Genomic DNA, 57,671 nt, shown 5'->3' on the forward strand with positions numbered 1-57,671 from the left:
CAATTGCTTAGTAAGCTGCTTTGCCGTGTCAGTGGGTGCGCATTATAGGGAGATTTTGAATTAGCGCAAGGGCTTTTATAAAAAATAACGCCTATATGCACAGCTTTTATTCACTTTGCTTTTTTTTGTCGAAAAGCCATACAATTTAGCCCCAAAACGATGAAATTGTCGTATCTTTAAGATAGTTAAAAAGTGACTAAAGCTCGTTTTTCCATCACTAGACTAGTTTCATGTTAAATAATTCATTACCATGTAGCAGTTATTAACAGTTATTTATCATATTATTCATTAACTCTTTAGAGATTATATATATGCAAAAGCCATTCTTTATTGTCTTGCTCATTGCCATTCTTGGTGCTCTCGCAATATACCTACTTGCTCCAGCACTAAACGGAGCCATTGCTTTTTTCACAGGCGCCATCATTGCTAGCGTCGTTTATTCTATGTTATCTAAATCAACTTCAATGTCAGCTGATCCAGATAAACCCTATACAGGGCCAACAATGACACTCTATGTTGGCAATTTACCCTATCGCGTTCATGAAGGAGAAGTAAAAGCTTTGTTTGGTGAATATGGCCCAGTTAATTCAGTTCGCTTAGTTAGGGATCGAAAAACAGGACGACGCAAAGGTTTTGGGTTCATTGAAATGTCTGAAGCGGGTGCCAAAAAAGCAATGAACAAACTTAACGAATTTGATTTTCAAGAAAGAACCTTAAAAGTAAGAGAGGCTAAATCTCAAGATTCAGATAAAGCGGAAGCCAATAACTAGGCATTTCACACACTACTCTACTCATCATTAGCCAATATGGAACCGACTAACATTAACAAATCCATCATTGGCTAATTTATTTTTCAGCGCTAAAGAGATGCTGTTTGCAGTATAATAGGCGGTAGTATTTGACTTATCCCTCTGCGCCTTCTCATTTTTGAACAAACATTGGACCCTTGAGGCGATAGCCAATTCTGAATCCAATAACTGAATATCAGAGCCCAGTATTGCTTGTATTTCATTTTTAAGTACAGGAAAGTGAGTACAACCTAGTACAAGAGTATCAACTCCCGAATTTTTTACTGGGGTAAGTATCAATTCAAGGCACTGCTTATCAATCCTATCACCAATGGCCTTTTCCTCCGCAAGCAAGACCAATTCAGAAGAACCGAATAAATGAACTTCACAATCACTTGCGAAACGTTGGATTAAATCACGTGTATAAGCACGAGTAACCGTCGCAGGCGTCGCTAATAAACCAATTTTCTTTCGAATAGATGAGGTAGCAGCCGGTTTGATTGCAGGTACAACACCAACAATAGGAATACTCATTTTCTGCCGTAATATAGGTAGCACTAACGTACTTGCGGTATTACAAGCCACTACGACTAACGCTGCCTTTTCCCGCACAGCAATATCACAAATAAGCGTTACACAGCCTGCAATCAAATCTTGCTCATCAAGTTCGCCATAAGGTAGCCTTGCATTATCAAAGACATAACAATAAGATGCCTCTGGTAATACTGATTTTATCGTGTTCAATACTGATAACCCACCAATACCAGAATCAAATACCAAAATAGGACCTGCCAAGGTATACCTCTTAAAAGTGTTTAAAAGCGCAGTTTCCCACACTTGAAAGTAAAATCAAAAACCATGCATGATACGCAAGTCAGCCACACTCGCATCTTGACGCCACTTGGGTATATAATTCCGCCCCCAATAGCCAATGATGATCAAGATATGAATTTAGCCGCAATGGATCCAACAACCTATGATGCGCAGCTCGAGCAAAAACGCATCAAGCTGGCACAATTATTTAGCCAGTTTGATACACCAAAGATGGAAGTATTTGCATCTGAGCCTGAACATTATCGCATGCGAGCTGAATTTCGTATATGGCATGATGGTGATGACATGTACTATTACATGTTTGATAAAGCACTCAATGAAAAAGTGCGCTGTGATCAATTTCTTCCCGCCAGCAAACTCATTAACGAACTGATGCCGATTTTAATTGAACAGTTAAAATCCAACACCTTATTACGCCACAAATTATTTCAAATAGATTTTCTCTCTACACTCAGTGGCGAAATATTGGTTTCATTACTTTATCATAAGCCCTTAGAACAAGCGTGGGAGCAAGAAGCTCGAACACTAAAAACTTTCTTGTCAGAACACTTCTCGATTAATTTAATTGGTCGAGCCCGTAAACAAAAAATCATCATAGATAAAGATTTTGTGCTTGAGTCTTTAATTGTCAACAACAAGCAATTGCAATATCACCAAATTGAAAATAGCTTTACTCAGCCCAATGGTAACGTCTCTATTAAAATGCTGGAATGGGCTATCGATTCGACCAAACAGAGCACTGGTGATTTATTAGAGCTTTATTGTGGTAATGGTAATTTCTCCATTGCACTCGCCCAAAATTTTAATAAAGTATTAGCAACAGAGCTGGCTAAACCTTCAGTTGAATCTGCACAATATAATATTAAAGCCAATCATATTGATAACTTGCAGATCATTCGTATGTCAGCTGAAGATTTCACTGACGCAATGGCAAAAAAGAGAAGCTTTAGACGACTGGAAGGGATCGACTTAGACAGCTACGAATGTAATACCATCTTTGTCGATCCTCCAAGAGCAGGATTAGACACAAACACAATCAAGCTAGTTCAACAATATGAGCGTATTGTTTATATTTCTTGCAACCCACATACTCTCATCGATAATTTAGATGAACTGAATAAAACACATAAAATAAGTCGTTTTGCATTATTTGATCAATTCCCTTATACCGATCATATGGAATCAGGGCTATTACTCGAAAAAAGATAAATGAGTAACCAAAGTGAGTTAACTCAAAACGTTGTTAACTCACTTTAGATATATGTTTCTTTTGCAACGCCTCCGCACCTTTCGCCACCATACGTAATTGCACCACCAGCTGATCGGCGAGTTTCTTACGTTCGATACGTTTCATATCCAAAGCTGCTGCCCCCGCATTAAATACTAAAGTGACTAACGATTCAGCTTGTGCTCGAGCTAAAGCAGGATGACGTTGTGTCGTAGACTCAGTATAATGTGTTAGTTCTGAAATGAAATGCTCAATTTCTCGGGCAACCGCACCACGAAAAGGTGCCGATGTACCTGAACGCTCATGTAATAAAATACGAAAAACATTTGGATTAGATTCCAGCACTTCCATGAAAGTATCAACAGAAATGCGGATCACACTGCCACCTTCTTCTGCCCGTTGACGCCCTTTGCGCATCATTTGACGTAATGTCAAACCACCTTCATCCACCATCGTTAAACCCAATTCATTCATATCTTTAAAATGACGATAAAATGATGTTGGCGCGATATTGGCTTCTCTAGCAACTTCTCGCAAACTCAAACTGGAAAAGCTCCGTTCTGCACTTAGCTGATTAAAAGCTGCATCAACTAATGCTCGACGAGTTTTCTCTTTTTGCAATGCTCTAATGCCCATACTGGATCCACTTACAAAACAGATAAAACGAATAATACCGTTTTTTAAAGCAAAGCGCAGCAAGAGAAGAAACCTTGACCCCAGAGGAGAAGCACGTTAAATTAGCTTACACATGTAAGCTCAAAATAAAATTGATAGAAATAAAATGAAAAAACCGCCTTTAATTTGGACTAATGTCAGTTTATTTACCCTCACCTTTCTAGGTGCGGTTATTTTGGTGCCTTGGTATGCCATGACGCAAGGATTTCAAACCTCAGAGTGGATTGCCTTTGTTGTACTCCTTTTTGCCAGTGGAATGTCAATTACTGGGGGATACCATAGATTATGGTCACACCGCACGTATAAAGCCCATGCCTCTGTCCGTTTTCTTTACGCACTTGGTGGCGCCTTAGCGATACAAAACAGTGCATTGCATTGGTCATCTGATCACCGTATTCATCATAAACATGTTGATAATAATGACATTGATCCCTACTCAGCTAAAAAAGGGTTTTGGTACAGTCATATCGGTTGGATGCTAAGGGAATACCAAGCACACCGTTATAATGATTATAAAAATGTTCGCGACCTACAAAATGATAAAATCGTGATGTGGCAGCATAAATATTATGTTCCGTTAATGCTGCTCATGAATATTGGATTACCGGTTGTTTTAGGTTGGTTAAATGGCAACATTCTTGGCATGGTACTGCTTGCAGGCTTATTAAGATTGGTCGTCAGCCATCATTTCACATTTTTTATTAATTCATTAGCTCATATTTGGGGTAAGCAAACCTATACGGATAAAAATACAGCCAAAGATAATGGTTTTATTGCTTTACTCACTTATGGGGAAGGCTACCATAACTTCCACCATATCTTTGAAAACGATTACCGCAATGGGATTAAATGGTGGCAATATGATCCAACCAAATGGATGATAAATGCTTTTGCTAAAATCGGTTTAGCCAGTCAGTTGCGCATTGTTCCTCAAGAACGCATCGAAAGTGCGAAATTAAAAATGCAGCTGCAAAACACTCAGCATAAAATTGCCCACTTACCCAACAAAGAAGAAGTATTAGCCATTATACAAGCCGAATATGATCTCATGAAAAGCCATTTATTAGAGTATTATGAAGCCCAAAAAGTCCTCATTGAAGCGAAAAAGAAACAATTGGTCAACGACCAGCTGATGCTTCAAGTTGATCATTTGAAAGAGCGCTGGCTACAACAAAAGAAAAATTGGCGAATACTCACATCCCTGTACGTATAAAAACCACAGGATTAATGCATCTGGCTAATATAAAAACACACTATCGCCTTATATGATAATCAGCAATGAATTTTCATATGAGGCGATATCGTGCAAAATACAGATATAAAATTAACTCAATATAGCCATGGGGCAGGCTGTGGCTGTAAAATATCACCTTCTGTGCTAAGCACTATTCTTGCATCAAAGCTTCCCACATTTAACGACCCAAACATTATTGTTGGCAATCAAAGCCGCGATGACGCAGCTGTTTATCAACTGAACAATAAAACAGGTATTATCAGCACCACAGATTTTTTTATGCCAATTGTTGATGATCCTTTTACTTTTGGTCGTATCGCCGCGACCAATGCCATTAGTGATATTTATGCAATGGGCGGCCAACCAATTATGGCCATCGCCATTTTAGGCTGGCCCATTAATCAACTTCCTGCAGAAATAGCCCAGCAAGTCATCGATGGGGGACGCCAAGCTTGTCACGATGCTAACATCATGCTTGCGGGAGGACACAGTATTGATTCTCCTGAGCCTATTTTTGGATTAGCTGTTACAGGACAAATTTCACTGGATAAATTGAAAAAAAATAATACCGCCAAAGCAGGTGATAAACTCTACCTGACAAAACCACTTGGAATAGGTATTTTAACCACAGCTCAAAAACAACAAAAGTTAAACCCTACTGATAGCCACATCGCTATTGATGCCATGTGTCAACTCAACAGTATTGGACCTCTTATTGCGGAAATTAAAGGGGTCAATGCCATGACAGATGTCACAGGGTTTGGACTCGCTGGACATCTACTTGAAATGTGCCAAGGTGCTCATCTCAACGCAACCATTAATATGGCCTCACTCCCTTTACTTTCCTCTATTCATGAATACATTAAAATGGGCTGCATTCCTGGTGGCACACACCGAAACTATGAAAGCTACCATACACATTTACCTTCTCTGACTGATGAACAAAAAGCCATTATATGCGATCCACAAACCAGTGGTGGCCTACTGATTTCCGTTAGCTCAAATGCAGAAGAAGCATTATTACACCTAACAGAAGGCCATCGACTTCCCATTCATTGTATCGGCCAACTGGATGTTCAGCCAGCCACCCATACTATCAATCTTGCCTAATGTTCAAAGGCACTCAGTCCAGCTCAAATTACCTCTCTATTTTTCTTGATGAGCATCCTCTTATTGATGTTAGGGCGCCCATAGAGTTCAAGAAAGGGGCCTTTCCACACAGCTGTAATCTCTATTTAATGCAAGACAATGAACGTGAATTAGTGGGGACATGCTACAAACAACAAGGACAAGCAGCCGCAATCAACTTAGGCTATTCGCTGATAAAAGACGACATAAAGCAGCAACGCATAGAACAATGGACTGACTATTTAAAAACACAACCTAATGCATACCTCTACTGTTTTAGAGGCGGACTACGCTCACAACTTGTCCAAGAATGGCTCAAAAAAGCCGGTTTCAACGTGCCTTATATTGAAGGTGGCTATAAAGCCATGCGGCAGTTTTTAATCCAATCGATTGAAACCATCAGCCATTCACAAAACTTACTTATTCTCAGTGGATCAACAGGCAGTGGAAAAACAGAACTGTTAACACAACAAAAAAACAATATTGATCTCGAAGCTATTGCACAGCACAGAGGATCTAGCTTTGGGCAATGCTTTACTCCCCAACCTAGTCAAATTAATTTTGAGAACACACTGGCTATTAACCTGCTAAAGTCAAAAGTAAAAAAATTACCTTACTTGCTCCTTGAAGATGAGAGCTATCTCATAGGACGTGCGGCCATTCCTCAAATCCTGTATAAAAAAATGCAAACAGCACAAATTCTAGTACTCGAAGAAACCATGGAAAAGCGCGTATCAAGGATCCTGAAAGAGTATATTCTCAATATGCATGAAGGCTTTATTACTCGATTGGGGCCAATAGAAGGTAAACAAGTATTTCAACAGTATTTAACCCAAGGATTACTGCAAATAAAAAAACGTTTGGGCGGTCAATTACACGATAAACTGCAAAGCCATTTAAGCTATGCTTGCCGTCAATATGAGATATATCGCACAAATGATGATCATAGAGTATGGATAACACAATTACTCACATACTATTACGATCCTATGTATCAATATCAGCTCAATAAAAAACAAGACAAAGTGATTTTTCGAGGAGATCATCAAGCTATTAACCAATGGCTTGATGAGTATAACTAACCTGAAATCCAGATAATGAGTGTCAAAGAGTATTGGTCATCCATTTAAAGTCAATAGGTTAAAATTAGCCCCGTTATTCTTTATTGTTTAATTTGGCTAAATACCGCTATTTTTGTCTATATCAAGGCGGGATTTCGTGTCTAATAGTGGGCTATTAGTAGAAAGCACAACATAGATAGGGGCAAAAATAGCGCCGCGTTGAAATTAACTAAACAATATCTATTTTCACTAAATGCCTAAATGAGATAGTGTCATCACTGCCCATGGTCAAGGTTAATTTTGGCGGTTGAATTTTCATATCAGAAAATAACACATGAAATTCGACATCTTGGATAACCACCCAATCTCCTGCATCCAAATCTTTCATCAAGAGACTATCAATAGAAGGCTGAACTGACTCTAATGCTTCTGAAATAACAATATAATGTAAATGCCGAGACAACCAAGCTTTAAAACCCGTTTCATTTTTATGATTATCACTGACAAAAAACATATTTCGCCCAGTCAATCCCTGCAATATAACACGCTCCATTGTCGACAACTCACGGTTGACCAATAATATCGCTCCACCACCCACAAGTTTATTGATCCCATCAATTTTCAGCCGCACAAAAAGATGCCGGATCACATAACTGAGACAAGCAAAAATAAAGCCTGGAAAGACAAAAACAAGATAAATCAGAATCACTAAATTTAACGCAGATAAAAGCGTAAACAGTTGTAAAATACTCCAAGAAAAGCCGCCAAACAACACCATAGAAAACACTGCTGAACCAATCATAAATACTGCATTGGTGATATTATTCACTGCAATAGCCTGAGCACAGTGTCCTTGCTTAGATTTGACCTGAATGAAAGCATATAGAGGCACAATAAACAGCCCACCACTCACACCAATCATAAACAAGTCAAATATCACCCTATAATGCTCTCCACTGGTAATAAAAGAAACCGCGCTGTAAGGCACGCCAGAATGCACTTCAAGCAAGGTCACAGCCAAAGGCAGATCAAGCCCAAATAATGTCAAACCAATTAAACCAAGTAACGAAATACCTAATTCAACTTGTCCAAATGATAAGCGACCACAGATGAGTGAACCTACCCCTATTCCCATGGAAAACAATAATAAAAGCAGTGACACAACCGTGGCATCACCATGCAAATTAACTTTTGAGAAATTAGGAAACTGCGTTAAGTAAGTGGCCCCTAAAAACCAAAACCAGCTAATAACAATAATACTGGCCCAAATTGCAGGTTGCTGCTTAACATTTTTAATCATGGTCCAGCCCCCCGAAAAGGGCGCAAATTTAACTTTTTGATGAGTTGAAATAGGGGGAACAGACGGGATCATCACACTGGAGCCATAGCCAATTAATGCCAATACAAAAACCAATATTGCAGGTAATCCCCCTTGAGGATCATAATCAACGATCAACCCTGCGCTGAGCGTGCCCACTAAGATAGCAATAAAAGTGCCTAACTCCACCCAAGCATTGCCTCGAACCAACTCTTGCTCATACAAAGCACGTGGTAAAATAGAATACTTAACAGGACCAAAATAAGCAGATTGTGTCCCCGTCAAAAAGAGTAATAACAACATAATGAGATAGCTATGCGTCAAAATGGCCACCATGGCACAAGCCATGATAACAATTTCAAGTAACTTCAACCTACGAATGAGTAAAGCTTTATCAATATGGTCAGCTATCAGACCGGCATGAGCAGAAAATAGTAAAAAAGGTAAAATAAACAAGCCGGCCGCTAAATTGACAAATAAATTAACACTGATAGGTAACTGCTCAACTTGTGAGTAAGTCACCATCAATAGAAGAATATTCTTGTATAAATTATCGTTTAGCGCACCTAAAGATTGTGTCACAAAATAAGGGAAAAAACGGCGAGAAACGATCATATTGATATTCCTTAATGTCAGGCTCGATAGAACCAGCCTCTTTAGTATGTCAATTTATTACGCTAACTTAGTCTACGCTGTAATATAAAGGCGATATGTTTAGCATAAAAATCTCTGCATCGGCCTTTTTATTCCCAAATCACTTGAAAATACGCTTTCAAGTGACTTGGATATATCATGATTCTCCAACCAAAATTTTATCCCACTCTAAATGGGGGGCACCCACTACAATAAAATTGGGGTTTTCTAAACTCTCACGTTCATTATAGGACAAAGGCTGCAACTCTAAATCCATGATTTCACCACCCGCTTCTTCTATGATAATTTGCGCGGCTCCCGTATCCCATTCCCCCGTGGGACCAATACGAACATAACAATCAGCTCGTCCTTCTGCGACCAAACAACTCTTTAATGCAGCTCCCCCTAACGTCACAAGTTCACAATGCTTATGTTGATGAAATAACTTAATGACTGACTGAGGATCTTGCCTGCGGCTGACCGCTAACCGTAAAGAGGGATCATCTTTTTCAATAAATCGACTGTGGATCCTAAGTTCAGCGTCATCATGACGTTTATACGCCCCTAAACCAGCAATAGCGTAATAACACACTTCTGTCATCGGCACATAAACAACGCCCATAATAGGCCTGTTATGTTCAATTAAAGCAATGATTACTGAAAAGTCGCCGCTTCCAGCAATAAACTCACCTGTGCCATCAAGCGGATCGACTAACCAATAACGCTGCCAGTTTTCTCGCTTTTGCAGGGGAATATCGGCATCTTCTTCAGATAGAATAGGGATCTCAGGCGTCAACACCATTAACGCTGAAGTAATAATATTATGTGCAGCCAGATCGGCTGAAGTGACGGGTGTATTATCTGACTTAATTTCGCGTTGAAATGTCCCTCTTTGATAAATATCCCGGATAGTTTCCCCAGCATCCTTTGCTATATCGATAACTTGCTCAATATAATGTTCTGGCTTCATATACGACTCCAACAGCCCACAATTTTAAAAACGGCATAGATTAAGAGTAAATAAGCTTCATGACTAGTCTACTTAAGCTTGAGATGCTTTTGCGCTAAAAACAAGGCGCAAACACTTCTAGATTCAGAAAAATCATCTTCAAGCAGGAGATTTTGCCAATTTTCAAGGGACCAAGTGACCAACTCAATAGGCTCCGGCTCATCCCCTTCAAGTTGACTTTCGTACAGTTCTTCAGCAAGAAATATTTGCATTTTACTGGAAAAATAACTGGGCGCTAAACTTAACTCCATTAAATGTGTAAGTTTTTTGGCTCCATAACCAATTTCCTCTTGCAACTCTCTATTTGCCGCTTCCATGGCACTTTCACCCGGATCAATCAACCCCTTAGTAAAACCTAACTCATAACTGTCAGTGCCAACAGCGTACTCACGACCTAACAACAATTGTTGATTGTTTAAAACCGGCACGACCATCACGGCTCCGCTTCCCTTTCCTTTCATTCTTTCATATTGCCGACATTCGGCATTGGAAAACTGAAGATCCACTTGCTCAATATGAAACAAACGGCTTTTCGCAACAGTCTGAGTGTTTAATATGGTTGGTTTCAGCAGTTTTTTATTCATCGGGCTTCATGCTCATAATCTATCCACTATGAACATCATCTTACTACGACCTAGTTGAACCACAACTTTAATTTTAGCTAAAATATTTACAAGATTCATATAGCAACAAAAAACGCCCACTCATTGAACCAATAAGTGGGCGTTAATCGTTTAATTGTCAAAAATCACAATCTTTTTAGAACCACAGAATCATCATATTCGCTACAATCCAGGTATAGCTCCTTTATAATTCAATGTGTAATACCCTTGACTGTCTTTAGCACCAAACTGACTCAACATTTTTTTAAGATCGGCTGGTTGCTCGGGGGTTTCTTTCATTTTCGCATCAATAGCCACACGATTTTTGTCTTGTATTATCAAACTCCCCACTAAACCAAGGTGGTTCATTTTATCATCGGTTTTCAGCTCTATATTGCCATTCACGCAAGCTAAAGCAAAAGAGACATTGCCTAAAGGGTAATCGCCAAATTGGTTATTCAATTTTGCTTGGTTAATAATAGCCGTTCCTGATAACGCTTCACACCAAGGTTTGCCTGAATCAAATTCCTTAATAAATAGGCTAATGTCTCCATTCACTTTACTTCTAAGAGGCAATGCCTTATTCCCTAGTAAAGCTGGAATGGGCGCTTCAAATCGAAAGTCCTCTAAATACATGCCAGAAAAAGAGGCCCTAACCAAACCTTTTGCATTTATCGGTGTATTTCGCTCACCTAAGGTAAAGTTCACTTGAGCTTGTCCTAACAGTAATCGCCATGGACTAAAATCCCACTTTAAGGTGTCAAGCTGGCGCCCTTCAAAAGTGATACTATTGATTTGTCCTGCCCACACACTGCCCGACAAATCCGCAACAGAAAGCCCTTTAGGTAACTCGACAAATCTGGCCACAAAAGTGGCTGGTAAGGTAGCCACTAAAAAAATGAGATAAATGAACAGACCAATAATTATTTTCTTCGTTAAACTCACATTAATACCTTACAAAGAGAACTGAATACGACGCACAGAAACATAGCCAGGTGTATCTACTGCCGCAATATCGATACTGTCTAAAGACAAGCCTTTTTCTTGAACAAGATTACTCACATAATCTAATAGCGCATTGAAAGGAACATCACTCATCCACACTTGAATTTTATTGCCCTGTGGCTGCATTCGAGTAATCTCAAGTTCATATTGCGCTGCCGTTTGATTCACAATAGCACTTAAACTCCCTGTAAACTTATCATTGCCCTTTACTTGCTTAAGCCCCGCTATGCGGTTGGCTTTTTGCTTAACATAATGTAAAGTCTGCTCTTGAGCCGCGAGATTATGTTGGGCATCCATTTCAGCATTATCGATAGGCGTCCAGACTCCCCAATAGATAAAACCAACCACCAAAACAACAGCACATGCCACGACCATTTGCTGCTCTCGCAGAACCAGTCCTCGCCACCATGTTTTTAAGTTTTCCATGTTATTTCGCCTTTATCGTTAAAGTACTAGTTACAGCAGAATCGGTACTATTCATCGCCCCAGAATCTAAGCTGTAAGAACGTGAAACAATATCTTTGAACTGCTCAATTTGAGCATAACTTTTTGCCGAAACTTGCATTCTCAGCTCATTACGGGCGCCATCAAAACGCATTGTGGTCGGTTTTAATTCTTTTACCTGAGAAAATGCGCCTTCAATACCCGCTAGCATAGAAAAAAACTGACTATTGCCTCGACTATTGCCTTGCAGCCCTCTTAAATAGCCATCAATTTGCGTACGCACATTAACCACTCGAGAACTGCCTGGCACGACTTGTTTATATATCGCCTCGGTTTGGGCTTTTAATGCCTCGACCTGGGCATCCATTTGATAAATGTTTAAGCCTTTATTAACCAATGCCAGCACAAATAACGCACCAAATAAAATTGCCGTATTCCCCCAAAGCGATAAATATTTAGCATATTCACGTTTGGGTTTATATAAACCCGTCAACAAATCTAATGGCGCTGCGGCTAAGCCTTTCGCTAATGTCAGCATAGGCAACTCTAACACTTGCTGACGTATATCCGTTCCAGCCAGTGTGAGTTCAGTATACCCAGCCACTGTTGGCAGATCATCTTCTTCGCTATCAGTAGCAAGGTTTGTTTCTGCAATTAAATGAGGAAGTGCCGTTGGCAGCCATGTCTTTGGCAAAGCAACACCACTACTCTCACCTGTTCTTAATAAATAGTCTTCTTCAAATTGCATTGCAGCCCAATGGCATTCTTCCAAAGGAAGAGCAAGACAATCAGGTACAATGCGCTGTATGGTCAACTGAGCATCACTTAGCCAAGTTAACCACATTTGCATTTGCTCATGAGCAACCACCCCCACAGGTAAATGAGCACCTTGAGCCTTACCCACAACAAAATGCAATTCATCGACATCTTGCGCAAGATTCTCTTCCAACATAAAAGGCAGTGCCTTAATCGCTTGCCTTTGATTACCTTCAGGTAAATCAACCGAAGTTAACGTAATCGTCGATGTGGGCACTAAAACATCAACAGGTCTATGACCAGCTCGTTCGGTTAACGTTGATAATTCATCAACATGGCTCAATTGTCCGGATGCAATTATCTCTTGTTCTTGTTCTGACCACACCAACCAAAAACAAGGGTTTTCGGCAGTCTGTCCTAATCGGATAACTAATCGTTCGCTCACTTTCTCTTCTCCGGATCTAGTTGTGAAATTCCCATATTCTCTTCTTCACTTAAAAATGAGCTGGGATCTTCTTTCACTGGTAATATTATTTTTCTATCACCAAACTGACGTGAAATCACTGACAGCTTGTCATCCGATCCTCGCATTAATACGCTTTTTAAACGAAATATCGCACGATCGACTTTCGCACCTGCCCTTAATAAAAAATAATTACTGTCTATTCCAAAACTTGACGCTAATGCTTCATCTGATGTTTTGAAACTACTGATCGATGAATTAGTCCAAAAATCTTCAATCGACTCATAACCATCAGCCGGTCTCTGATTAATAATACCTTCAGCCTCACCAACAGATATTTTATTTTCGAACATGCCAGCTAATAACGGAGCGTCTTCAACGGTTATAGTATTCACATTCAATACTTGTTCAGAGTTACCCGGAATGGCACAAACGAAAGGTGCAATTCTCATATAAATATCTTGAGTGAACCCCATAATGGCTCTGAGCTCACTCTTATCAAATAACAAGGTATTCGCCGCGCGATAAGGTACCGTTCTGGACTCATATTCCGCATCTTCAGCCCCATAAGGGCTCGATGTTGTATCCTCATCGGTATAATCTTTTAATGTGGCCGCTAAAGTATCAGCCGAAAACTGATCCATTCCCATCGCCACTAGCAAACCCGCAAATTGTCGCATCGGTAGGCTGGGTTTCGATTGTCCCGTGCTGGCATCTTCTTCAGTAGCAACTGATAATGCATTCACATTAAAACAAGATCGCATATCTTTCATTTCACCAGCAATTTCACCCAGCTCAACAGGAAAAACCATACCGGATTGTGCCCAATATTGTTGCAGGTTGACACTTTCCTCATCATCTTCAAAATCTTGGGTTAATATTTTCTTAGCCAACTCTTCAGCTGACAAGGCATACCAATAGGCTTGATCATACTGAGCCACATTAATAGTACGCCTAACCGATAATTGGTTTAGGCTAGTGATATTTGTCGCAACAATTGAAATCATGGCAATAATGAGTATGACAACAATTAAAGCCACACCTTTTTGCTTTTCAGGCTTAGATGAATACTGGCGATTGGACATAACCATCAATGCTACCTTTTAGAGTTATTATCTGAACTGCCACCTGAACCACTACCGGAGTCACTACCTGAACTACCTCCTGAGCCTGAATTATTTGAAGAATCATCGGTTTCAGGCATAGCATCAACTAATAAAAATTTTCGAATCACTTTGCCTAAGTCTTCTAATTCAATTTGTATACTAATGGCTTGGGGTAACTCGGTCGCATCCACTTTTCGCTCCCATTTACCGTCAACAAAAAAAGAATATTCAACAGATATTACTTTTTTCATTATGACTGTTTTTATGGGTTCAGCCCCCATTTCTGGCTCTGGATAAGGGTAATACCAACGCTCTAAATTACCTTCTTTTACAACATAAGCAACAGATTGCAATGTGCCTCGTGGTAACATGCCATCAGGGTTAAGCCAACCTAAACGGAAAAACACTATCGCTTCAGACTCTGAATCTAAAATGTCACTGCCGGTCTGAAACATCGTACTCCCCCGCCCCCCTTCAAATAATCTAGGTGTACGGGGAACCATTTGATTAAAATCCCTTTCAATCATGCCAAAGCCTTGCTGCATGGCTTTTAATTTCTCAGAAAAGTCGCGAGTACTCTCATCATTAAGCATCACAGTATGTAACACGGTATTCGATGCCAATCCAATCATAGCGAAAATAGCAATCGCAATGAGCATCTCAAGAAGCGTAAAACCTTGCTGATGATTAATTCGAGTCATTAGAGTCACCGCTATCACTTGCATCATTAAAGACATAAGTGCTTACTTCTGCGATAGTCCGCTGGAAATTATCATTATCACTCACGCTGACTTTCACCAACCGAAATTTATCATCATCAGTCTTAATCACTTGTTGACGCCAATACCAATCTCTTCCTGCTAACGTTGTTTGCCCTTCAGTGCGACCTACATCAGGAAAAGCCGGATTAAGTTTCATATCAACAAGCTGATTATCCACTACCCATTGAGCTAAAGTTCGCTCTTCTAAAATGGGCATATTACTGATTAACTCACCTAAGCTTTTAGTAATGGCGATTGCAGCAATGGAAAACACAGCCAACGCGACGATGACTTCAAGTAAAGTCATCCCCTTCATATTACTCAATACAAAATGACGTCTTCTCATCATTTTCTCCCAGAGTAATCATATTGAAATGGTAAAAGACAATAAGAAAGAACATACGAAATATGCTGCACATGAAATTGAGCAAACATAAAAACGCCATAAAAAGATAAGCGATTTTTACTTTTCATCATTTTCTCTGCCTAATACCACGCGACCAAAAGCGTCACCAATCACCTTGACATCGATATAGTTACCTGAATCATCTCGGCCAGAAAATGTCAGTTCAAACGCTGACATTTCGCCGCTGGGGAAAAGCAAAATTTGTGGCTCAGGAAATTTTTTCTTCTCTTCGTCAGTTTTTTCAATGAATGGGCCATCATCAGTAAAAGCGCTACCCTTTTCCTCATCATCTTGTACTAAAGGCAAACCTTCAACGATGAGTGTCATTTCCACACCCGGATCCATTTCTCGCTCACTCAATAAACGATCATTTTCCAGAGGCTGCCACTTACCTTCAGCATATAAAACAAATTGGTAATTATCTGGCTCCACGACAATACCAACAAAATCACCACTCATCACGGTTTCGTCAAGTACCAACTCAACGGATTGCATAAATTGTTGCGCCGTTTTTTCCAGAGCACGATCTTTTCCTGCTCCTCCCATACTTAGCGTCACTGCTGCAGCAGCAAGCCCCATGAGCAAAACAACCAGCAACACCTCCATTAAAGTGAAGCCTTTTTGACGCAACATATTCATATTATTGATACTGCTGTAAATTCCAGTTACCAATATCATCTTCAGTTCCTGCCTGTCCATCTGGACCGGCACTAAAGACATCTATTCTTCCATGTTCACCTGGGCTCAATAGCATATAATCATTGCGCCATGGGTCTTGTGGCAAACGCTTTAAATAGCCATCTGGACGATAGTTACGAGGCTCCGGTGAAATCGTTGGCTTTTGCACTAAGGCTTCTAAACCTTGCTCAGTAGTCGGATAAATACTGTTATCTAAACGATACATATCTAACGCATTTTCCAAAGCCACAATATCAGACACAGCTTTTTGCTGATCGGCTTTATCTTTGTTCCCCATTAAGTTAGGAACAACCATCGAAGCCAGGATCCCCAAGATCACGATAACAACCATGACCTCTAATAGGGTAAAACCTTTTTGCTTATTTCGTGTTTGCATGAACAACTCCCTCAAAAATTGTGCGATTAATGACATTATAAATCAATCGCTTACTTTATTTAACTTATTGGCTCACCATGTTATTGAGCTCTAAAATTGGTTGCAAAATAGCCAGCACAATAAACAATACAATCACCGCCATACTCACGACCAACACAGGCTCAAATACACCTAGCGCAATATTAACATTGGATTCAAACTCTCTATCTTGTGTATCAGCTGCTCGTTCCAACATATTTTCAAGTTCACCACTTTTCTCACCTGATGCAATCATATAGAGCATCATAGGAGGGAAAAGTTTCGTATTACCTAACGCGGCCCCTAACCCCGTTCCTTCACGTACACGCGCTGTCGCCTCTTCAACAGCTTCCTTAACTCGTACATTAATCAACACGTCACTCGCAATTCGCATGGCATCCAATAAGGGCACCGAACTTGCGGTCAAAATACTCAAGGTTCTTGCAAAACGCGCCGTGTTCAAACTTTTACTGACCTTACTCACAACAGGTAACCGCAATAACCAAGAATCATATCTCATACGATTTTTTGCATTACGCAATAACCGTTTCGCTATGACAAAGAAGCCAATCAGCCCCCCCAATAGTAACAGGCCATAGTCCCGAATAAAATCAGAGGATGAAATCAGTAATTCCGTCGTCCAAGGCAACTCCTGCCCCATATGTTGAAACTGCCCGACAACTTGCGGAACAACAGCAGCCAAAAGAATTGCAATCACCCCAATAGCGACAACCGTTAATACCACAGGATAAATCATGGCTTGCATCATTTTATTCTTCAACTGCTGTCGCCGTTCGGTATAATCGGCCAAACGATTCAATACCACATCCAAGTAACCAGATTTTTCCCCCGATGCCACCATAGCGCGATACAAATCATCAAAAATATGGGAAAACTCAGCGAGCGAATCGGCAAAAGTATAACCTTCCACTACTCGCGACCGAACAGCCATAATCATGCTGGCAAGTCTGTCTTTTTCACATTGCTGCCCAACCGCTTTAAGCGCTTCTTCAATGGGTAACCCTGCGGCGACAAGTGTCGATATTTGACGGGTGATCAAGGCTAACTCAGCAACTGAAATACCCCGTTTAAATAACGCTGCGCCCTTTGTCTTTTGTTTCGCTTCTTTTTCTGCAACCGCTGTAATTTCTAACGGCATCAGCCTTAATTCACGCAACTGTGAACGGGCATGTTTAGGCGTATCGGCTTCGACAACCCCTTTTTGTTGTTTACCTTTCTTATCTAGCGCCTTATATTCAAATGCTGGCATTGATTACTCCTCCCGAGTGACACGTAATACCTCTTCGAGAGTCGTTTTACCCGCAATGACTTTACTCATTCCGTCAATACGAATACTCGGCACTGTTTTACGTATATGTTTTTCAATTGCCAGTTCACCACGACCGTCATGAATAAGCCCACGAACATGATCGTCAACCGTCAATAGCTCATGGATACCTGTTCGACCTCGATAGCCATTATAACCACATGATTTACAGCCTTTTGCCCTAAAAATAGTTTGGGTATCACTAATTTCAATGCCCAATAATTCACGCTCTCGCTCATCAGGAAGATGCTCTTCTTTACAGTCATTACACAGAGTACGAATAAGCCGCTGTGCCAACACTCCCAGTAAACTTGAGGACACCAAGAAAGGCTCAACCCCCATATCTTGTAAACGGGTAATCGCACCTGACGCTGTATTGGTATGTAAGGTTGAAATAACCATATGACCCGTTAAAGAGGCTTGTACTGCTATTTGCGCCGTTTCTAAATCACGAATTTCACCAATCATGACCACATCAGGATCTTGACGTAAAATCGCTCTTAAACCACGAGCAAAAGTCATATCGACTTTAGTATTCACTTGAGTTTGACCAATGCCTTCTAGCTCATACTCAATAGGATCTTCAACCGTTAGAATATTAGTATCCACAGAGTTAATATCCGTCAGTCCCGCATAAAGCGTGGTACTTTTTCCCGAACCTGTTGGACCAGTCACCAAAATAATACCGTGGGGGCGTCTGATTAAGTCATCAAATTGGACACGAACATTTTCTGTCATCCCTAACTGCACTAAGTTTAAATTACCGGCATTCTTATCCAGCAAACGCAATACGACTCGCTCGCCATGACTCGATGGCATAGTGGATACCCGCACGTCGACTGCGCGGCCACCAATACGTAAGGAAATACGGCCGTCTTGAGGCACACGCTTCTCAGCGATATCGAGGCGCGCCATTACCTTAATACGAGAAACCAGTAATGAGGACAATTTACGATTAGGCTTGAGCACCTCTTTTAAAACACCGTCTACCCTAAAGCGAACAATCAATTGCTTTTCATAGGTTTCGATATGAATATCAGAGGCTTCTTCCTTAATAGCCTCAGACAGCAAGGCATTGATGAGTTTAATGATAGGCGCATCATCGTCCCCTTCAAGTAAATCTTCTGTTTGCGGCAATTCCTCAGCGAGAGTGAACAGATCCATTTCATTACCAATATCTTCCATCATTTGCTGCGCTTCTGATGAATTGGCTTGATAAGTCTGCGTTAATTTAGCTTCAAATTCACTGTCTTCAAGTTGTTTAAGTGGAACATTTTTCCCCACATAACGTCTCGCTTCAAGTAATGCCCCAAAGGGAGTCGATGCCACATGAAATAAGGTCAACTCACCTTCTTGAGTTTTATCTAATGCCAAACTAAAACGATTAGCAAAAGCAAACGATAAACGCTCTTTGCTATCAGAATAAAGCGCTTCATCGACTTCAGTCTCCACCGACATTTCTAGCTCATTTGTCGCCTGCATTAACTCTTCAGTTTGCATTACTTCCACCTGATCCACTTTGCTCAGCATCAATCGCTTCTTGAGCCGCTTTAATCTTAGCCTCAGCTTCAGCGGCCGCCTCTTGCTTATCTTTTTCTTTATTTTCAGTAATGGTTCTTAAGGTTGAATTCGTTTCACGCATACGTGTATCTAACCCTTGACCTTGCTTATAACGCTCTAATATATCATTCACCTCAGGCCCAACATGCTCACTCATATTCCATTCTGGTAACACAGGCACACTACTATTTGGCATCAAGTTAATGCCTTTATCATCTTGCTCTAACTGCAAGGCCCTAAAGTAATTGTATTTACGACCAGAGATCCCTTGCATTGTCATGCCATCACGAATAATCGTCGGCTTGATAAAGACCATCAAATTCTTCTTGGTCTTCTTACTTGAAGAGGATCTAAATAATTGTCCAAGCCAAGGAATGTCCCCTAAGAAAGGCACCTTTTGCACACTTTCTTGGACTTCTTCATTAATCAAGCCGCCCAAGACCACAATTTCACCCGAATCGGCCATCACAGTAGTGGTTAAACGCCTTGTTGAAAAGGTGACATCCACACTGGTATTGCCATTAACCCCAGACACTTCCTGCTCAATAATCAACTTAACGGAGGTGCCTTCATTCACGAGCGGAGTAACTTTTAACTTAACTCCAACTTCTTTACGCTCAACGGATTGAAACGGATTACTGTTGTCAGAACTCGCCGTAGAACCGGTTATCACTGGCACCTCATCACCCACAATAAAGGATGCTTCTTGGTTATCAAGGGTAGTGATTGACGGCGTCGCTAACACATTCGATGTGGTATCACTGGATACTGCTTGAACCAATGCGCCAAAATCCCCCGCCGCTAAGCCCCATGCCATGCCATTCACCTTAGCGAGTGCAGTCGCAAGTGTGGTAATATCCCCTAATGTATCAGGATTAGATGTACAAGTTTGCGTATCTCCAGAGCCATAACATGTTTCAGTTCCTTTTGTTTCTTGTGCATCCCACACACCCGCACCGATTTCACCTATGGTTGGGCCAATATTATTAAACTGAGTCCCCCCACCTAATGCGCTGGCCATTTGTATGCCAAACCCGACATTATCACCTTCGGCCACCTCAACAATAATGGCCTCAACCAACACTTGAGCGCGGCGAATATCCAGCTGATCAATGACATTTTCCAATGTACGCATTTGATCTGGCTCAGCGCTTATCACCAATGCATTTGTATCGGTATGAGCCATAATATTAATATCATTACGGCGTTTATTACTGCCCGCACTGGCTTTAGCTGTGGATTTTTCATCTGCCAGCTTTTGAGCAAAGCCCGTTAATACTTCCACCAAATCTTCAGCCTTGGCATAGCGTAAATAACGCACTTTAATATTACCTGTTGTCGCCTGATCAGCATCAAGCTGCTTAATCAAAGCCACCACACGTTCACGACTCTTTTCATCACCACTAACAACGACCGCATTTAAACGCTCATCAGCAACCACTTTAGGGGCTTGACCCGGCAATTGTGCCTGATTACCGGTTGTGCGATACAAGCTCTCAATAATCCGCACCATTTCACTGGCTGAGGCGAACTGCAAGTTAACCACTTCAATCGTTGTATCACCTTGTTTGTCTACTCGGTGGACAATATCGACCAACTTATTCACAACCGCCGCTCGGCCGGTGATCATTAAGACATTGGATTGGTCGTAATTAACCACATTACCGCCACCCGCATTATCATTGAGTTGACGTAATAATGGCGCCAATAATTTCGCTTCAGTATTATATAAAGGCACCACCCTTGTGACCATCTCATCGCCCATGCCTGGCGATGCATCATCTGCAACCCGAATAGCCGCTGTTTTAGCATCTTTATCTTTAATGACTTTAATTATATTATTTTCCACTTGAACGGCGGCATAACCGTACACCTGCAATACATTCAAGAAAAATTGATAATATTGCTCTTCATCTAGTAAGTCATAACTGCGGACATTGATCTTTCCACGAACAGTGGGATCAACAATAATCGTTTTGTTCAGGTTTTTGCCGACAATATTAATGAACTCTTCAATATCTGCACCCTTGAAATTGGCTGCAAACTGCTCAGACCACGCAAGCGACGGGGTCAATAACGCTGCGCCCATCACGAGTCCAGCGACTAAGCGCCGCCTAATACTTTTTTTGTTTATCATCAACCTTCCCCTGAAAACCTTTTAAACGTGCATCCAAAACATCTTGTCAAATGACCAAAAAGCATTAACTAAATGCTTACACTTTCCATTTGAATACACAAAACAATGTTATCTTCTTATACCATTGGTACGTATTATAATCTTCATTAAACCAGCATGAAATATTGTTTACACCTTAAAAAACATCCCATTTATTGCGGTAAACTAAACATAATTTCAATTAATTGACCTTTTCTTTCTACCATTAATGACATTTCGGTTAATTCAGGTAAAGAAGACATCACTTCTAACGCTTGACTCATATCCGTCAAGTCATAACCATTAATCGATTTCGCTAAATCATTTGGTTTTAATCCTGACTGTGCAAATAAAGCCCTATCTTTACCAGCATTTAAACGGTAACCTTGTAATTCCCCTCCTTTTCTCACAGGAGAGATAGATAAATAGTCAGTAATTTTCCCCGGATCAGATACTAGCTCATCTCGAGAATTTTTTAACCTTTGAGAAACATTTTTGTTATTCCTATGGTCAATTTTTCGCACATCGTTGCTGACCTTGGCTTTTTGTAATTGTTTATTCGCCTGCCCCTGCGCCTCATACTGTAAACCATCCAGCATCAAGGTTTCATAGCGACCATTATTGGTAATAATGATACGATCGGCATAAACCTCTTTAAGAGAAGCCGATGTACCTTTAATTTTATCTCCCAAACTATAGGTCTCTTGCCCGCCACTAGAAGCAATAACAGCCAAGCCTTTCTGTTCTTTTGTTGAAGCCACAACGCCAGTCAACTGAATAGATAAGGTTGTTTTAGGTGCATCCGTTATTTGCTCAACAACATTATCTTTAGGTTTATCCTTAGCTTCAGCAGTATATTGACCAAATAATTCTAATCTCTCAATATCTTTAACATTAACTTTACCTGCACGGCTAACCTCCACTGGAATAGGCTGCCACATAACAGCTGTCGTTGCCGTTGGCACCATCTTCCAAGTAATTTGCGCAAGCAAAGACAAACTCAATAACATTCCAGACCAAAAAATAACATTATTAAGTGGCCTTTGAGGTATTTTCGCTATTTTTGTAAAAATCGTATCTAGTAAATCCATAATTAATTGGACCCTCTTCTCAATAGGCCTCGACTCTGTTTACGTTAATTTAGCAAATAGCTCACCATGCTAACCTAGACCGTTAATAGCAACAAGCCCATAACGTGAGCAATATTGGCGAAAAATGTTCAAATATGCTACCTTGACAGTCTCAATACAGGTGCTTAATGCATTCAAAATGCAATAATTTCCAACACGAAATAATCCGCACTATCAGTGAGCCCATAACTTTTTCCTTATTTTACATGATTTTAAATACATTTTGATACCTTATGTTAGAAATAAATAAAACAGAACTGCAAGTTCGTTTAGATAAATGGCTTTGGGCTGCACGTTTTTTTAAGACTAGAGCTATCGCCAAAGAGATGATTAATGGTGGGAAAGTCCACTACAATGGACAGCGCACCAAATCAAGTAAATTGGTTGAAGTGGGTGCAAAAATAAAGCTACGGCAAGGTTATGATGAAAAAGAAATAATCGTCACTCAACTCTCAGAACATAGACAAAAAGCCTCGATCGCTCAAAACTTATACTCAGAAACAACCGAGAGTAGCACTAAACGCGAAGCCTATGCAGAAGCAAGAAGGTTAAATATTCTTAACAATCCAGCACCTGCTCAAAAGCCTGATAAAAAGCAACGCCGCCAGCTAATACGTTTTAAAGAAAGTTAATTGATAAAGAAAAAGAGACTGTAGAATGAATCAAGATACATTACATCGCTACTTATTTGAAAATGCAGATGTTAGAGGTCAAATAGTACAACTTGAAGAAAGTTACCAAGCGATATTAGCCGCCCACCCTTATCCTGTAGCGATTCAAAACCTACTAGGACAATTAATGTCGGCAACATCATTATTAACTTCTACATTAAAATTTGAAGGTGACATCAGTGTTCAACTTCAAGGTAATGGCCCAGTGTCATTGGCGGTCATTAATGGCGATGAAAAGCAACAATTAAGAGGCATGGCCAGATTTGAAGGCATCATTAATGATGATGATGATTTACAAAAACTTGTTGGCCAAGGCCATATGGTTATCACGTTGACACCTAAAGAAGGGGAGCGCTATCAAGGCGTTGTGGCATTAGATAAACCAACCTTAAATCAATGTCTGGAAACCTACTTTTCTCAGTCAGAGCAGCTCCCCACAAAGATTTGGTTGTTTGCCAATGGTCAAAATGCAGCAGGTATGTTATTGCAAGTACTTCCAAGTGAAACAGAGCAAAATGATGCTTTTGAGCACTTAAGCATGATAACAGACACCATTAAAGCAGAAGAGCTCTTCACTCTTGATACACAAACAGTATTACACCGCCTCTATCACGAAGAAGATATTAGACTCTTTGACCCTATGATGGTTAATTTCAAATGTCGCTGCTCAAAAGAACGTAGTGCTCAAGCAATAAGAAGTATTTCTAAAAGTGAGATCGATGACATTATTAAAGAACTAGGCAAAATAGAAATGGGTTGTGAGTACTGCAATACACAATACATATTCGACAGCATTGATATAGAAGGTATTTTTTCTGCACATCAATATACGGAAAACAAGCAATAATCTATCATCTCAAAAAAAGGCATATTCTTTGTGCCTTTTATCACCTTTTTTAAATTTCTGCTCACCTATTGTACATCGCCTAAGTTACAATCAATTTTGACCATAAACTGACAACAAAGATCAGTACATTTTTGTTTATAACATACGGAGATTAACCCTATGGCGGACGGAATCAACCGCAAACACCTCAACCTTTCTACCCAAGCGCTGATTGACTTAGCACTTAAACGTAATGAAGGAGAGCTTACCTCAACAGGTGCAATCATAGCCAAAACTGGCGCACGCACAGGTCGATCACCTAACGATAGATTCATTGTCAAAGAACCAACGACTGAAAATGATATCGATTGGGGGAAAGTCAATAAACCCTTTGATGCAAAAGCATTTGAAGCACTATGGAGTAGAGTCGAAGCCTATTTAGACGATAAGGAAACATTTGTTTCAGAGTTAGAGGTCGGCGCAGATCAGCAACATTATCAGCCGATTAAAGTCACCACTCAATATGCTTGGCATCAACTGTTTGCCCGTAACTTATTTATTGAGCCAGACCAGTTCAACGTACAAAATAAACCCGTTTGGCAAATAATTAATGCACCTGATTTTAAGTGTGATCCTCAAAGAGATGAAACCCATTCTGATGCAACAGTCATTATTCATTTTGCTGCAAGAAAAGTATTACTCGCGGGCTTGAAATATGCGGGGGAAATGAAGAAATCCATGTTTTCAGTACAAAATTTTTTACTCACTGAACACCGTGTTTTACCCATGCATTGCTCTGCCAATGTTGGCCACCAAGGTGATACAACCTTATTCTTTGGATTATCTGGTACAGGAAAAACAACCTTATCAGCCGATCCTAAGCGTTTACTTATTGGAGATGATGAGCACGGCTGGGGAGCTGGAGGAGTGTTTAATATTGAAGGAGGTTGCTATGCCAAATGCATCGATTTAAGCCAAAAAAATGAACCCGTTATTTGGAGCGCTATTCGTCACGGTGCCGTACTGGAAAATGTAGTACTGGATGAAAATAAAACACCTAATTATCATGACAGCAGCCTCACCGAAAATACACGTGTTGCTTATCCACTTGAACATATTGAACAGCGAAAAATAGAAAACAGAGGCAATGAACCCCATGCTATTGTCTTTCTAACTTGCGATGTATCAGGGGTGTTACCTCCCGTATCAAAACTGACAAAAGCGCAAGCAGCCTATCATTTTCTCTCTGGATATACAGCTAAAGTCGGCTCAACTGAAGTCGGTTCCACATCTGCAATACAATCAACTTTTTCAACCTGTTTCGGCGCCCCATTCTTCCCTAGGCCTGCCAGTGTTTATGCCGAATTACTGATGGAACGAATAGAGTCGTTTGGCAGCCAAGTTTATCTAGTCAATACTGGCTGGACTGGCGGGCCACACGGAGTAGGCAAACGTTTTGATATTCCAACAACTCGAGCCATTATTGATGCCATTGTCAGTGGTGAACTAAAAGACGCAGAAACTCAGCACTTGGAAAAACTAAACTTACACATCCCCTTATCGGTATCAGGTGTCAACACGACATTATTAAATCCCATTGATACTTGGGACGATAAAGCGCAATACGCTGAATTCGAACATGCGCTAGCGGTTAATTTTCAAGAAAACTTTAAACAATATCAAGTATCAGAAGATATACGAAATGCAGGACCAAGCCTTTAACCAAAAGACGGCCTGCAGAATGCAACTAAAGAAGACGCTTTAGAAATAGGATAAGTTTATCTTTCGATTTTTTCTCCTTCACTTCGAAAGATAAACAACACTCAAATGAGCATGTCATTGACAAGCCAGTCCTAAAAAGAATGAATGCTACTATCGATCATTTGTTTTGCTGTATTTCAACAATGCTTATGTTGAAAATTGACATATGAAAATAGGGACAGTTATCCCCTCATGAAGTGACACGGGGATATATCATCAACAAGAATGTGAGCACATATATGAAACAACCTCTAAGACTCATTTTAGCAATGGGCACAGCACTCTTTTTAACACCTTCAAGCTTTGCACAAGAACCCATTAGTATTATTGAACCCGCTCAAGTTAAAGACCCCAAAAAAGTCGAACTGGGTAAAATGTTATACTTCGATCCAAGGCTATCTAAATCAGGCTATATTTCCTGTAACTCTTGCCACAATTTAGCCACTGCGGGCGTTGATTCTTTGGCCACATCCATTGGCGACCAATGGCAACAAGGCCCGATTAATTCACCCACTGTACTCAACTCTCGTTATAATATTGCCCAGTTTTGGGACGGACGAGCAAAAGATCTTAAAGAGCAAGCTGGAGGCCCTATCGCAAATCCGAAGGAAATGGGCTCAACACATTCTCTTGCCGTCACAACAATTGCATCAATTCCGGAATATCAACAGCTCTTTGCTAAAACATTTAAACAAAGTGGCGTTAATATCGACTCTATCACTGATGCTATTGCAGCCTTTGAAGAAACCTTAGTCACCCCCAACAGTCCATTTGATCAATACTTATTAGGTAACCAACAAGCCATATCCACTGATGCGATTAACGGTTATCGCGTTTTTAAAGAAGTGGGTTGTGTTAATTGCCATAATGGTCCAGCCGTCGGCAATAATATGTATATGAAAATGGGTCTCATAAAACCGTTTAATACCACTAACCCCGCTATTGGACGTCAAGCATTAACCGGAAAAGTCAGTGACAAGAATGTCTTCAAAGTTCCCACATTACGCAACGTGGCACTCACTTACCCTTACTTCCATGATGGCAGTACTTGGACATTAGAAGAAGCTGTTACTATTATGGCTGATATTCAATTAGGGAAAACACTGTCCCCAAAAGACACAAATGATATCGTTAAATTCTTAGAAACGCTCACTGGCGATCAACCACAAATCACACTGCCGATTTTACCCCCTTCTAATAAAGACACCCCAAAACCCACTCCCTTTATTTTATAAGTCCTTATTGAGACGCTATTGATTTAGTGTCTCTTTTTTCAGGGGTCCTTATTAGCTAATCTTTGTTAGCAAATACCTCAAATAGTAACCAAAATACTCATTTAGTGATAATAAAATTAACTAATCACACATAATACAAAAAAATAATTCTTTAAATGCAAACACTTAAATGATTGGCATGTTGCTTGCTAAATCCAAGAGGACTCATAGGAATAATATTATTACAAGGATAACAAATCATGATCCGCTCCCTAATCACCATCAGTATATTGTTACTTTCATTATCTGGATGCATTATTTATGTTGAAGGCGCTAATCATGCCCCGCTTCAACATAAACAAGTCATCAAACAAATCAACGCACAAGATCTCAATAGCTTGACAGCTAATGTGGGTGCAGGACAACTGACCATTCATGGTATAAAAGAACAAAAAAATATTATTGTCACGGCTAACATTTACTATCATGACAGTATCCCCACAATTTTTACTCTTGAACATCATGATAAAAATGCGATTCTCAAGGCAAATTTTGAAGAAAGAAGCCATATTCAACCCACGCCATATATTGACCTCACTATATCAATACCCTCGCATTTACCACTCATAATCAATGACGGCTCAGGAGCAATAAATATTACCAATATGGAAGCCAATATTCAGCTCACTGATGGTTCTGGTCACATCAACATTTTGGGTGGACATCACCTAACGATCAACGACGGCTCGGGTAGCATTGACATCAAAAACAATTTAGGAAACATTATGATTACAGATGGCTCTGGCACAATGACTATTAACCATAGTGCTGGAGATTTAATCATTGATGATGGCTCAGGAGACATCAATCTTCAACACATCGCTGGGAATATCAAAATAAATGATGGCTCAGGCGATATCAATGTCAATAAAACTCAAGGAACTGTCACCTTAAATGACGGTTCAGGCGATATCAACATTAATAACACACAAGGGTTAACCATATTGGCTGCAGGATCGGGAGAGGTCGATATTGATAATATCCACGGTTCTATCAAGATGTAAATCCTAAAAAAAACTAAAAACAATAAACCTAAAAAGTTAAATCTTCTTAGGTTTAACTATTAGCCAAAATAATAAAATGTGACGCACAATTAAAATAAGAGCAATAAATATCATTACCCAACGAAAAACCTTCACACTTGCCATTAAAGGAAAATCATACTCACCTTTGATCTCAGTTACCATCAATACAACAAATATTGTTATAAAACTCAATAGCCTCAGTCGTATTCCTAGCCAAATAGTAGGGCAAATGTGAGCAGCGAGGTAAGCGCTACCCAACCCAATAATTGCCCCCATAGCCACATCTGTTGGCCAATGTGCCCCCACAATAATCCTAGAAATTCCAACGAAGCCAGCCATGATAAGCAGTCCAGCTTTAACTCCCCTATGTCGGCATGCTAAATACACACTACCAGCAAAAACAAATGCAGCCGCAGTATGGCCAGATGGAAAGCTAAACTTGAAATGAATATTCCCAATTATATTTAAAGAACTTAAAATAGCCGCCGGCCTAAGCACATCAAAATAATGCTTTGAAACCGTTACCAACAAACCACAAATAATTCCAGCAATCAACATTCTACAAATTAATTCCGGCCTAAAAATCAAAAAGCATAGACTTAGCCCAACCACTCCAACACCGCTACCTAAATCCGTTAACTGAGCAGAGAACCAATGAGGAAAAATCAATGCTAAATGATTAAAAAAATGAAAGCCGTATACATTAACTTCCTTTTTTAACAAGATAAGATAAAGAATCACTAAGCCTGTCAGAATAATACTATAACCACGACGTTGCTCGCGTAAAAAAGCGCGAGATTGAGCAAAATGAGATTGATAAGATGATTTCATAGCAGTTCTTTTGCAATACTTTTGATTTACGAGTATAGGAGAAACACAAGCAAACTGGAGAGGCGTTACAACAAGGCGCTTGTAAAAGTTAAAAAAATAGTTTATTTATTTGAGAATGACTCTTTAATAAAGAAACCTAAAACAAAGCACAAAATACGTTTAAATTTGTCCCGCTTGATAAAAGAATACAAACAGCCTTTGTGGTCTGCGCTATCACTTACTAATCTACAACCAAGGTCGTTCATCCACATCCATATGAACACGACATTTTTTCATCCGTAAACATCAGAGGGAGAAGGTAGATGATGTCAGGACCCCAAGCCAAAATTAACATTACACAGGCTAAGCTTTGTACAAACACTCCACAAACCACTGTATCTATATTCACCAAAGATAAATGGTCCCTGAAAATTAAAAATAATGAGATGAAATAACATGGACAATTTCTTAGAACAATACCCTATACACACTCAAATCAATGTCGCATGGGCAGACATGGATGCTTTACAACATGTCAATAACGTGATTTATTTTAAATATTTTGAAATTGCGAGAATCGACTTTTTAAGTAAAATTAACTTACTGAAAAAAGACACCATGATAGGACCTGTGATCAGTGAAAACCAAGCTAAATATCAACACCCTGTGACATTTCCAGATGCTTTACTCATAGGGGTCACGGTCAGTGATATTAAGCAGGATAGATTTATCTTACACTACACAACTTTTAGTCAAAAATCACAAAAAATCACCACTATCGGGTGGTCAAAAGTGGTCATGTTTAACTTTAAAACGGGCGAAAAAGCCCCGCTATCTCCTCAGTTACTCAACACACTGCAACAGTACGAGCAATAGACACAAAAGACTTGCTTTCCTTATGGATAAGAAAACAAGTCTTCGCCCCCACTTTAACTTTATATTTCAAGGGGCATTAGCTCACTTAATTGCACTCGAATATCATCTGTTAAAAGCTGGCTTTTATTGGTTTTATAATCATAAAATACCATAGTCGTTTGCGCTTCTGCTGTTTTTTCCCCTGCTTGCCAACAAGATTGCGTGACAACAAAACTACTATTACCAATGCGACTCACACTCGTTTTTATCAACGCATCCTTGCCGTAAAACGTGGGTGCATTAAAGGCAATATTAAATCCCGCTAAAATCAAATTCCAATTTGCTAAATTTTGACCTGGGTTCACTATTTCAAAAATGGGTTCTCGCGCCGCCTCAAACCACATAGGTATCACAGTATTATTAATATGACCCAGCGCATCAGTTTCACAAAACCGCGGCTTAATAAGTAACTCAATCTCATTATTTGACACTATAGACTCCTCATCATTCCCAACAAACTGTTCGAGCATGAATTTCATTAACTATACATGGCTTCGATTTCTTGAGAATATTTATGATAAATCATCTTACGACGTAATTTCATCGTTGGTGTAATAAGCCCAGACTCCATTGAAAAAGGATCGGCTAATAAGGTAAATTTTTTAATTTTTTCAAATCCAGCCAGTTCATCTTGTAGTGAATGTAGTCGATTTTCAAAATGCTCAATCACATGAGAATGGCGTAATAAGTCTAATGGGGAACTGTAATCCACCCCTTCATCTTTTGCCCAAAGTTCTAATGATTCAAAAGACGGCACAATTAACGCCGTTACATAATGCTTAGCATCGGCAACAATAGCAACTTGTTCTATTAAGGGGTCACACCCCACCTTACCCTCTACCCGTTGTGGAGCAATATACTTTCCATTTGAGGTTTTCATTAATTCTTTAATACGATCAGTAATAAATAAATTACCATTATCGTCAATAAAGCCTGCATCTCCTGTTTTTAACCAGCCATCTTCAAAGGTGTCCGCTGTCGCTTCAGGACGATTATAATAACCCCGCATAACCGTATCACCTTTCACTAAAACCTCATTATCTTTACCCAATTTGATTTCAACACCAGGTAAAGGTTGACCATTCGAGCCCGTCACACGGTTTTTTAAAGTGTTTAACGTCACCGTCGCGCTGGTTTCAGTCATACCGTAACCACATAATACAGGTAAGTTAATACTATGAAAAAATCCTGCCACTTTAGACTCTAATGCAGCGCCACCACAAGGCATAAATTTAAGTCGCCCCCCCAATACTTGCTGTAGCTTAGAAAAAACCAATTTATTGGCCAATAAAAACTGCACACTTAACAATAACGATCCCTTGGCTCTACCTTGGCCAACTTCAAAATGTTTTTCACCGACAGACAATGCCCAAGCAAACAGCTTTTTTCGCTTATCGGGCGCTTTAGCCACCTTTTCTTGCACCGCACTATACACTTTTTCTAAAAAGCGAGGTACGACACATAAAGTATGTGGACGCACTTGAGTAATGGCTTCTTTAACCTTCATCGGATCTTGCAAATACACATTACAACCTCCTCGCCCTAATACGTAAAAGCTCCAACCTCGCTCAAAAACATGACTTAAAGGTAAAAAAGCTAACGATACGTCACCTGATTCAAAATTAAGCTCACTATCGTGCTGGCGAATAATCGTTGCAATATTGCGATGATCTAAAATCACGCCTTTAGGGTTGCCTGTTGTCCCAGAGGTATAAATTAAGGTAAGCATATCATCGAGGGGTAAATCAGATAAACGCTGTACTAACTCTTGCTCACACCTAGCATCAACTGATTGCGCCAATAAAGCATCAAGATGAAAATGGCTGTGTTGATCGATTAAATCGACACTTGAATCGAAAACAATAATTTGCGTTACACTAGCACACTCTTTAACAAGCTGACACGCCATTTGGTATTGCTGTAAATCACCCGCAAAAATCAATTTAGCTTGGCTATCGTTAATGATATAAGCGGCTTGCTCTACAGTGCTGGTCGGGTAAATCGGTACAACAACCGCCTTAGCTTTCAGCATACCAACATCGGCACAAGTCCATTGGGGGCAATTTTGGGATAAAATTACAGCCTTATCTTGAGCTTCAAGTCCAAACTGAATTAATGCTCGTGCAATTTGTGATGTGTAAGTATCAAATTGGCTCCAACTCACACTGTCCCAAGGCGCGGTCATTTCAAAACCCTTTAGCGCGATGGCTTCACCAAGTGATTGACTCTTTTGCTGAATAAGTCGGATAACATGATATTGTTCGAGAGACATAAGATAGCTACCTTCATCGCTTAAAAGCGTATTATTTTTTAGCCATATTACTTGAAGATGCAATAAAAACTAAGAGTTTTTGCTCTATTTCTCTTCAATAAGTCGAAAAAACAACAAAATAAGGAAAAGGTAATATTATATTTAAGCAGCACTCACCCACATTAAAATGTAGGTGAATAGTATTTATTTTCAATAAATTAGATTAAAATGAGGCTTACTTGGCTTTGGGTCTAAAAGGCTTTATTACTGCTTCATTACACTGTAAAAAAGGTCCTTCCATTAAATCGATACAATAGGGAATAGCAGGAAATACTGCATCTAAGCATTCACGAATGGATTTAGGCTTGCCAGGTAAATTCACTATCAATGAATCACCACGCAGTCCAGCCGTTTGTCTTGATAAAATAGCTGTAGGGACAAATTTGAGCGATTCAGCACGCATTAATTCACCAAATCCAGGCATTAAACGATCGCATACTGCTTCTGTTGCTTCAGGTGTGACATCCCTTCTTGCAGGCCCCGTTCCGCCCGTTGTGACAATCAAACAACAATGTTGATCATCGGCTAAGCGAATTAATGTTTCCTCAATCACATCTTTTTCATCAGGAATCACCTGGTAAATAGGCTCCCATTCAGACACTAAATACTCATTGAGAACATCAATAATCGCCTTACCTGACAAGTCTTCATAAATGCCTGCACTGGCTCTATCACTAACAGTCACAATTCCTATTTTTGCTACGCTCATTGGCTTGCTACCTATTCCACTCTATTTATGAGCCAGTATACAGAACTAATACAAACTCATCACCTCATCTAAGCAAGGTAATGCTGGAAAAGCCCCTTTTTGCATACATGTTCTCACGCCACATTGCACAGCAAAAACCACAGCTTGATGCATTAATTCTTCATCATTAAACATCTCTAGAGATAATGCCTTACAGGAAATTTTATTGGCTTTAGAATGAGATAAACCAGCTGTCAATGCAAACCAAAATCCAGCCACAAAACTATCGCCTCCACAGGTCGTATCCACAGCTGCGATCTGTGGCACAGGCACCTGAAAAACAAAAGTTGGAGTGATAATGTCTACGGCATTAGCACCATCTGTCACTAAAATCGCTTTTACTCCTTGGGTAAAACAAAAGTCGAAATAGACCTGTCTTTCGACACTTTTCAGCTGCGCTAAAAAGTCGACCTCTTCTAGGCTCATTTTTAATACATGGGTAAATGGGTAGCATTGCTCAACGCTTACTGATAACGCAGTCATATCCTGCCATAATTGCTGACGTAAATTCACATCAAAACTCACCAACAAGCCCGATTGTCTGGCTAACGCTAGCCCATATAAACTGGCCTGTAGAATATTTTCATGAGTTAAGGTATTAGAGCAAAAATGAAAAATATCAACTTTACTCCAATTCACCACATCAAAATGTGCCTGCGTAAAACACAGATCTGCTGTATTTTCTCGATCAAAGTGAAAAGTGCGTTCACCTTTATTATCTAACACGACTTCAACCTTGGCCGTAAAAGCATCCTCAATATCGGCTAAATAATCTGTTTTTACACCATATTTTTGCAACGTTTCTTTCAACATACAGCCAAAATTATCTTGACTTATACCACCGGCAAAATAACTCACGCCCCCCAATTTAGAGAACCCCACAGCCACATTAGCTGGCGCACCACCAGCAATCGGTAACAACACAGATGAGTCATCATCGCTGGGTAACAAGTCGATTAAAATCTCACCAAAACAGAATAATGCTGCCATCAATTGCTCCCAAAAAAGCCCAAAAAGGGCTTTAATTCACGGTTAAAAGTCGTATTTAAGTGTCGCTGAAGTGGTTCTACCGTTAATGGTACGGGCACGAATAATATCGTTACTACTGGTAACGACTCCTTCTTCGGCCTCTGTTATACCAGTAGCATCAAATAAATTATTAACGTTTAACGAAACCGTTAAGCCCTCAGTGATAATATAAGAAGCAAATGCATTCACTTGATTGTAACCATCAAATTTTAATGCATTGATATCTTGAACAATATTATCTTGCGCGTAACTTGCTGTCGTTCCAATTAAGCTTAGTCCGACACTGGCGAGATCAAAGTTGTACTGTCCCATTAAGGTATAAATATAGTCAGCTTGCCTTCTAGGGGTATTTCCTACAGAATCAGAATTTAATTCATCTTTGGTGATTTCCGCATCGGTCCATGTCACATTACCTCTAAAATCAAAATCACCAATATAATACGCAGCTTCTAATTCAATACCTTTTGCTTCATATTTACGATCAAAAAAATCTTGACTGGTTGCCTCAAAGTTTTGCTCTTCAGTTTCAGCATAAAAAGCCGTAGCAAATAAAGATAATGCATCTAACCGATACTTCACACCCAATTCATATTGATCTACAAAGTCAATGGCATCTTGCTCTGACACAGAACCATCATCATTAACTTTACCGTAGAGTAATCTATCGGCATTCACTCGCCCTCCATGACTTGAACGAGCAAACAATGCCAAGTTATGTGCAACCGAATAATTAACACCAAATGAATAAGACAGGTAATTCCAATCATAGTTAACAGGCATTGGATTGGCGTTATCAACTGAGGAAACACTCATTTCAGGGATAGAAATATCACCATCTTGGTTCATATCAATTTCAGACTGCACGCTTGATGCATAATAGCCGGTGGCGTCACCTGAGTCATAACGAACGCTAGCATCAAATGAGAAATCGCCTAACTGGGTCGATACTGCTAAATAAGGTGCACGAATAGTGTAATCAACATCATACTTTCTCTGGCAACAGTTATCCCAATAAGGAACCCCATAAGCATACAAGCCATTATCTGAATATGATGTACCGTCGGCACCAATAACATTCAACAATGCTGCATTATCCCCTTTTAATTCCATCACATATGAATTCCACATCCAGGACATACCGATGGTTTGTATACTGTTGTAAAACCCCAAAGTAATACTGGTATCATCTAACGTTTTAATTAATTTAAAGTCATTAACAATAGAACTTAAATCATCCATACTGACATCAAAAGTATGGATCCGCATTGCTAACGCATCATCACTCAAAGTTGAACCCGCTTGAGGGCCATTAGCATAAACCAATGTTGCACCGTCACCACCAATACTGGTCGCAATATCATTACTTGACGCAACTTCGGCAGGGAAAGGAGATAAGAAATTCCCACTAATATCAGAGTATCTAAATCGATTTTCTATTTGCCAATCATTTTCAAGTTCAAAAGAAGCTTCTAAGCCAAATGAATTAACAAGTGGGTTCATGCCATTACGCATATCTCCATTTCTCATCTCTCCGTCCCCCCCTAAACTATGGGTTGATAAGAAATAAGCGGACTGAATCGCATCTGAACTTGCATTAAAACCCGGAATAGAGCGCCCATCAGCGTACATAGGCATAGGTAAGTAACTTACCGTTTTATCATTTAAATGTTTAAAATATAATCGCACATAACCAGCATCAAATTCTTTCGTTAAATTGGCTTTTATTTGCCCACCATTATTAGAGGTATACCCTGTATTTCGAGAACCTTCCCCTTCACGTACAAAGCCCCCTATATGAAAACGAGTCGTGTCATTAATATCACTACCATACTCAAAATCCGTACGAAAAGAGTCATAATCAATACCATATGTTGTCGCAATACTGCCTGAATCGCTGTCACCCGTTTTACTGATCACATTAATAATTCCACCTGGAGCATTACTGGCGAGAGTCGAAGATGAACCTCCACGAATAGACTCTATTGTTTCCATCGTACTATCGAGTCTTAAAAAAATATCTGCATTGGCAAAGGCGATATCACCAAATTGCAAAATAGGCAACCCATCTTCTTGTATTTGTAGGAATTTTGAACCTCCAGCAGCAACGGGAAGCCCTCGCACTGCAATATTGGCATTTCCATCTCCCCCCGTAGATTCCACTTTTATTCCAGGAATAATACGAAATGCTTCTGCAGCCGTTCTAGGTGAGCTCACTTCAAGTTCATCGGGAGACACGGTACTCACTGAAACACTTGAATCCATCACCCTTGTGCCTTTAGCGACCCCAGTTACAATAATACGCTCCAAGCCTATTGCATCATCTCTATCTTCTATTTGTGGATTTTCTGTTGCGCCTAAGCTTGTGCTTACGGTAAGTGCTAACGAGCTTAATAGATATTTTTTCGATAAGTTCTTATTCATTATTATATCCCATCGTTTATCTTCGTTACTGCTGCTTTATTCTCACCACGTCAGTGGTAGATACTGAAAAACTATTAAAACGAACTTCAGATAAGCGTTACCTTATCAATCATATAAACTGGTTGTTCACCTCCTCAACTTAACAAAATAACATCAATTAATAGCGACTATTTTCAAATTAACAATCCAAATGAGGCCCTAAGGGATCGTGAATATTTCCTATTTACTTCCGTAAACGGTAGCGATAAAAACCCATCAAAATAATCATCGCGTTTGATCTTCATAACATTGAAAAATAATATACACCAAATCGACTTAATCGATTAAGTTGATTTGGTGTTAAATTAACAAAATATATTTTTTAATCAAGTGATAATTTTAAAAACAAATACAAAACATAAAGATACAATTTCTATATATTTGAATATAAATAGTATTTTATTTTATCCTAAATAAGGAAAACACTAATCAACCTCAAGTAAATGGGCGGAGGGATCTTTGATAAGATTAAAAACAGACATAGCACATAGCATTAATGCAAAAAAAGTGGCCAAATAAAATCCATATTTAACATGTCCAAATAAGTCACTAATAACGCCCATCATCAAAGGGGCAATTGCAGCAGATAAAGCCGTAAAAAATAAGATCACTCCCGCAACAGAGCCATGCTGTTTTACAGGGAAACAACTGATCCCTTTAGAATTTAGCGTCGGGTACATCATGGACATAAAAAGCCCCGATAATGGCAATAAAACCAAAGCAGCCTCAACATCCAATAGCATTGCACCTAAATAACATACACAAATAGCTAAACTGAAAACAAACATCACTTGTTGCCATTTAAACCGACTTAGTACCCATCCTCCTAAAAAGCGTCCACATGCTCTCAAGGTAAAAAAGATCGTGAGAGCATAAGTTGCAAGTAAGACAAGCCGCCCTTCATAATCAATAAATAGTGAAGGCATCCAAACATATATTGCAACTTCAGTCGCTACATATAAACCTATCGCTAAAGAATAACCCAATGCATAAGGGTTACGCATCATTTCCATGGTTCCCTTTAAGGTAATAGGTTCATCATTAGCTTGTCGAATATCAGGATAACGAGAAGAAAAAGCAATAATGCATAACAACACACAAAATACTCCCACTCCCAAATATAAATATTTCCAGGAAAAGCCACTCACAAGAAAGTAACTCACTAACGCAGGGCCTATCATTGCTCCTAAACCAAAAAAGCCCTCAACAGTATTCATAGTGCTTGAATGTTCAGACGTATTTTTAGAAATATCGCCCACTAAGGCTAATGCACCGGTTTTAAATACCCCTATTGCCATACCAATTAAAGCCAACAACACTAAAAAATAGTAAAAATCATTACCTAAGGCAAATAAAAAACAAGCAAGAGCAAAACAAACTAACCCTAATAAAATCGTTACTTTACGTCCTAATTTGTCAGCTAGATACCCTAAAAACAAACCACTTAATCCAATAAAAATCATTGGCATATAATGAAAAGCACTTGCTTGAGTCATCGATAAATTAAAAGTGGAAATCAGCTCAGGAATAATCACACCTACAGCATCAGACGTCATTGCAAACATAAAAAACATTAAATAAGTTAGCATTTTAATTCGAGATAAATGCGCTTGTTGTATATCTAAGTTAGAACCATCCATCATTACACCTATTATTTTTTTAATATGTAAATAGCCATACAAAACGTTTATCTAATGACAAACACGAAAAAACAGTAACCACATGATAAAAAGAAATAAATTAAAGTTAAAACTTATCACAGCACTCAATGCTAAATAGATATTATCCATTGTAAATTAAATCCCATTTATCTTATACCCGTGATACTTCAAGATGCCTGTTTTCAGAGTGCGTAAAAGTGCCTAATTCAAGGCCTATTATTGCCGAAATGCTTATTGCCTTTTAAGGTGATGCAACGCAGAAGTAGGCACTTTTACACACTCCCAAAGGGTTGGTTTAAAAGCCTTTTATACTGTGTTATTAAACACCAACTTAAAATGACTAGGCTCGATGTTCCATGCCTTGTCTAAAAGACTTTTCATTCCAACTGAATCCTGCAGCTTAAAGTCTCACGAGTATATATGGTTAACTCAAAAGTCAAATATTACTGGTTGTCAGCAAATTTTCCTTGAATATTTTCCAAACATGGTCAAATATACAACTTAATCGATTAAGTTCATTTCTGCAATTTTAAATAAAAAATCAAGATACAAAATGGAATATCACTGATTAGTCAAAATAAAAATACCCGCTAATCGGCATTATCCAAGATAGAGGTTAAAATGAGAAGTAAAGTACAATTAATAACTTACGTTGACAGGATCACAGGAGCCGGACTGAAAGAGCTCAAACATATACTTGATCACGAGCTCAACAACCTCTTTTGTGGGACGCATATATTGCCTTTTTACTACCCAATTGATGGCAGTGACGCTGGTTTTGATCCTATTGATCATATTCAGGTCGATCCTCGCTTAGGCACATGGGAAGATGTAGGAAACATTGGTCAAGATTATGAGGTCATGGCCGACCTAATAGTCAATCACATATCCGCTCAGTCAGATGAATTTCAAGATGTCTTACGTAATCCAAACACTTCGTTATATCGGGATTTATTTCTGACTAAACAGGCAGTGTTTCCAGATGGTATGACCCATGAACAAGAAGCTAAAATCTATCGCCCTCGACCTGGAAGCTGCTTCAGTCGCTATACCTTAGATAATGGTGATGAGGCTGAATTTTGGACAACCTTTACTCCAAATCAAATCGATATCGATGTCAATTCAGTACCCGGCCAAGCTTATTTAAATAAAGCCTTGGAACAATTTGCACAAAGTAATATAAAACTCATTCGATTAGATGCTGCTGGATACGCAATTAAGCAGGCTGGAAGTAGCTGTTTTATGCTTGATAAGACATTTGACTTTATTGATCAATTATCCAAAAAAGCCCATAGTCTCGGTATGAGAACACTGGCTGAAATTCACTCTCATTATGAAACCCAAATCCATATCGCTAAACGAGTAGATATGGTGTATGACTTTGCCCTACCTCCACTTATTTTACATACACTCAATACATCTGACTGTCATGCTCTTTGCCACTGGCTGGAAATAGCACCAAGAAATTGTGTTACCGTTCTCGATACTCATGATGGTATTGGTATTATTGATGTCGGCCCCGATAAAAATAAATCAGGATTATTGACTGAAGAACAAATCAATAACCTTGTTAACAAAATCCATAAAAATAGTGCGGGACAAAGTTTAAAGGCCACCGGAGAAGCGGCAAACAATCTGGATTTATATCAAGTCAATTGCACTTATTATGATGCTGTTGGGCAAAATGATTATCACTATTTACTGGCAAGAGCCATACAGTTTTTCTCTCCGGGGATCCCACAAGTTTACTATGCAGGTTTATTAGCCATTCCCAATGATATGGAGTTACTAGAAAAAACACAGGTTGGCCGAGATATTAATCGCCCTTATTTAAACACCCAAGATATACAGCACGCTCTTAACAAACCCATTGTTAATGCACTCATGAAATTAATCAAAATCAGAAATGAACTCGATGCATTTAATGGACAATTTACTGTTGAAAAAACACAAAAAGGTTTCGATTTATCTTGGCATCACTTACATCATCAAGCATCACTGCAAGTTGATTTAACTCACAATAAAACCAATATCATCATTCGAAATGAAGCAGAAGAAACCTGTATTTCTCTATTAGGCTTACTATTAAAGACGAATAGTTAATTAATATTTCTTATCGGCTGAAGATACGTTCTTCAGCCAATTTTAAACAGCGTATTTAGCAAGTTCCCCCTATTTTTAGCTCATAAGGTAAGACTTCTTCATGGGTGGCGCCATCTACAAATAATTGTGCAGCTTTGATACCTTTTTGCTCTGAAAGCTGATGCACTGTGGTCAAGGGCGGATTAAACCTCATCCCTTCATCAATACCATCGAAACCGACAACACGAATATCGTCTGGAATTTTCAATCCCATATTCGTCGCCTCGTTCATCAAAGTGAGTGCAATCATATCACTCATGCATAAGAAAACATTAGGCCGTGAAGATGAATTTAATACTTGCTTAACGGCAATGCTTGCAGATCTAGAACAACTCTCAGGAATATTCCAAATTCGCTTCGGCTTCAGTTCAACACCTTTTAATGATAAAGCAGATAAATACCCTTTCAATCTCAGATGTGCAATGGATGCATCACTCACTACCGAATCAAGATCATCAACATAACAAGTGGTATCGGTATCCAATAAACGTAACCCCATAATAGCCACATCATCTGTTGAGGATTGAATGGCTAATTTTGCAATTTCCTTTGCAGCTGATTCATTATCAATCCCCACCGATGCATTACGCTGAATATCAAAATCTGCTGTCACGACTTTCTTCTTTACTAATTTAAGCTGATCAACGAGTAATGAATTTCTTGGACGACCATAACAAATGAAACCATCAACAAAATCCACGACACTATTGACATGTTCAGCACTGCCTGAAAAAAGTAACAGATTAATTTTTTCTCTTGCTAATACCGATGCGACTCCCTTCATAAAATGACTTGCAACAGGATCTGATACCATATACTCAACACTATCAGATAATACCAATGCCACTGTATCAAACTTACCTTTTCTGAGTGATTGAGCCGCCTTATTAGGACCTAAATAACCTAATTCAGCACAAGCCGCTAAAATATCTTTTCGACGTTTCTCTGACAGCTGATCCGGTCGATTAAAAGCATTCGATACGGTCGCATTAGAGACACCTAATTTTTCAGCAATGCTTTTTAATGTCCACTTTTTTTCTTCAAACACGTTTTTCGTTTCCACTCGTTTAATGGGGTCCCATTCATGCTACCAATAGCTAGCGACACAACAACCTATAATACAGGGCTGGGTTATAGAGATACAATTGCGATTTGTCGAAAATATTGAGTTAAAACCTAAATATCTTGTCACTTTAAGAATAAAAATCTAACCACAGCGCCTCTTGCTTTTGATTGAAAAAACTCCAACATAAAATACGAGTTTGCTTATTACCCTGTTTCATTTCAATAACTTTTATTTGTTGAGCCTTCACTAACTTTAAAGCTTGTTGGCAAAACACAAGGTTATCTTTTTTAGAAATCAAACTAGTAAACCATTGGCACTGCTGAGAAAATATTTTACTTTCCTTTATCATTTTTTGCATAAATTGACGCTCACCACCCTCACACCAGAGCTCAGCTTTCTGGCCGCCAAAATTTAAAACGGCGCCATCAACTTGACTCTCTTTATGCTTATCAAATGTCTTATTTTTACGTCGATTGTTCGCTAAATTCTTAACTTTACGCTCACTTCCAGCGGTAGCTTCGGCCAGGGAGGCATGGAAAGGCGGATTACACATCGTTAAGTTAAATCTATCTTCAGGCTGGATGATCCCTTGAAATATATGTTTTGGTTCGTTCTGTAACCTTAGCGTTAAATTACCTTTAAGCGCAAGATTTTTATTGATTATTTCTTTTGCATTATTAATCGATAACAAATCAATATCTGATGCAGCAAACTGCCATCCATAAGCTTTTATACCTAATATAGGATAAATGACATTGGCGCCTGTTCCCACATCAAGTACTTTGACTCGACTTCCCTTACGATCCTTATTATGTTGAGATAATAAATCAGCAATATGATGAATATAATCTACTCTCCCTGGTATCGGCGGGCATAAAAAACCTTCAGGAATATCCCAGTACTTAATATCATAATGCAACTTTAACAAAGCACAATTAAGCGCTTTCACAGCGCGAGGATCAGCAAAGTTAATCGACAAGCTGCCATGAGCATTCAATCCAACAAATTTTTTTAAATCCGCGGAACTCCTTATTAATGAAGGAAAATCATAACCTGAATTATGAAGATTGCGTGGATGTAATCCTTTATTATGGATTACAGAAGATGCGTTCGCTTGAGCCCTAGCCTCTTTCATCATGCACCCTTATTAATGTTAAGCATAAAGTGATCAAAAATAATCAAAAACGCAATTATACCGCATAATAGTAAAGGCCCCCCAGCATTAATATCTTAATATTAATTATAAAGATACTGAGTAAACAACAAATTGACCACCAAAGCTTCTCCCACTTCCTCTTCCAGTAATCGATTAACAGCCTCAAAACAAGCTTGACGAATAGCTTCTTTGCCAATAATCGACTTAATTTGCTCTTCACCTTGTTTGCCTAATATTTCTAATATTGCCGCTCTTAATAACGGATCATGATGCTCTATTTGAGCTAAAAATTGTGGTTCACTCACCATTAATTCTACATTCACTCTAACAAAGCCAAGTTTTTTACTATCGCTGATATAATTGGTCACAATATCAGGCTCAAGCCCATAATAAGCATAATTTTTTAACGTTTCATCTTGCGCTGCATTCACTTCAAAAATATTCCAATTTAAAATGCAAAAACAAACAAATAGTGACCATATTCTTTTTTTTATCATTTCCCCTTACTTCCTCAGTAATTACACAAAACTAAAGCATGTTTGATTAAGAAAAGCGACGCCACCTACATTTTATTGTAACCTTTTACAATACTTTCATTTTACTAAGGCTCATCTCTACAATGCATTTTTCTGACGAAGCTCCCAAAATATAGACCCCGCTTGTGATTTAGTTGAGATTTACCCTTGCGCCATGGTAAACTTGAACCTTAATATTTATTAGCTTGTTGATACCGCACACTAAAGCGCAATAAATATCTTAACGTCTAATTTGCCGCTTAAGGGCCTCATTACTCAATACAAGGAATGTCATGCCCACCTCCAACAAACTGAGCTTCCCCTATGGAGAAGAAATTAACTGGCAATCTCCTGTCAACATACACGCTACGCTTGATCCTTACCTCAATACTTGGTTGATAGCCCCCGATAGTTTAACGCAAAAATTAAAACAACAATGCCAGCATTTTGAAGTGAAAGTGTTAGGGGAAGGCATGCATACTTCTTGTATCGGTGAGCTCCCACATCAACAAAAAGTTTGGGTCCGAGAAGTATTATTGTGTTTGAATGGCGAGCCTTGGGTATTTGCCAGAACCTTGATCCCTAAACAGCTAATGTCAATCAAGCAGGCTGATTTTTTAAAACTAGGTTCAAAACCTTTAGGAGAGCTTCTATTTACCAGTAATCAATTTGTACCAGGACAAATCGAAATTGCTAAATTTTCAATCAGTAGCAGACTTGCAGAACTAGCAAAATCATTACAACAAGACGTCAATGAACCACTATGGGGACGTCGTCGTTACTTTCACTTTCAATCAGAGCAATTAATTGTGAGTGAAGTTTTCCTACCGACAGCCAGAAAAAATATTATTAAAATCGCCCAAGAACAGGCTTTATCTATCGTAAGTTAAAATGTGTTATTCAAGGTATAAAATGCCATTTTCATATCATCTAAATGATGCATCATATATAACTTATCTTTCATTTGATTAGACACACGCTCAAAACCCACGAGACTCATTTTGTCATTCAATTCTGCTCCATTCAGATAAATGTCTCCTTCTCCTTGGTTAACAGCAATATCATCAATCAAAATACCATCATAGCCTTTAGCTTCATCTGTGACATAATTAATCGTAATGCGTACATTTCGACCGGCATAACCACTTAAATCATAATTCAAATCAACCCAAGGGCTTGATGCTCCTGACTCTATGACGTTTACAGAGCTGCCAGTTAAAATATTTCTAGCATGATTCATTGGATTACTTGCTTTAGTTTGATTGCCTGCAATGGCAACACCGTCCACCAGCACTTGGCTATAATCATAATCTTCTTCAATTTGCCAACGCGCTTTCATCGATAAATTTAAAGGCTGAACACTCGGCAGCTCAATATCAAAAGACATCGCATTATTGAGTAAGTTTCCTTGCTGAGAATAATATTGATACTCGCCAAAAAATGGCGCATTTAAATAAAAATCACCTCTTGGAAGCGAAATCACAACTTGCTCAAAACCTAAATGTTCAAACATGTTAGGGGTCACGTATTTGCCATCAAATATGCTTTTCTCTACCCGCTGACCTTCTTTCCACAACGCGATAGAGCGTTGCTGCAAATAAGAACGTGAATATGGATATTCACTCAAACTTGATATAAAATCTGGACTAGCAATCAAGCCCTTTGACTTCATTGACGTATCAAAGTCAACGATTAACGGCCTTTGAGAATCACTCTGCGTTGACTGATAAATAAATCCTGTAAAACAAGACCCCACTCCCATAGGCAAAACGTTATAACATCGAAGTTGTGGTTGAACTGCAATAAGCCAAGAACTCAAAGCATCATGCACCGTAAACGGATCTTGGATAGCTCTAGCATGAGCGGGAAAATACAATAAACAAAAAAACAGCAAATAAAACTGACTGAATTTTTTAAAGCTGTTTTTTAAAGGGGCTGCACAGCACAATAAATGCAGGCAAAAAACACACTCTCGATGAAAACACCTTTCAAAAAAGCACTTAAAATCGATAGCTAAGTTTAACATGCATCTCAAACTAGCTTTGCTGACTCTGTAACAACAAAAAAGAGTGTTATATTTTCGCATCACGGTCCCAATTAACATAACCGAAACCAAATAGTAACCTTTAAAACACCTTTACACAAACCTATTTACTAGCACTTAAGTATGGTTTTTATTTTAATTAAGACGACCCATGTAACTTCCAACACCATCAAGGAACATTTGCACTGAAATCATGACCAGCACCATGCCCATCAATCTTTCCATGGCAGTCAATCCTTTCTCACCAAGCATCTTAGTTAACACTTTATAAAAAAGTAAAATAGTCGCACTTAATCCCCACGCAGAAATAAGGGCAATGCTCCAATCTAACATTCGACTGCTATCCGTGTGAGCGAGAAGAATAAGTGCCGCCAATACAGAGGGACCAGCCATTAAAGGAATGGCCATAGGGACGATAAAAGGCTCTTCTCCAGCAGCCAACCCGGCAACGCCACCTGATTGGGGGAAAATCATTCTAATGGCAATAAGAAATAAAATAATACCGCCCGCAATACTGACAGATTCAGAACGTAAATTGAGAAAGTTTAAAATCACTTCTCCAGAAAAGAGAAACAAAAGCATAATAAAAAGTGCAATAAGCAATTCTCTTACCAACACTTTTCGTCGTTTTTTAGGATCAATATGTCTTAAAATAGAGGCAAATATTGGAAGGTTCCCTAGAGGATCCATAATAAGAAATAACATCACTGCCGCAGAAAAAGTATCCATAAATGATTAATTACAAAATTCAAATAATATTGTTATATTGTATACAAAATCTCAGGCAAATAATGCAACACAGCATCAAACTTAATTCATTAAAATAAAATCCTTACACACTTTTACTGTCTTCGAATACAAATCAACCAATAAAAAGAGAATCAGACCATTAAACATGATGGCAACGAAAACAATTAGCCAAGTTTATCTCGAGTATAATTTACTCATCAAAGATTAACAGGCCCTAATAACAAGAAAATAAATGAAAGATCAACAGCTCTGAATAAGGCTGGTATACTAACAATAATATTTTGCCCCTTTTTACTATTTGGATATCATGCTGTATCTTGCTGCTAGCTGCATAGCCCTATTATTGGGCCCTGTTTTTTATCGATTTTTCACAACAGGCACAGGTCTACAAAAAGGCTTAGATGGCTTTATCTTTGTCTCCTTAGGGGGCTTAGTTCTCATCCACATTTTACCTGAGCTACTTGAGCATGGTGGACTACTCTCGATATTATTCTTATGCATTGGTATGTGGGGGCCAAGTGCAAGCGAGCGATTATTTCATCGATATTCTGATGTAACACACAATATCGCCTTATTTTTGGGGGTCACGGGGTTATTGTTACATACGGTTACCGATGGTGGTGCCATCATATTAGCCCAACAAGAAGGTAACTCTAGCTTACTGGCACTAGGCGTTATCCTCCATCGATTACCCATAGGCCTAGCCATATGGTGGTTATTGAAGCCCCAAGTTGGTATTCGCTGGGCTTCTATTGTTATAACGGCCATGATGTTGTTAACTGGAGTAGGTTATTTTGCCGGAGAACAGCTACTTTCTCATTTAAGTTTAGATAATACCGTTTATTTACAAGCTTTTGTTACGGGGTCAATTCTCCATGTCGTCATTCATCAACCTCATGGACACTCCAATAAAGAACATAATGGAAAATATGAATATCCAGCCGGTATCGGCAGCCTACTGGGAATAGGCTTGCTCTTTGGCTTAATGTTAATGGGAACAGATGGCCATAACCATCATGAAAGCTTTGTACCACAATTATTACAATGGATGCTCACCCTTGCGCCTATTTTACTCCTCTGTTATTTAACCGCTTGTGCTCGGTATGCATTAGGATTAACACCTAATATTAACAACCCTCAATTAAAATGGCTTCAAACACTCTTAGGACCCGAAACCCTATTAATCACAGGATTCTTATTAGGGCCTTGGGTTGCATTATTTCAAGCAATAGGAAGCTTGCTAATATCAAGTTACCTAACCCATGCTGACATCAGTCCAACGAGCTCAACATCTTTTACTGGTAAATCATTTTTAAAATTCGGCCTAAGCTATCAGGTCGATAAAAGCGCCCCCTGGGTCTTATTGAGTTTAGTACTCGTTAATCTCATCAGCTACCCTAGCCTCTTACTCATCCACCCTCTATGGCAAGTAGCTATATTGACCATTTTTCTCATTCCTTTGCGTTTTTGCTCTATTGGCGCTGCGGTCCTCTCATTAAGTTTGGCTTATAGTGGCTGGTCAATAGGCGCTATCTTACTACCTTTACTTGCCGCCCCTTTATTCAATACCATCCAATTGAAAAACATATCTTTTCAGCAAATTATGGTGTTATTGAGCTTACTCTTTTTCTCGGTGGCATTAGCCCAGTGGATTAATCCACAATGGCACGCAATATTCTATTTGCCACAATGGCTCAATCTCGTTTCACTAAGCCTTCTGTGCCTGTTATTTTCAGCCAGTTTATTAAAGCTCGGTCCTCGACAGTTTTTATTAAATTTAGTGAGCTTTACGCCAAAAGCACATACACATGATGGGCATAATCATTAAAACGACACATTAATCCACAAAAACAGCTAAGGTTAGGAATATAAATCACTAACCTTAAGCTTATGTGTATACTCTTTATTGCATTAAAAGTACTTCCCCAATACCCACTTATTATTTGTGCTAATAGAGATGAATCTCATCACCGTCCGACCAAAAAAGCCCATTTTTGGGAACCCGAAAAAAAAATATTAGCAGGTAAAGATCTTGAAGCTGGAGGGACTTGGTTAGGCATAAATAAACAAGGAAACATTGCCGCTATTACGAATATTCGAATACCAGAACAAAGCAAACAACCAAAAAAGACACGAGGGGAGCTCCCCATACTCGCTTTAACTCAATCCAGTCCTTTAATATCGCCATCTTGGTTAAAAAAAAATAATCACCAATATCAAGCTTTCAACTTATTATATGGCCATTATCAATCATTGCATTGTTATAATAGCCAAACACAAAAAGACACATGCTTATCCCCAGGTTTTCACGCTATTAGTAATGGGGCATTAGATGAGATATGGCCAAAAATGGCAAAAGGAAACCATGCACTAGAACAATACTTAAATTCACATTCAAAACCAATACCCAGTGAACTCTTAATGCTGTTAACCGATCCCCAGCAAGCAGAAGATAAATATTTGCCTCACACAGGTATTAGCCTAGATTGGGAACGTTTACTTTCTTCTATATTTATCAAGCACCCAAAATATGGCACTCGCTCATCAAACATTATCCTCATTAATCAGCAACAGCACGTTTCTTTTACAGAAGTACGCTTCAACAAACTAGGTCAACAAATAGAACAGCAAGAATTTCAATTAAGCCTTGAGGCAAAACAATCTTTGTAATGATTTCCACAACAAATTATCGGCCTTTATAAAGGGCAGAGCTTATATTTATCTGGCTTGAATTCAAACATCGCTCTACCTTCTTCCTCTCATGTTTACAGATAAACAAATGTCGTGTTCACATGGGTGTGAATAAACGACCTTGGGTAACAGACTAATCATTGATAGCGCAGTAACAAAGCCCCCAAGGCTGCTATCATTTGTTATCAAATAGGATCCACTAAGAATCTTTCGTGATTGAATTATGTTCAGATAAACGTGTTTTAATTGCGGCGAGAAGTGTGATACCTAGTTATTCTAAGCGAATGCCTCTCAACAAAGAGTAAAATACGTTTAGTGGCTCCTACGGACAGCGCTTGTCGCTCCTTTCTAAGGCGTTATCGCTTATTGATGGCGAATAACGACACCGCATAAGCTCTGCCTTGTATAAAGAAACGACAAACTGCTACAGAAACACTCACCAAAGATCAACAGGCCCTAGCAACTTCATAATTTCAAATACACTAACTTTTCCCGCTAGAGGAATGATCTTGGGTGATCACCCAAATATCATTTTTCTTTTCTATTAATATTGTAAACACCCCTTTGGGATTATCTTTTACTCGCATTATTGACCAATTTCCGGTTACCACAGCGGCTTCATTATTCAACATTTTAACTTCATCAACGCTCAAACTTAACTGACCTAAAGCACTCTTATCTGAATTACTGGCTTGAAAAGCATCCAACATATTTTGCCAACCAAATTGAAATTGGCCTGCTGATACAAACCTTAATTTTTTATTATGCCAATAACCTTGCATATAAGTAGAAATATCACCAGCATTCCAAGCCGTTTCCTGCTTTTGTAATACCGCTAAAATATCATCTGTAGGCACAGCATGAGCCATAAATGAAGCTAAAAACAATAAAACACCTAAGCTCTTTTTTATCACAGTATTGTATCCATGCTAATGAAAGATACTGCATTATACGACAATACAAGTCATATTCGAATATACTAATACAACATCAAAAAAACAGTGGAGCCCACTTATCTTATACTCAAATAAATAAAAGCTCCCGATTTAAGACTTACCATCACACTAAAAACATGAAACACAAAAGAAGGTGTATTATATGTTCCAAGCAGTTTGTTATCGTCTATTGAAGTTTATAGGTTGGGACTTCGTGGGTCAGTTACCTAAAAAACCCCAATACATCATCATTGTTGCCCCACATACAAGCAATTGGGATTTTATTATTGGACTTCTCGCTTGCTATGCATTAGGGGAGAAAATTCACTTCCTAGGTAAACACCAATTATTTATTCCTCCATGGGGATGGTTATTTCGTGCCGTTGGTGGTACTCCTGTAGACAGAAGTAAAAGCAACAACTTAGTAGAAGGCGCATCCCTTTTATTTAAACACAATCCCCATTTTAAACTTGCTCTCACACCTGAAGGGACAAGAAGCACTGTCACGCGTTGGAAAATAGGCTTTTATCATATAGCACGACAAGCTAACGTCCCCATTGTCACCGTTGGATTTGATTTTAAATTAAAAAAAATCATTATTGGCGATGATATGATACCCAGCCAAGATATAGAAAAAGACATGCAAAAGATTATTCATTTTCATCGAAATATAAACGGCCGACATCCTAAAGATATCCCTGATTTTAAAAACTAGTATTCACCTTTAAATTAGGTCATATTGCTTATCCGTATACTCACTAACACTGCTTACTAAGGATGTTATCAAATGCACTTTGATACTTGGTTACTCTTTTCTTTTGCCGTACTCATGATTGCCATTAGCCCTGGTACTATGGCTGTATTATCAATGAACCATGGAATCCATTACGGAAAAAAGCGCTCACTTGTCACAGGGTTTGGTAGCGTAAGTGCCGCAATGCTACTCATGCTGGCTTCCTCTTTGGGTTTAGGGGCTATTCTCAGTAATGCTGAGTATGGTTTTGTTATTTTAAAATGGTGTGGTGGCGCCTATTTACTTTTTCTAGGAATTAAATTAATCCTAAGCAAAAACAAGGGACAAGATTTTAAGTTAACTCAACCAAAGCAAAAAGGCACCCCAAAAGGCATATTTAAACAAGCTTTCACCGTAGGGATCAGTAACCCAAAAGATTTGCTGTTCTTTAGCGCCTTATTTCCACAATTTATCGATATGTCTTTGCCTCAAATCCCACAGCTACTTATCTTAGCATTAACTTGGGCTATCATTGATTTTAGCTTTGTAATGATCTATGCCAGCTTAGCGAACGTGTTGGCACCTAAACTCACTGAAAGTAATAAGCTACATTGGTTCGATCGCTTCAGCGGCGCAATGTTTATCAGCTTAGCTGGTTTGCTAGTCACTAGAAGCAATGACTAATACTCAATAAAATCACACCCAACTATCATATAGTCAGGTGTGATTTTACGTTTATCAAGATATCCCTTTTAAGCTTCTCAAGTCCGCTCCAGACGGAGACTGAAATGCTCTAAGACCAAATTCAGGTAATATGGCATAAATATGATCAAAGATATCCGCTTGTATATCTTCATACACATCCCATCGAGTATCATTAGTAAACACATAAATTTCAATAGGGATCCCTTCACTTACAGGTGCTAGCTGCCGTACAAGTAAAGTCATATCTTGATGAACATTAGGGTGATTGCGCAAAAAATGTACCATATAAGCTCTAAAGGTGCCAATGTTAGTTAAATGTCGGCTATTAACTCGCATATCCGCATCTGTTACCTGAGAGTTATAGGCATCCATCTCCACTTTTTTAGAAGTAAGGTATTCTTTTAAATGATTAATCTTAGATAATCTTTGTTTATCTTCATCATTAATAAATTGAATTGTCTGAGTATCAATAATTAACGCTCTTTTAATTCTACGTCCACCAGATTCGGACATCCCTCGCCAATTTTTAAACGCATCAGATACCAATGCATAAGCAGGGATCATAGTGATGGTTTTATCCCAATTACGTACTTTTACCGTTGTTAATGACACCTCTTCAACCGAACCGTCAGCACCATACTTGTCCATTTGAATCCAATCACCTGGACTCACCATACGATTTGCGGCAAGTTGAATACCTGCGACAAAACCTAAAATAGTGTCTTTAAATACCAACATGACTAAACCTGTCGCAACACCTAAACCGCTAAGAAAATAAACAGGTGATTGATCAGATAGAATTGATACACAAATAATGATTGCAACAAAAAACAAAAATAATTTCAGTAACTGAACAAAGCTTTTAATAGGCAATCGACGACTGACAAGATTCAAATCGGCCACTTCGTTTGCAGCATCTAACGCACTGAATATAACTCGGATCACTAAAATAACAATGGTAAAATCAAGTAAACGCTCAGTAAGAGTGCTTAATAGGGGCGTTTCTGATAACGCCAAAGGGACCAATAAGCTTAGTACAAATAAAGGTGCCAAAAGTGCCATTTTCTCAAGCACTTGGTGGCGCATAAAGGTATCATCCCAACTCACTTTAGAATGCTTAATAACCAAATTAACAGTGCGAACAATCACTCTTCGTACAATTAAATACACCACTAAAGCAAACAGTAAGCATCCGACGATAGAAATACCTGTCACAAGATTTTGAGAGGCAAACTCATTCAATCCCCAACTGGATACCCAATGGCTGATCTGAGAGCGAAAATCATAATTCACTGTTTACATTCCTCATATTGATATAAAACAAAGTAAGCTTTAGCCAAATGATCATAAAAACGACCTCGATTGTACGCTCCAGCTCACCATCACACTGTATCACTTTTTCACTCCGCAATAAAAATACCGTACTGACTCATCACAATGAAAAACAAACAACACCATTTTTAACAACACAACGCAATCAATAAAACAACAATAAATAGATTAGGTATAAAATCTCATTCGCCATTGAGTATTATTTAGGTATATCCTAAAGGCAATAACACATTACTTTAGCTATGGTTTAAACATGCAAAAATTACAACAAATAATTCGCATTCCAATGATGATAATCACCTACTTTTTACTGTTAAATACTGCCTTGGCTTCTCAAATAGCAGAGGTCACCTTAGATAATGGTACAACAGTCAAACTCAATGATGACTTTACTTGGGAATACGTTATTTTAGAGCAGCCTAAACAGAACAATGATATTAGAGCATCGGCAATCGCCCCAAGCCCTATTGAAGCGACACCGCCCACTCCCCCTTCGACCCCGCAGCTAAACCAGCAATTCATCACGCAACCAGAACTATTAAAATCAACCGCTAAAGATGGCGTAAAAGTAAGCCTCCTAAATACTAAATGGGATGATGACAAATTAGGGCTTCAATTTGAATTGACCAGTAACAGCAATAAGCATTATGTTTTAGTCACACTAGAAACACAGTTTTACAGTGATCAAGGCCAACCAATAAAATCAGAGCGCTTTAATGTTTGGCAGGCTACATTTCGCCTACCCGAAACCTATTTGCGCAAAAATGAAACCCGCAAAAGTCGCCTTTTTTGGATTGAAGGAATAGATAAAACACACTGGAAAAAACAGCTAATGAGCATAAAGATTACTGAACTAGAGTCAAGGTAATATTAAATAATATCAATTGGTTACACTTATACCCTGGAGTTGACTATTTTAAAGTAACCAATTGAAAACGGCATACATTTTGCTTTTAAAGCAGTAAAGCAAGAAATTGACAAACTGTAATGGAGAGTGAAATGTCAAAGAATATCGTCATTTTCTCGGATGGAACGGGACAAGAAGGCGGCATAAAATTCAATACCAATGTCTATAAAACATTTAATCTTATCGAAGAACGATCAGGCAAACAAATAGCACATTATAGCAAAGGTATTGGTACAGATTGGCGCCAGATCACAGGTAATTTATTCGGTGTCGGGATGACTGATAACATGATTGAGTGTTATCAGTTTTTATTTGAAAACTTTCACGTGGGTGACAAAATTTATTTGTTTGGCTTCAGCCGAGGGGCGGCAACAGTACGCAGCTTATCGCGGTTTATCGAACTGTTTGGCATTTTGCCTAAATCAAGGCCAGAACTTATTAAGCAAGCACTCAAAATATATAAAATCAAAAATCCTCACAAAAGGCAGCAGCAGGCCTCTGCGTTTATTGAGAATAATAAAAATGTTGAATGTAAAATTACCTTTATGGGCGTTTGGGATACCGTTGCGGCAATGGGGTTACCCCATCGTTTTTTTGATAGTATGTTCTCCAAAATTCCACCTTTTAAACATAAATTTCATGACTTTAAAATAAGTAAAAATATACAGCATGCCTATCATGCATTATCCATTGACGATACCCGCGCTATTTTTCACCCCATGTTATGGAAGAAAAAAGCTCACCAGCAACAAACAGTCAAACAGGTTTGGTTTAGTGGGGTCCATACCGATGTCGGTGGAGGTTATGAAAGTGAAGGGTTATCCAATATTCCACTTGTTTGGATGTTAGACAATGCATTAGAACATGGCCTAATTATTCATGATGATATTGAGATTGTTCAAGATATCAGTGCAAAAATGCATAACGAATCCGTTGGTATGGCTGGTCGGTTCTTTAAACAAAAAGAGCGTGTTTGGAATACAGACATTGAAGATAAACCAACAATTCATGCCAGTGTCTTAGCACGCCAACTCAATCAAAACAACGAGCCCCAGCCTATATATACTCCTTGGATATTAAAGGGAGATTATCATATCGAACCTTGGAACCAAAAGGCTTATCAGGCAGCAAAAGCCGCTTAATGCTTATTCTAATCACTCTATACCCAAAGCACTTAAAGGTTTGGGTATAAATTCAACTTATTTAGGGCTGTAAAAACCTTGCTAACTAGGCTGCATCTTCAAGTAACGGGATTATAATATGACATAGAAACATAGTCATATGTAGAACCAAAAAGGGGAAATGATATGCCAAAAAACATCCTCATTTTTTCTGATGGTACGGGGCAAACTGGCGATGCTCAATTTTGTAGTAATGTATTAAAAAGCTTCAATTCCATTGAGCAGCACCCGGATAGGCAAGTTGCTCATTATAGCCAAGGCTTAGGCTCTCAATGGTGGCGAATAACAGGGAGCTTACTTGGTCTCGGCATTACCAATAATATGCTTGATTGTTATCGCTTTATTGTTAAACATTATCATTGGGGAGATAAAATTTTTCTCTTTGGTTTTAGCCGTGGTGCTGCAACTGTTAGAAGTTTATCTCGTTTCATCTTATTTTTCGGTCTGCTTCCCAAAAAACAACCCAAGTTAATTCAATCGGCATTAACCATTTACCAGATAAAAAACCCTCAACTCAGACAAAAAAAAGCTGACAACTTTATTAACCAATATGGTACTGAAGCCTGTGATATCCACTTTATTGGTGTATGGGATACCGTCGCTGCTCTAGGTTTGCCCAATCGATTTTTAGATCACTTACTGTCCAATATTCCTGCCTTTCAACATCAATTCCATGATTTCAAAATCACTGCCAATATCAAGCATGCCTATCATGCATTAGCCATCGATGAAACTCGTAAGATCTTTAGCCCTATATTATGGAGAGAAAAAGCTCATCCAACTCAAACGTTAAAACAAGTCTGGTTTAGTGGTGTCCATAGTGATATTGGTGGCGGCTATGAAAATGATGGACTTTCAAATATTTCACTCTTTTGGATGTTAGAACAAGCAGTATCTCACGGATTAATAGTCAAACCGCATCTGTGCATCACACAAGATATTCAAAGTATAATGCATAATGAAATCAACAAAGGTTTAGGAATTTGGCTGCAAAATAAAACACGTTATTGGAATACAAAAATTGAAGAAAAGCCCACCATTCACGCCAGTGTCTTAGAAAGAAACTTAAATACAATGAATCAAAGGCTTCCACAATATCAACCGTGGATTTTGCAAGCGCAATACAATATTGAGCCTTGGCATAAACAGTCAACACTTTCACCTTCGAGAGAAAAAAATTAACCCCTATTTTTTTACTCTTTTCTATGGAACTGAACCTGAACTCGGAATAATGAGTGTCAAAGAGCAGTGATAATCCATTAAAAGTCAATAGGTTAAAATCAGTCTCATTATTCTTTATTGTTTAATTTGGCTAAATACCGCTATTTTTGCCTATATCAAGGCGGGATTTCGTGCTTAATAGCCCGCGATGAGTAAAAAACACAACACAGATAGGGGGGCAGAATAGCGATATTTAACGGCGCAGCCTAACTCGAGTACAGATTAACTTAGACTCACCAATAGAAAATGACCTTAACGCATCACAACAGGGCGACTGTGATACGTTAAATCAATCTGTACTATCCTTTCATACTCGGTAATATTGAATCTGGCATAAATTGATTAAACAAACCAGTCTCAAGTAAACTAATCGCTGTTTCAATATCGGGATTAAAAAAGCGGTCTTTATCATAATAATCGACTTTTTCTCGTAAATGATTTTTTGCTTTTTCAACCAGTGGACTGGGCTTTAAAGGCAAACGAAAATCGAGTCCTTGGGATGCCGACAACCATTCAATCGCTAACACACCCCGGGTATTCATTGACATCTCCCGTAACCGCCTAGCTGCAAACGTCGCCATAGAAACATGATCTTCTTGATTAGCTGATGTCGGTAAACTGTCCACCGATGCAGGATGCGCATACGTTTTATTCTCAGACGCTAATGCTGCCGCTGTCACTTGAGCAATCATAAACCCAGAATTAACACCTCCATTTTCAACCAAAAAAGGTGGTAACTTAGAAAGACTTGCATCAATAAGTAGCGCTATACGTCGTTCAGAAAATGCGCCTAATTCGGCAATCGCAATGGCTAAGTTATCGGCCGCCATAGCAACAGGCTCGGCATGGAAATTTCCACCTGAAATAATGTCATCAGGGTTTTGAAAAACCAATGGGTTATCCGTCACACCATTGGCCTCAGTGACCAATACGGAAGCGGCGTAACGAATTTGACTTAAACACGCCCCTAATACTTGTGGCTGACAACGTAGTGAATAAGGATCTTGTACTTTTTCGCAATCCAAATGCGACAAGCCAATTTCAGAGTCATCCCCTAAAAGGTGACGAAAAATACTGGCTGAATCTATTTGACCTTGCTGACCACGCGCTTCATGAATACGAGGATCAAAGGGACTTCTTCCCCCTAAGGCTGCTTCAACACTCATTGCACCAATAACAGAGCAATCTGCAAATAAGTCTTCAGCATTAAATAACCCCTCTAGCGCTAATGCCGTTGAAGCTTGTGTACCATTTAATAACGCTAACCCCTCTTTTGCGGCTAATGCAATAGGCTCAAGACCCGCAATATTCAATCCTTCCTTGGCAGAAATAAGCTGACCTTGATAACGAACTTGCCCCTCCCCCAGTATCGGAAGACACATATGCGCCAAGGGCGCTAAATCTCCAGAAGCCCCCACAGAACCTTTTTCTGGAATACAGGGGTACACTTGCGCATTCACTAAATCAATCAAAAACTGGATCACCAGGAGGCGGATCCCCGAAAAGCCTCGGCTTAAGGAATTAATTTTTAATATCATCATCAAACGCACAGTCGCATCTGACATCAGCTCGCCCATTCCAGCGGCATGAGATAACACTATCGACTTTTGCAATAATTGCAGATCTTCTGCTGCAATTTTGGTGTTCGCCAATAATCCAAAACCCGTATTAATACCGTAAACGGTTCTTCCTTCATCCAAGACTTTTTGTACTAATCCCGCACTGACATTAATATTCTCCAATGCCCCTTCAAATAGCGACACTGTCACAGCTGTTCGGCTGATTTCACGTAGTTGGTATAATGACAAAGTACCAGGTTTTAACATCATAGCATTCATACATCATCCTCCAACATTGGTAAATCAAGCCCTTGCTCTTTAGCGCATTGCTTTGCCAAATCATAACCCGCATCAGCATGACGCATAACACCAGTAGCTGGATCATTCCACAATACTCGGCCTAATCGCTTAGCAGCATCATCGCTGCCATCACACACAATGACCACGCCAGAATGTTGACTAAACCCCATACCTACACCACCGCCATGATGCAAAGATACCCATGTCGCACCACTGGCCGTGTTCAA

General features: G+C 39.1%; 52 protein-coding genes and 1 pseudogene (1 of these 53 running past the window's edge). 20 read left to right on the forward strand and 33 right to left on the reverse strand.

The window, feature by feature from the left end; genetic code table 11:
- Positions 1-311 precede the first annotated feature (311 nt).
- Positions 312-770, forward strand: a complete 459-nt coding sequence (locus Q0976_RS20350) for an RNA-binding protein (RefSeq protein WP_299495826.1) — start codon at positions 312-314, stop codon at positions 768-770.
- A 27-nt stretch (positions 771-797) separates the two neighbouring features.
- Here the strand turns inward: Q0976_RS20350 and murI are convergent, their stop codons facing one another.
- A complete protein-coding gene (gene murI, locus Q0976_RS20355) occupies positions 798-1,583 on the reverse strand; it encodes a glutamate racemase (protein ID WP_299495828.1) in 786 nt (261 codons plus the stop codon).
- 150 nt (positions 1,584-1,733) lie between these two features.
- Here murI and trmA point away from each other — a divergent pair, with 150 nt between their 5' ends.
- Positions 1,734-2,831, forward strand: a complete 1,098-nt coding sequence (gene trmA, locus Q0976_RS20360) for a tRNA (uridine(54)-C5)-methyltransferase TrmA (RefSeq protein WP_299495957.1) — start codon at positions 1,734-1,736, stop codon at positions 2,829-2,831.
- A 34-nt stretch (positions 2,832-2,865) separates the two neighbouring features.
- Here trmA and fabR read toward each other — a convergent pair whose 3' ends face one another.
- Positions 2,866-3,486 carry an HTH-type transcriptional repressor FabR gene (fabR, locus tag Q0976_RS20365; RefSeq protein ID WP_299495959.1) on the reverse strand — a complete coding sequence of 207 codons (621 nt, stop codon included), beginning with the start codon at positions 3,484-3,486 and terminating at the stop codon, positions 2,866-2,868.
- 145 nt (positions 3,487-3,631) lie between these two features.
- On the opposite strand from fabR, the gene Q0976_RS20370 reads away from it, so the two are divergent.
- The 3 genes from Q0976_RS20370 (at position 3,632) to mnmH (ending at position 6,969) form a co-directional block, all read left to right on the forward strand.
- Positions 3,632-4,738 (forward strand): fatty acid desaturase, encoded by a 1,107-nt coding sequence (locus tag Q0976_RS20370; RefSeq protein WP_299495830.1) that lies wholly within the window; start codon positions 3,632-3,634, stop codon positions 4,736-4,738.
- Positions 4,739-4,828: 90 nt separating this feature from the next.
- Positions 4,829-5,869 carry a selenide, water dikinase SelD gene (selD, locus tag Q0976_RS20375; RefSeq protein WP_299495832.1) on the forward strand — a complete coding sequence of 347 codons (1,041 nt, stop codon included), beginning with the start codon at positions 4,829-4,831 and terminating at the stop codon, positions 5,867-5,869.
- Positions 5,869-6,969 (forward strand): tRNA 2-selenouridine(34) synthase MnmH, encoded by a 1,101-nt coding sequence (gene mnmH / locus Q0976_RS20380; RefSeq protein ID WP_299495835.1) that lies wholly within the window; start codon positions 5,869-5,871, stop codon positions 6,967-6,969. The genes selD and mnmH overlap by 1 nt, the downstream gene beginning before the upstream one ends.
- A gap of 208 nt (positions 6,970-7,177) precedes the next feature.
- On the opposite strand, the gene Q0976_RS20385 is transcribed toward mnmH, so the two are convergent.
- The 15 genes from Q0976_RS20385 to gspC form a co-directional block, all read right to left on the reverse strand.
- Positions 7,178-8,881 carry an MFS transporter gene (locus Q0976_RS20385; RefSeq protein ID WP_299495837.1) on the reverse strand — a complete coding sequence of 568 codons (1,704 nt, stop codon included), beginning with the start codon at positions 8,879-8,881 and terminating at the stop codon, positions 7,178-7,180.
- A gap of 175 nt (positions 8,882-9,056) precedes the next feature.
- The gene (gene cysQ / locus Q0976_RS20390) at positions 9,057-9,869 is read right to left on the reverse strand and encodes a 3'(2'),5'-bisphosphate nucleotidase CysQ (protein WP_299495839.1); all 813 of its coding nucleotides are present in this window, start codon (positions 9,867-9,869) and stop codon (positions 9,057-9,059) included.
- A gap of 68 nt (positions 9,870-9,937) precedes the next feature.
- A complete protein-coding gene (gene nudE, locus Q0976_RS20395) occupies positions 9,938-10,492 on the reverse strand; it encodes an ADP compounds hydrolase NudE (protein WP_299495840.1) in 555 nt (184 codons plus the stop codon).
- Between the two features lie 201 nt (positions 10,493-10,693).
- Positions 10,694-11,455: a type II secretion system protein N gene (locus tag Q0976_RS20400; RefSeq protein WP_299495842.1), complete on the reverse strand. Its 762-nt coding sequence runs from the start codon at positions 11,453-11,455 to the stop codon at positions 10,694-10,696.
- A gap of 9 nt (positions 11,456-11,464) precedes the next feature.
- The gene (locus Q0976_RS20405) at positions 11,465-11,941 is read right to left on the reverse strand and encodes a type II secretion system protein M (RefSeq protein ID WP_299495845.1); all 477 of its coding nucleotides are present in this window, start codon (positions 11,939-11,941) and stop codon (positions 11,465-11,467) included.
- 1 nt (position 11,942) lies between these two features.
- The gene (gene gspL / locus Q0976_RS20410) at positions 11,943-13,160 is read right to left on the reverse strand and encodes a type II secretion system protein GspL (protein WP_299495847.1); all 1,218 of its coding nucleotides are present in this window, start codon (positions 13,158-13,160) and stop codon (positions 11,943-11,945) included.
- Entirely contained in the window at positions 13,157-14,269 is a 1,113-nt protein-coding gene (gene gspK, locus Q0976_RS20415; protein ID WP_299495849.1) for a type II secretion system minor pseudopilin GspK, read from the reverse strand. Before gspK ends, gspL begins: the two co-directional genes overlap by 4 nt.
- Positions 14,270-14,274: 5 nt before the next feature.
- Positions 14,275-15,021: a type II secretion system minor pseudopilin GspJ gene (gspJ, locus tag Q0976_RS20420; protein ID WP_299495851.1), complete on the reverse strand. Its 747-nt coding sequence runs from the start codon at positions 15,019-15,021 to the stop codon at positions 14,275-14,277.
- Entirely contained in the window at positions 14,972-15,370 is a 399-nt protein-coding gene (gene gspI, locus Q0976_RS20425) for a type II secretion system minor pseudopilin GspI (RefSeq protein ID WP_299495961.1), read from the reverse strand. The genes gspJ and gspI overlap by 50 nt, the downstream gene beginning before the upstream one ends.
- A gap of 138 nt (positions 15,371-15,508) precedes the next feature.
- The gene (gene gspH, locus Q0976_RS20430; RefSeq protein ID WP_299495853.1) at positions 15,509-16,129 is read right to left on the reverse strand and encodes a type II secretion system minor pseudopilin GspH; all 621 of its coding nucleotides are present in this window, start codon (positions 16,127-16,129) and stop codon (positions 15,509-15,511) included.
- Positions 16,092-16,526: a type II secretion system major pseudopilin GspG gene (gspG, locus tag Q0976_RS20435; protein ID WP_299495855.1), complete on the reverse strand. Its 435-nt coding sequence runs from the start codon at positions 16,524-16,526 to the stop codon at positions 16,092-16,094. Before gspG ends, gspH begins: the two co-directional genes overlap by 38 nt.
- A gap of 64 nt (positions 16,527-16,590) precedes the next feature.
- Complete coding sequence (gspF, locus tag Q0976_RS20440; RefSeq protein ID WP_299495857.1) at positions 16,591-17,814, reverse strand: type II secretion system inner membrane protein GspF; 1,224 nt, start codon at positions 17,812-17,814, stop codon at positions 16,591-16,593.
- A gap of 3 nt (positions 17,815-17,817) precedes the next feature.
- Positions 17,818-19,389 carry a type II secretion system ATPase GspE gene (gene gspE / locus Q0976_RS20445; RefSeq protein ID WP_299495963.1) on the reverse strand — a complete coding sequence of 524 codons (1,572 nt, stop codon included), beginning with the start codon at positions 19,387-19,389 and terminating at the stop codon, positions 17,818-17,820.
- Positions 19,361-21,565: a type II secretion system secretin GspD gene (gene gspD, locus Q0976_RS20450; RefSeq protein WP_299495965.1), complete on the reverse strand. Its 2,205-nt coding sequence runs from the start codon at positions 21,563-21,565 to the stop codon at positions 19,361-19,363. The genes gspE and gspD overlap by 29 nt, the downstream gene beginning before the upstream one ends.
- Positions 21,566-21,759: 194 nt before the next feature.
- Complete coding sequence (gene gspC / locus Q0976_RS20455; RefSeq protein WP_299495860.1) at positions 21,760-22,677, reverse strand: type II secretion system protein GspC; 918 nt, start codon at positions 22,675-22,677, stop codon at positions 21,760-21,762.
- A gap of 272 nt (positions 22,678-22,949) precedes the next feature.
- Between gspC and hslR the strand changes: the two genes are divergently transcribed.
- The 5 genes from hslR (at position 22,950) to Q0976_RS20480 (ending at position 28,252) form a co-directional block, all read left to right on the forward strand.
- Positions 22,950-23,348 carry a ribosome-associated heat shock protein Hsp15 gene (hslR, locus tag Q0976_RS20460; RefSeq protein ID WP_299495863.1) on the forward strand — a complete coding sequence of 133 codons (399 nt, stop codon included), beginning with the start codon at positions 22,950-22,952 and terminating at the stop codon, positions 23,346-23,348.
- Between the two features lie 25 nt (positions 23,349-23,373).
- Positions 23,374-24,234, forward strand: a complete 861-nt coding sequence (hslO, locus tag Q0976_RS20465; protein ID WP_299495866.1) for an Hsp33 family molecular chaperone HslO — start codon at positions 23,374-23,376, stop codon at positions 24,232-24,234.
- A gap of 159 nt (positions 24,235-24,393) precedes the next feature.
- On the forward strand, positions 24,394-25,935 hold the full coding sequence (locus tag Q0976_RS20470; RefSeq protein ID WP_299495869.1) for a phosphoenolpyruvate carboxykinase: 1,542 nt from the start codon (positions 24,394-24,396) through the stop codon (positions 25,933-25,935).
- Between the two features lie 308 nt (positions 25,936-26,243).
- Entirely contained in the window at positions 26,244-27,209 is a 966-nt protein-coding gene (locus tag Q0976_RS20475) for a cytochrome-c peroxidase (protein ID WP_299495967.1), read from the forward strand.
- Positions 27,210-27,448: 239 nt separating this feature from the next.
- Positions 27,449-28,252 carry a DUF4097 family beta strand repeat-containing protein gene (locus Q0976_RS20480; protein ID WP_299495871.1) on the forward strand — a complete coding sequence of 268 codons (804 nt, stop codon included), beginning with the start codon at positions 27,449-27,451 and terminating at the stop codon, positions 28,250-28,252.
- 36 nt (positions 28,253-28,288) lie between these two features.
- Here the strand turns inward: Q0976_RS20480 and Q0976_RS20485 are convergent, their stop codons facing one another.
- Positions 28,289-29,104, reverse strand: a complete 816-nt coding sequence (locus Q0976_RS20485) for a phosphatase PAP2 family protein (RefSeq protein ID WP_299495873.1) — start codon at positions 29,102-29,104, stop codon at positions 28,289-28,291.
- A gap of 435 nt (positions 29,105-29,539) precedes the next feature.
- Here Q0976_RS20485 and Q0976_RS20490 point away from each other — a divergent pair, with 435 nt between their 5' ends.
- Positions 29,540-29,959 (forward strand): thioesterase family protein, encoded by a 420-nt coding sequence (locus tag Q0976_RS20490; protein WP_299495876.1) that lies wholly within the window; start codon positions 29,540-29,542, stop codon positions 29,957-29,959.
- Positions 29,960-30,018: 59 nt separating this feature from the next.
- Here Q0976_RS20490 and Q0976_RS20495 read toward each other — a convergent pair whose 3' ends face one another.
- From Q0976_RS20495 to Q0976_RS20520, 6 genes are all read right to left on the reverse strand, one after another.
- Complete coding sequence (locus Q0976_RS20495; protein ID WP_299495879.1) at positions 30,019-30,429, reverse strand: thioesterase family protein; 411 nt, start codon at positions 30,427-30,429, stop codon at positions 30,019-30,021.
- A gap of 47 nt (positions 30,430-30,476) precedes the next feature.
- The gene (locus Q0976_RS20500) at positions 30,477-32,270 is read right to left on the reverse strand and encodes a long-chain fatty acid--CoA ligase (RefSeq protein ID WP_299495881.1); all 1,794 of its coding nucleotides are present in this window, start codon (positions 32,268-32,270) and stop codon (positions 30,477-30,479) included.
- A gap of 214 nt (positions 32,271-32,484) precedes the next feature.
- On the reverse strand, positions 32,485-33,018 hold the full coding sequence (mog, locus tag Q0976_RS20505; protein WP_299495884.1) for a molybdopterin adenylyltransferase: 534 nt from the start codon (positions 33,016-33,018) through the stop codon (positions 32,485-32,487).
- A gap of 45 nt (positions 33,019-33,063) precedes the next feature.
- On the reverse strand, positions 33,064-34,047 hold the full coding sequence (locus Q0976_RS20510; protein WP_299495887.1) for a carbohydrate kinase: 984 nt from the start codon (positions 34,045-34,047) through the stop codon (positions 33,064-33,066).
- Between the two features lie 42 nt (positions 34,048-34,089).
- Complete coding sequence (locus Q0976_RS20515) at positions 34,090-36,507, reverse strand: TonB-dependent receptor (protein WP_299495889.1); 2,418 nt, start codon at positions 36,505-36,507, stop codon at positions 34,090-34,092.
- Between the two features lie 464 nt (positions 36,508-36,971).
- Positions 36,972-38,186 (reverse strand): MFS transporter, encoded by a 1,215-nt coding sequence (locus Q0976_RS20520; RefSeq protein ID WP_299495969.1) that lies wholly within the window; start codon positions 38,184-38,186, stop codon positions 36,972-36,974.
- 642 nt (positions 38,187-38,828) lie between these two features.
- Between Q0976_RS20520 and gtfA the strand changes: the two genes are divergently transcribed.
- The gene (gtfA, locus tag Q0976_RS20525) at positions 38,829-40,310 is read left to right on the forward strand and encodes a sucrose phosphorylase (RefSeq protein ID WP_299495891.1); all 1,482 of its coding nucleotides are present in this window, start codon (positions 38,829-38,831) and stop codon (positions 40,308-40,310) included.
- Between the two features lie 55 nt (positions 40,311-40,365).
- Here gtfA and Q0976_RS20530 read toward each other — a convergent pair whose 3' ends face one another.
- From Q0976_RS20530 to Q0976_RS20540, 3 genes and pseudogenes are all read right to left on the reverse strand, one after another.
- Complete coding sequence (locus Q0976_RS20530; RefSeq protein WP_299495971.1) at positions 40,366-41,397, reverse strand: LacI family DNA-binding transcriptional regulator; 1,032 nt, start codon at positions 41,395-41,397, stop codon at positions 40,366-40,368.
- A 145-nt stretch (positions 41,398-41,542) separates the two neighbouring features.
- Positions 41,543-42,502: pseudogene (gene rlmF, locus Q0976_RS20535) on the reverse strand (23S rRNA (adenine(1618)-N(6))-methyltransferase RlmF); the annotation flags it as partial.
- A 149-nt stretch (positions 42,503-42,651) separates the two neighbouring features.
- Positions 42,652-43,068, reverse strand: coding sequence for a flagellar basal body-associated protein FliL (locus tag Q0976_RS20540; protein WP_299495895.1), 417 nt, complete (start codon positions 43,066-43,068; stop codon positions 42,652-42,654).
- A 311-nt stretch (positions 43,069-43,379) separates the two neighbouring features.
- Between Q0976_RS20540 and Q0976_RS20545 the strand changes: the two genes are divergently transcribed.
- Complete coding sequence (locus Q0976_RS20545) at positions 43,380-43,976, forward strand: chorismate lyase (RefSeq protein WP_299495897.1); 597 nt, start codon at positions 43,380-43,382, stop codon at positions 43,974-43,976.
- Here Q0976_RS20545 and Q0976_RS20550 read toward each other — a convergent pair.
- Complete coding sequence (locus Q0976_RS20550; protein WP_299495899.1) at positions 43,973-45,112, reverse strand: immune inhibitor A domain-containing protein; 1,140 nt, start codon at positions 45,110-45,112, stop codon at positions 43,973-43,975. The two genes, Q0976_RS20545 and Q0976_RS20550, sit on opposite strands and share 4 nt — an antisense overlap.
- Positions 45,113-45,265: 153 nt before the next feature.
- The gene (locus tag Q0976_RS20555) at positions 45,266-45,859 is read right to left on the reverse strand and encodes a YhgN family NAAT transporter (RefSeq protein WP_299495901.1); all 594 of its coding nucleotides are present in this window, start codon (positions 45,857-45,859) and stop codon (positions 45,266-45,268) included.
- 328 nt (positions 45,860-46,187) lie between these two features.
- Here Q0976_RS20555 and Q0976_RS20560 point away from each other — a divergent pair, with 328 nt between their 5' ends.
- Positions 46,188-47,708: a metal transporter gene (locus tag Q0976_RS20560; RefSeq protein WP_299495903.1), complete on the forward strand. Its 1,521-nt coding sequence runs from the start codon at positions 46,188-46,190 to the stop codon at positions 47,706-47,708.
- A gap of 62 nt (positions 47,709-47,770) precedes the next feature.
- Entirely contained in the window at positions 47,771-48,550 is a 780-nt protein-coding gene (locus Q0976_RS20565; protein ID WP_299495906.1) for an NRDE family protein, read from the forward strand.
- Positions 48,551-49,053: 503 nt separating this feature from the next.
- Here Q0976_RS20565 and Q0976_RS20570 read toward each other — a convergent pair.
- A complete protein-coding gene (locus Q0976_RS20570; protein ID WP_299495974.1) occupies positions 49,054-49,440 on the reverse strand; it encodes a nuclear transport factor 2 family protein in 387 nt (128 codons plus the stop codon).
- A 229-nt stretch (positions 49,441-49,669) separates the two neighbouring features.
- On the opposite strand from Q0976_RS20570, the gene Q0976_RS20575 reads away from it, so the two are divergent.
- Together Q0976_RS20575 and Q0976_RS20580 are read left to right on the forward strand one after the other, a co-directional pair.
- A complete protein-coding gene (locus Q0976_RS20575; RefSeq protein ID WP_299495909.1) occupies positions 49,670-50,221 on the forward strand; it encodes a lysophospholipid acyltransferase family protein in 552 nt (183 codons plus the stop codon).
- Between the two features lie 72 nt (positions 50,222-50,293).
- A complete protein-coding gene (locus Q0976_RS20580; protein ID WP_299495911.1) occupies positions 50,294-50,923 on the forward strand; it encodes a LysE family translocator in 630 nt (209 codons plus the stop codon).
- Between the two features lie 54 nt (positions 50,924-50,977).
- Here the strand turns inward: Q0976_RS20580 and Q0976_RS20585 are convergent, their stop codons facing one another.
- Positions 50,978-52,237 (reverse strand): mechanosensitive ion channel family protein, encoded by a 1,260-nt coding sequence (locus tag Q0976_RS20585; protein ID WP_299495913.1) that lies wholly within the window; start codon positions 52,235-52,237, stop codon positions 50,978-50,980.
- Between the two features lie 292 nt (positions 52,238-52,529).
- On the opposite strand from Q0976_RS20585, the gene Q0976_RS20590 reads away from it, so the two are divergent.
- The 3 genes from Q0976_RS20590 to Q0976_RS20600 all read left to right on the forward strand — a co-directional run bounded on the left by Q0976_RS20590 (position 52,530) and on the right by Q0976_RS20600 (position 55,546).
- Positions 52,530-53,144: a DUF3157 family protein gene (locus tag Q0976_RS20590; protein ID WP_299495915.1), complete on the forward strand. Its 615-nt coding sequence runs from the start codon at positions 52,530-52,532 to the stop codon at positions 53,142-53,144.
- A gap of 131 nt (positions 53,145-53,275) precedes the next feature.
- A complete protein-coding gene (locus Q0976_RS20595; RefSeq protein WP_299495917.1) occupies positions 53,276-54,325 on the forward strand; it encodes a DUF2235 domain-containing protein in 1,050 nt (349 codons plus the stop codon).
- Positions 54,326-54,490: 165 nt separating this feature from the next.
- A complete protein-coding gene (locus Q0976_RS20600; RefSeq protein ID WP_299495919.1) occupies positions 54,491-55,546 on the forward strand; it encodes a DUF2235 domain-containing protein in 1,056 nt (351 codons plus the stop codon).
- A gap of 338 nt (positions 55,547-55,884) precedes the next feature.
- Here Q0976_RS20600 and hutH read toward each other — a convergent pair whose 3' ends face one another.
- Together hutH and hutU are read right to left on the reverse strand one after the other, a co-directional pair.
- Positions 55,885-57,423 carry a histidine ammonia-lyase gene (hutH, locus tag Q0976_RS20605; protein WP_299495921.1) on the reverse strand — a complete coding sequence of 513 codons (1,539 nt, stop codon included), beginning with the start codon at positions 57,421-57,423 and terminating at the stop codon, positions 55,885-55,887.
- Positions 57,420-57,671, reverse strand: partial view of a urocanate hydratase gene (gene hutU, locus Q0976_RS20610; RefSeq protein WP_299495923.1) — the end only. 1,425 nt of this gene lie beyond the right edge of the window; the window shows 252 of its 1,677 coding nt (coding positions 1,426-1,677); the start codon falls outside the window, past its right edge; the stop codon is at positions 57,420-57,422. Before hutU ends, hutH begins: the two co-directional genes overlap by 4 nt.

The sequence above is a fragment of the uncultured Shewanella sp. genome (assembly GCF_947501665.1).
In the GTDB taxonomy this organism is placed as follows: Bacteria; Pseudomonadota; Gammaproteobacteria; order Enterobacterales; family Shewanellaceae; genus Shewanella.

Bases quoted from the DNA above. Each gene is read 5' to 3' on its own strand.
- Q0976_RS20570 (WP_299495974.1), bottom strand. From the start codon at position 49,440: ATGGCTCATGCTGTGCCTACAGATGATATTTTAGCGGTATTACAAAAG.
- gspH (WP_299495853.1), bottom strand. From the start codon at position 16,129: ATGATATTGGTAACTGGAATTTACAGCAGTATCAATAATATGAATATG.
- Q0976_RS20350 (WP_299495826.1), top strand. From the start codon at position 312: ATGCAAAAGCCATTCTTTATTGTCTTGCTCATTGCCATTCTTGGTGCT.
- Q0976_RS20545 (WP_299495897.1), top strand. From the start codon at position 43,380: ATGCCCACCTCCAACAAACTGAGCTTCCCCTATGGAGAAGAAATTAAC.
- Q0976_RS20490 (WP_299495876.1), top strand. From the start codon at position 29,540: ATGGACAATTTCTTAGAACAATACCCTATACACACTCAAATCAATGTC.
- Q0976_RS20500 (WP_299495881.1), bottom strand. From the start codon at position 32,270: ATGTCTCTCGAACAATATCATGTTATCCGACTTATTCAGCAAAAGAGT.
- mnmH (WP_299495835.1), top strand. From the start codon at position 5,869: ATGTTCAAAGGCACTCAGTCCAGCTCAAATTACCTCTCTATTTTTCTT.
- hslR (WP_299495863.1), top strand. From the start codon at position 22,950: ATGTTAGAAATAAATAAAACAGAACTGCAAGTTCGTTTAGATAAATGG.
- Q0976_RS20600 (WP_299495919.1), top strand. From the start codon at position 54,491: ATGCCAAAAAACATCCTCATTTTTTCTGATGGTACGGGGCAAACTGGC.
- gspJ (WP_299495851.1), bottom strand. From the start codon at position 15,021: ATGTCTTTAATGATGCAAGTGATAGCGGTGACTCTAATGACTCGAATT.
- Q0976_RS20385 (WP_299495837.1), bottom strand. From the start codon at position 8,881: ATGATCGTTTCTCGCCGTTTTTTCCCTTATTTTGTGACACAATCTTTA.
- Q0976_RS20475 (WP_299495967.1), top strand. From the start codon at position 26,244: ATGGGCACAGCACTCTTTTTAACACCTTCAAGCTTTGCACAAGAACCC.
- Q0976_RS20575 (WP_299495909.1), top strand. From the start codon at position 49,670: ATGTTCCAAGCAGTTTGTTATCGTCTATTGAAGTTTATAGGTTGGGAC.
- Q0976_RS20560 (WP_299495903.1), top strand. From the start codon at position 46,188: ATGCTGTATCTTGCTGCTAGCTGCATAGCCCTATTATTGGGCCCTGTT.
- Q0976_RS20555 (WP_299495901.1), bottom strand. From the start codon at position 45,859: ATGGATACTTTTTCTGCGGCAGTGATGTTATTTCTTATTATGGATCCT.
- trmA (WP_299495957.1), top strand. From the start codon at position 1,734: ATGAATTTAGCCGCAATGGATCCAACAACCTATGATGCGCAGCTCGAG.
- nudE (WP_299495840.1), bottom strand. From the start codon at position 10,492: ATGAATAAAAAACTGCTGAAACCAACCATATTAAACACTCAGACTGTT.
- Q0976_RS20550 (WP_299495899.1), bottom strand. From the start codon at position 45,112: ATGTTAAACTTAGCTATCGATTTTAAGTGCTTTTTTGAAAGGTGTTTT.
- Q0976_RS20590 (WP_299495915.1), top strand. From the start codon at position 52,530: ATGCAAAAATTACAACAAATAATTCGCATTCCAATGATGATAATCACC.
- gspF (WP_299495857.1), bottom strand. From the start codon at position 17,814: ATGCCAGCATTTGAATATAAGGCGCTAGATAAGAAAGGTAAACAACAA.
- Q0976_RS20370 (WP_299495830.1), top strand. From the start codon at position 3,632: ATGAAAAAACCGCCTTTAATTTGGACTAATGTCAGTTTATTTACCCTC.
- hslO (WP_299495866.1), top strand. From the start codon at position 23,374: ATGAATCAAGATACATTACATCGCTACTTATTTGAAAATGCAGATGTT.
- gtfA (WP_299495891.1), top strand. From the start codon at position 38,829: ATGAGAAGTAAAGTACAATTAATAACTTACGTTGACAGGATCACAGGA.
- cysQ (WP_299495839.1), bottom strand. From the start codon at position 9,869: ATGAAGCCAGAACATTATATTGAGCAAGTTATCGATATAGCAAAGGAT.
- gspC (WP_299495860.1), bottom strand. From the start codon at position 22,677: ATGGATTTACTAGATACGATTTTTACAAAAATAGCGAAAATACCTCAA.
- Q0976_RS20515 (WP_299495889.1), bottom strand. From the start codon at position 36,507: ATGAATAAGAACTTATCGAAAAAATATCTATTAAGCTCGTTAGCACTT.
- Q0976_RS20510 (WP_299495887.1), bottom strand. From the start codon at position 34,047: ATGGCAGCATTATTCTGTTTTGGTGAGATTTTAATCGACTTGTTACCC.
- Q0976_RS20520 (WP_299495969.1), bottom strand. From the start codon at position 38,186: ATGGATGGTTCTAACTTAGATATACAACAAGCGCATTTATCTCGAATT.
- gspG (WP_299495855.1), bottom strand. From the start codon at position 16,526: ATGCAAACACGAAATAAGCAAAAAGGTTTTACCCTATTAGAGGTCATG.
- Q0976_RS20405 (WP_299495845.1), bottom strand. From the start codon at position 11,941: ATGGAAAACTTAAAAACATGGTGGCGAGGACTGGTTCTGCGAGAGCAG.
- Q0976_RS20580 (WP_299495911.1), top strand. From the start codon at position 50,294: ATGCACTTTGATACTTGGTTACTCTTTTCTTTTGCCGTACTCATGATT.
- Q0976_RS20470 (WP_299495869.1), top strand. From the start codon at position 24,394: ATGGCGGACGGAATCAACCGCAAACACCTCAACCTTTCTACCCAAGCG.
- Q0976_RS20480 (WP_299495871.1), top strand. From the start codon at position 27,449: ATGATCCGCTCCCTAATCACCATCAGTATATTGTTACTTTCATTATCT.
- gspK (WP_299495849.1), bottom strand. From the start codon at position 14,269: ATGGTTATGTCCAATCGCCAGTATTCATCTAAGCCTGAAAAGCAAAAA.
- Q0976_RS20595 (WP_299495917.1), top strand. From the start codon at position 53,276: ATGTCAAAGAATATCGTCATTTTCTCGGATGGAACGGGACAAGAAGGC.
- hutH (WP_299495921.1), bottom strand. From the start codon at position 57,423: ATGAATGCTATGATGTTAAAACCTGGTACTTTGTCATTATACCAACTA.
- Q0976_RS20540 (WP_299495895.1), bottom strand. From the start codon at position 43,068: ATGATAAAAAAAAGAATATGGTCACTATTTGTTTGTTTTTGCATTTTA.
- fabR (WP_299495959.1), bottom strand. From the start codon at position 3,486: ATGGGCATTAGAGCATTGCAAAAAGAGAAAACTCGTCGAGCATTAGTT.
- Q0976_RS20565 (WP_299495906.1), top strand. From the start codon at position 47,771: ATGTGTATACTCTTTATTGCATTAAAAGTACTTCCCCAATACCCACTT.
- mog (WP_299495884.1), bottom strand. From the start codon at position 33,018: ATGAGCGTAGCAAAAATAGGAATTGTGACTGTTAGTGATAGAGCCAGT.
- Q0976_RS20485 (WP_299495873.1), bottom strand. From the start codon at position 29,104: ATGAAATCATCTTATCAATCTCATTTTGCTCAATCTCGCGCTTTTTTA.